The 56,260-nt window shown below is 69.8% G+C and carries 65 protein-coding genes (2 of these 65 running past the window's edge); 22 read left to right on the top strand and 43 right to left on the bottom strand.

Annotation, left to right across the window (positions count from 1 at the left end):
* The 7 genes from PS271_RS18965 to PS271_RS18935 all read right to left on the bottom strand — a co-directional run.
* Positions 1-772, bottom strand: partial view of a peptide ABC transporter substrate-binding protein gene (locus tag PS271_RS18965; RefSeq protein ID WP_398383211.1) — the start only. It extends 866 nt beyond the left edge of the window; 772 of the gene's 1,638 nt are visible here — the first part of the coding sequence; it begins with the start codon at positions 770-772; its stop codon lies beyond the left edge, outside the window.
* A 452-nt stretch (positions 773-1,224) separates the two neighbouring features.
* Positions 1,225-3,129, bottom strand: coding sequence for a translational GTPase TypA (gene typA / locus PS271_RS18960; RefSeq protein WP_398383209.1), 1,905 nt, complete (start codon positions 3,127-3,129; stop codon positions 1,225-1,227).
* A gap of 495 nt (positions 3,130-3,624) precedes the next feature.
* Complete coding sequence (locus PS271_RS18955) at positions 3,625-5,598, bottom strand: TPM domain-containing protein (RefSeq protein WP_398383207.1); 1,974 nt, start codon at positions 5,596-5,598, stop codon at positions 3,625-3,627.
* Between the two features lie 107 nt (positions 5,599-5,705).
* On the bottom strand, positions 5,706-6,470 hold the full coding sequence (locus PS271_RS18950) for a succinate dehydrogenase/fumarate reductase iron-sulfur subunit (RefSeq protein WP_120753537.1): 765 nt from the start codon (positions 6,468-6,470) through the stop codon (positions 5,706-5,708).
* The gene (locus PS271_RS18945; protein WP_398383206.1) at positions 6,467-8,455 is read right to left on the bottom strand and encodes a fumarate reductase/succinate dehydrogenase flavoprotein subunit; all 1,989 of its coding nucleotides are present in this window, start codon (positions 8,453-8,455) and stop codon (positions 6,467-6,469) included. Before PS271_RS18945 ends, PS271_RS18950 begins: the two co-directional genes overlap by 4 nt.
* Before the next feature lie 66 nt (positions 8,456-8,521).
* The gene (gene sdhC / locus PS271_RS18940; protein WP_398383205.1) at positions 8,522-9,364 is read right to left on the bottom strand and encodes a succinate dehydrogenase subunit SdhC; all 843 of its coding nucleotides are present in this window, start codon (positions 9,362-9,364) and stop codon (positions 8,522-8,524) included.
* A 66-nt stretch (positions 9,365-9,430) separates the two neighbouring features.
* A complete protein-coding gene (locus PS271_RS18935; RefSeq protein ID WP_356280676.1) occupies positions 9,431-9,715 on the bottom strand; it encodes an Rv0250c family protein in 285 nt (94 codons plus the stop codon).
* 346 nt (positions 9,716-10,061) lie between these two features.
* Here PS271_RS18935 and PS271_RS18930 point away from each other — a divergent pair, with 346 nt between their 5' ends.
* The gene (locus tag PS271_RS18930) at positions 10,062-12,137 is read left to right on the top strand and encodes an ABC transporter family substrate-binding protein (protein ID WP_398383202.1); all 2,076 of its coding nucleotides are present in this window, start codon (positions 10,062-10,064) and stop codon (positions 12,135-12,137) included.
* A 131-nt stretch (positions 12,138-12,268) separates the two neighbouring features.
* On the opposite strand, the gene PS271_RS18925 is transcribed toward PS271_RS18930, so the two are convergent.
* Positions 12,269-12,712, bottom strand: a complete 444-nt coding sequence (locus tag PS271_RS18925; protein WP_398383200.1) for a hypothetical protein — start codon at positions 12,710-12,712, stop codon at positions 12,269-12,271.
* A gap of 355 nt (positions 12,713-13,067) precedes the next feature.
* On the opposite strand from PS271_RS18925, the gene PS271_RS18920 reads away from it, so the two are divergent.
* Both PS271_RS18920 and PS271_RS18915 read left to right on the top strand, forming a co-directional pair.
* The gene (locus PS271_RS18920; RefSeq protein ID WP_398383198.1) at positions 13,068-13,862 is read left to right on the top strand and encodes a helix-turn-helix domain-containing protein; all 795 of its coding nucleotides are present in this window, start codon (positions 13,068-13,070) and stop codon (positions 13,860-13,862) included.
* The gene (locus tag PS271_RS18915) at positions 13,859-14,731 is read left to right on the top strand and encodes a helix-turn-helix domain-containing protein (protein WP_398383196.1); all 873 of its coding nucleotides are present in this window, start codon (positions 13,859-13,861) and stop codon (positions 14,729-14,731) included. The genes PS271_RS18920 and PS271_RS18915 overlap by 4 nt, the downstream gene beginning before the upstream one ends.
* A 29-nt stretch (positions 14,732-14,760) precedes the next feature.
* Here PS271_RS18915 and PS271_RS18910 read toward each other — a convergent pair whose 3' ends face one another.
* From PS271_RS18910 to PS271_RS18900, 3 genes are all read right to left on the bottom strand, one after another.
* Positions 14,761-14,952 carry a hypothetical protein gene (locus tag PS271_RS18910; RefSeq protein WP_398383194.1) on the bottom strand — a complete coding sequence of 64 codons (192 nt, stop codon included), beginning with the start codon at positions 14,950-14,952 and terminating at the stop codon, positions 14,761-14,763.
* Between the two features lie 929 nt (positions 14,953-15,881).
* The gene (locus tag PS271_RS18905; protein WP_398383192.1) at positions 15,882-16,073 is read right to left on the bottom strand and encodes a hypothetical protein; all 192 of its coding nucleotides are present in this window, start codon (positions 16,071-16,073) and stop codon (positions 15,882-15,884) included.
* Positions 16,074-16,114: 41 nt separating this feature from the next.
* Complete coding sequence (locus PS271_RS18900; protein ID WP_398383191.1) at positions 16,115-16,933, bottom strand: helix-turn-helix domain-containing protein; 819 nt, start codon at positions 16,931-16,933, stop codon at positions 16,115-16,117.
* 248 nt (positions 16,934-17,181) lie between these two features.
* On the opposite strand from PS271_RS18900, the gene PS271_RS18895 reads away from it, so the two are divergent.
* Positions 17,182-17,733 (top strand): ATP-binding protein, encoded by a 552-nt coding sequence (locus PS271_RS18895; protein ID WP_398383190.1) that lies wholly within the window; start codon positions 17,182-17,184, stop codon positions 17,731-17,733.
* A gap of 82 nt (positions 17,734-17,815) precedes the next feature.
* Here the strand turns inward: PS271_RS18895 and PS271_RS18890 are convergent, their stop codons facing one another.
* From PS271_RS18890 to PS271_RS18735, 32 genes are all read right to left on the bottom strand, one after another.
* On the bottom strand, positions 17,816-18,241 hold the full coding sequence (locus PS271_RS18890) for an ester cyclase (protein WP_398383188.1): 426 nt from the start codon (positions 18,239-18,241) through the stop codon (positions 17,816-17,818).
* A 131-nt stretch (positions 18,242-18,372) separates the two neighbouring features.
* Positions 18,373-20,931: a SpoIIE family protein phosphatase gene (locus tag PS271_RS18885; protein ID WP_398386925.1), complete on the bottom strand. Its 2,559-nt coding sequence runs from the start codon at positions 20,929-20,931 to the stop codon at positions 18,373-18,375.
* A gap of 170 nt (positions 20,932-21,101) precedes the next feature.
* Positions 21,102-21,542: an ATP-binding protein gene (locus tag PS271_RS18880; RefSeq protein WP_398383186.1), complete on the bottom strand. Its 441-nt coding sequence runs from the start codon at positions 21,540-21,542 to the stop codon at positions 21,102-21,104.
* Between the two features lie 142 nt (positions 21,543-21,684).
* On the bottom strand, positions 21,685-22,092 hold the full coding sequence (locus PS271_RS18875) for a (deoxy)nucleoside triphosphate pyrophosphohydrolase (protein WP_398383185.1): 408 nt from the start codon (positions 22,090-22,092) through the stop codon (positions 21,685-21,687).
* 112 nt (positions 22,093-22,204) lie between these two features.
* Entirely contained in the window at positions 22,205-22,390 is a 186-nt protein-coding gene (locus tag PS271_RS18870; RefSeq protein ID WP_391473846.1) for an SPOR domain-containing protein, read from the bottom strand.
* Positions 22,391-22,624: 234 nt separating this feature from the next.
* A complete protein-coding gene (locus PS271_RS18865) occupies positions 22,625-24,289 on the bottom strand; it encodes an APC family permease (RefSeq protein ID WP_398383184.1) in 1,665 nt (554 codons plus the stop codon).
* Positions 24,290-24,558: 269 nt separating this feature from the next.
* Positions 24,559-25,311, bottom strand: a complete 753-nt coding sequence (locus PS271_RS18860) for a GntR family transcriptional regulator (protein ID WP_398383182.1) — start codon at positions 25,309-25,311, stop codon at positions 24,559-24,561.
* A 401-nt stretch (positions 25,312-25,712) separates the two neighbouring features.
* Positions 25,713-26,993, bottom strand: coding sequence for a tyrosine-type recombinase/integrase (locus PS271_RS18855; protein ID WP_398383181.1), 1,281 nt, complete (start codon positions 26,991-26,993; stop codon positions 25,713-25,715).
* 41 nt (positions 26,994-27,034) lie between these two features.
* Positions 27,035-27,217, bottom strand: coding sequence for a helix-turn-helix domain-containing protein (locus PS271_RS18850; protein ID WP_398383179.1), 183 nt, complete (start codon positions 27,215-27,217; stop codon positions 27,035-27,037).
* Positions 27,214-27,477, bottom strand: coding sequence for a hypothetical protein (locus tag PS271_RS18845; RefSeq protein WP_398383177.1), 264 nt, complete (start codon positions 27,475-27,477; stop codon positions 27,214-27,216). The genes PS271_RS18850 and PS271_RS18845 overlap by 4 nt, the downstream gene beginning before the upstream one ends.
* The gene (locus tag PS271_RS18840) at positions 27,474-27,704 is read right to left on the bottom strand and encodes a hypothetical protein (protein WP_398383176.1); all 231 of its coding nucleotides are present in this window, start codon (positions 27,702-27,704) and stop codon (positions 27,474-27,476) included. The genes PS271_RS18845 and PS271_RS18840 overlap by 4 nt, the downstream gene beginning before the upstream one ends.
* A gap of 20 nt (positions 27,705-27,724) precedes the next feature.
* Positions 27,725-28,156, bottom strand: a complete 432-nt coding sequence (locus tag PS271_RS18835) for a hypothetical protein (protein WP_398383174.1) — start codon at positions 28,154-28,156, stop codon at positions 27,725-27,727.
* Positions 28,153-28,389, bottom strand: coding sequence for a hypothetical protein (locus PS271_RS18830; RefSeq protein ID WP_398383172.1), 237 nt, complete (start codon positions 28,387-28,389; stop codon positions 28,153-28,155). Before PS271_RS18830 ends, PS271_RS18835 begins: the two co-directional genes overlap by 4 nt.
* Positions 28,386-28,700 (bottom strand): hypothetical protein, encoded by a 315-nt coding sequence (locus PS271_RS18825; protein WP_398383171.1) that lies wholly within the window; start codon positions 28,698-28,700, stop codon positions 28,386-28,388. The genes PS271_RS18830 and PS271_RS18825 overlap by 4 nt, the downstream gene beginning before the upstream one ends.
* 61 nt (positions 28,701-28,761) lie before the next feature.
* Positions 28,762-29,604: a deoxynucleotide monophosphate kinase family protein gene (locus PS271_RS18820; RefSeq protein WP_398383170.1), complete on the bottom strand. Its 843-nt coding sequence runs from the start codon at positions 29,602-29,604 to the stop codon at positions 28,762-28,764.
* A gap of 25 nt (positions 29,605-29,629) precedes the next feature.
* Positions 29,630-29,866, bottom strand: a complete 237-nt coding sequence (locus PS271_RS18815) for a hypothetical protein (RefSeq protein WP_398383168.1) — start codon at positions 29,864-29,866, stop codon at positions 29,630-29,632.
* Between the two features lie 134 nt (positions 29,867-30,000).
* Positions 30,001-30,330 (bottom strand): hypothetical protein, encoded by a 330-nt coding sequence (locus tag PS271_RS18810; protein WP_398383167.1) that lies wholly within the window; start codon positions 30,328-30,330, stop codon positions 30,001-30,003.
* On the bottom strand, positions 30,327-30,899 hold the full coding sequence (locus PS271_RS18805; RefSeq protein WP_398383165.1) for a hypothetical protein: 573 nt from the start codon (positions 30,897-30,899) through the stop codon (positions 30,327-30,329). Before PS271_RS18805 ends, PS271_RS18810 begins: the two co-directional genes overlap by 4 nt.
* A gap of 17 nt (positions 30,900-30,916) precedes the next feature.
* Positions 30,917-31,330: a hypothetical protein gene (locus tag PS271_RS18800; protein WP_398383163.1), complete on the bottom strand. Its 414-nt coding sequence runs from the start codon at positions 31,328-31,330 to the stop codon at positions 30,917-30,919.
* 16 nt (positions 31,331-31,346) lie between these two features.
* Positions 31,347-32,600 carry a DNA cytosine methyltransferase gene (locus PS271_RS18795; protein WP_398383161.1) on the bottom strand — a complete coding sequence of 418 codons (1,254 nt, stop codon included), beginning with the start codon at positions 32,598-32,600 and terminating at the stop codon, positions 31,347-31,349.
* Positions 32,600-32,803, bottom strand: coding sequence for a hypothetical protein (locus tag PS271_RS18790; protein WP_398383159.1), 204 nt, complete (start codon positions 32,801-32,803; stop codon positions 32,600-32,602). The genes PS271_RS18795 and PS271_RS18790 overlap by 1 nt, the downstream gene beginning before the upstream one ends.
* Positions 32,800-33,135: a hypothetical protein gene (locus tag PS271_RS18785; protein ID WP_398383158.1), complete on the bottom strand. Its 336-nt coding sequence runs from the start codon at positions 33,133-33,135 to the stop codon at positions 32,800-32,802. Before PS271_RS18785 ends, PS271_RS18790 begins: the two co-directional genes overlap by 4 nt.
* A gap of 74 nt (positions 33,136-33,209) precedes the next feature.
* Complete coding sequence (locus tag PS271_RS18780) at positions 33,210-33,497, bottom strand: hypothetical protein (protein ID WP_398383156.1); 288 nt, start codon at positions 33,495-33,497, stop codon at positions 33,210-33,212.
* A 2-nt stretch (positions 33,498-33,499) separates the two neighbouring features.
* The gene (locus PS271_RS18775) at positions 33,500-33,718 is read right to left on the bottom strand and encodes a hypothetical protein (RefSeq protein ID WP_398383154.1); all 219 of its coding nucleotides are present in this window, start codon (positions 33,716-33,718) and stop codon (positions 33,500-33,502) included.
* A gap of 101 nt (positions 33,719-33,819) precedes the next feature.
* Complete coding sequence (locus PS271_RS18770) at positions 33,820-34,362, bottom strand: antirestriction protein ArdA (RefSeq protein ID WP_398383152.1); 543 nt, start codon at positions 34,360-34,362, stop codon at positions 33,820-33,822.
* 67 nt (positions 34,363-34,429) lie between these two features.
* The gene (locus PS271_RS18765) at positions 34,430-34,777 is read right to left on the bottom strand and encodes a hypothetical protein (protein ID WP_398383151.1); all 348 of its coding nucleotides are present in this window, start codon (positions 34,775-34,777) and stop codon (positions 34,430-34,432) included.
* Positions 34,778-34,813: 36 nt separating this feature from the next.
* Positions 34,814-35,134, bottom strand: coding sequence for a hypothetical protein (locus tag PS271_RS18760; protein ID WP_398383149.1), 321 nt, complete (start codon positions 35,132-35,134; stop codon positions 34,814-34,816).
* A gap of 18 nt (positions 35,135-35,152) precedes the next feature.
* Positions 35,153-35,413, bottom strand: a complete 261-nt coding sequence (locus PS271_RS18755; RefSeq protein WP_398383147.1) for a hypothetical protein — start codon at positions 35,411-35,413, stop codon at positions 35,153-35,155.
* Between the two features lie 200 nt (positions 35,414-35,613).
* Positions 35,614-35,928 (bottom strand): hypothetical protein, encoded by a 315-nt coding sequence (locus PS271_RS18750; RefSeq protein ID WP_398383145.1) that lies wholly within the window; start codon positions 35,926-35,928, stop codon positions 35,614-35,616.
* A gap of 78 nt (positions 35,929-36,006) precedes the next feature.
* Positions 36,007-36,819, bottom strand: a complete 813-nt coding sequence (locus PS271_RS18745; RefSeq protein ID WP_398383144.1) for a hypothetical protein — start codon at positions 36,817-36,819, stop codon at positions 36,007-36,009.
* Positions 36,820-36,905: 86 nt separating this feature from the next.
* On the bottom strand, positions 36,906-37,238 hold the full coding sequence (locus PS271_RS18740; protein ID WP_398383142.1) for a hypothetical protein: 333 nt from the start codon (positions 37,236-37,238) through the stop codon (positions 36,906-36,908).
* 1,335 nt (positions 37,239-38,573) lie between these two features.
* Positions 38,574-38,876 (bottom strand): hypothetical protein, encoded by a 303-nt coding sequence (locus PS271_RS18735; RefSeq protein ID WP_398383141.1) that lies wholly within the window; start codon positions 38,874-38,876, stop codon positions 38,574-38,576.
* Positions 38,877-39,623: 747 nt separating this feature from the next.
* On the opposite strand from PS271_RS18735, the gene PS271_RS18730 reads away from it, so the two are divergent.
* From PS271_RS18730 to PS271_RS18645, 18 genes are all read left to right on the top strand, one after another.
* On the top strand, positions 39,624-40,052 hold the full coding sequence (locus PS271_RS18730; protein ID WP_398383140.1) for a phage terminase small subunit: 429 nt from the start codon (positions 39,624-39,626) through the stop codon (positions 40,050-40,052).
* A 767-nt stretch (positions 40,053-40,819) separates the two neighbouring features.
* Positions 40,820-41,752: a terminase large subunit domain-containing protein gene (locus PS271_RS18725; RefSeq protein WP_398383138.1), complete on the top strand. Its 933-nt coding sequence runs from the start codon at positions 40,820-40,822 to the stop codon at positions 41,750-41,752.
* Between the two features lie 35 nt (positions 41,753-41,787).
* On the top strand, positions 41,788-43,212 hold the full coding sequence (locus PS271_RS18720; protein ID WP_398383137.1) for a phage portal protein: 1,425 nt from the start codon (positions 41,788-41,790) through the stop codon (positions 43,210-43,212).
* Entirely contained in the window at positions 43,209-44,336 is a 1,128-nt protein-coding gene (locus tag PS271_RS18715) for a VG15 protein (RefSeq protein WP_398383135.1), read from the top strand. The genes PS271_RS18720 and PS271_RS18715 overlap by 4 nt, the downstream gene beginning before the upstream one ends.
* 1 nt (position 44,337) lies before the next feature.
* Complete coding sequence (locus PS271_RS18710) at positions 44,338-44,832, top strand: hypothetical protein (RefSeq protein ID WP_398383134.1); 495 nt, start codon at positions 44,338-44,340, stop codon at positions 44,830-44,832.
* A gap of 79 nt (positions 44,833-44,911) precedes the next feature.
* The gene (locus PS271_RS18705) at positions 44,912-45,973 is read left to right on the top strand and encodes a phage major capsid protein (protein ID WP_398383133.1); all 1,062 of its coding nucleotides are present in this window, start codon (positions 44,912-44,914) and stop codon (positions 45,971-45,973) included.
* Between the two features lie 74 nt (positions 45,974-46,047).
* Positions 46,048-46,503, top strand: a complete 456-nt coding sequence (locus tag PS271_RS18700; protein ID WP_398383132.1) for a hypothetical protein — start codon at positions 46,048-46,050, stop codon at positions 46,501-46,503.
* Complete coding sequence (locus tag PS271_RS18695) at positions 46,497-46,835, top strand: head-tail adaptor protein (protein ID WP_398383131.1); 339 nt, start codon at positions 46,497-46,499, stop codon at positions 46,833-46,835. Before PS271_RS18700 ends, PS271_RS18695 begins: the two co-directional genes overlap by 7 nt.
* Complete coding sequence (locus PS271_RS18690; protein ID WP_398383130.1) at positions 46,835-47,218, top strand: DUF5403 family protein; 384 nt, start codon at positions 46,835-46,837, stop codon at positions 47,216-47,218. Before PS271_RS18695 ends, PS271_RS18690 begins: the two co-directional genes overlap by 1 nt.
* On the top strand, positions 47,218-47,715 hold the full coding sequence (locus PS271_RS18685) for a phage tail termination protein (RefSeq protein ID WP_398383128.1): 498 nt from the start codon (positions 47,218-47,220) through the stop codon (positions 47,713-47,715). Before PS271_RS18690 ends, PS271_RS18685 begins: the two co-directional genes overlap by 1 nt.
* Before the next feature lie 78 nt (positions 47,716-47,793).
* Positions 47,794-48,534, top strand: coding sequence for a phage tail tube protein (locus tag PS271_RS18680; RefSeq protein WP_398383127.1), 741 nt, complete (start codon positions 47,794-47,796; stop codon positions 48,532-48,534).
* 101 nt (positions 48,535-48,635) lie between these two features.
* On the top strand, positions 48,636-48,974 hold the full coding sequence (locus PS271_RS18675) for a phage tail assembly protein (protein WP_398383125.1): 339 nt from the start codon (positions 48,636-48,638) through the stop codon (positions 48,972-48,974).
* 65 nt (positions 48,975-49,039) lie between these two features.
* A complete protein-coding gene (locus tag PS271_RS18670; protein WP_398383124.1) occupies positions 49,040-49,342 on the top strand; it encodes a hypothetical protein in 303 nt (100 codons plus the stop codon).
* A gap of 3 nt (positions 49,343-49,345) precedes the next feature.
* A complete protein-coding gene (locus tag PS271_RS18665; protein WP_398383123.1) occupies positions 49,346-53,431 on the top strand; it encodes a phage tail protein in 4,086 nt (1,361 codons plus the stop codon).
* A 4-nt stretch (positions 53,432-53,435) separates the two neighbouring features.
* The gene (locus PS271_RS18660; RefSeq protein ID WP_398383122.1) at positions 53,436-54,281 is read left to right on the top strand and encodes a phage distal tail protein; all 846 of its coding nucleotides are present in this window, start codon (positions 53,436-53,438) and stop codon (positions 54,279-54,281) included.
* On the top strand, positions 54,282-55,493 hold the full coding sequence (locus tag PS271_RS18655; RefSeq protein WP_398383121.1) for a siphovirus ReqiPepy6 Gp37-like family protein: 1,212 nt from the start codon (positions 54,282-54,284) through the stop codon (positions 55,491-55,493).
* A gap of 2 nt (positions 55,494-55,495) precedes the next feature.
* Positions 55,496-55,801, top strand: coding sequence for a hypothetical protein (locus PS271_RS18650; protein WP_398383119.1), 306 nt, complete (start codon positions 55,496-55,498; stop codon positions 55,799-55,801).
* On the top strand, positions 55,801-56,260 hold the 5' end (the start) of the coding sequence (locus PS271_RS18645; RefSeq protein ID WP_398383118.1) for a hypothetical protein. It continues 638 nt past the right edge of the window; only the first 460 of its 1,098 coding nucleotides appear in the window; the start codon lies at positions 55,801-55,803; its stop codon lies beyond the right edge, outside the window. The genes PS271_RS18650 and PS271_RS18645 overlap by 1 nt, the downstream gene beginning before the upstream one ends.

Here is a 56,260-nt window from a genome sequence, read left to right as displayed (position 1 = left end):
CGAAGCCCTTGTACTCCAGGGTCACGCCGCTGGCCGGGTTGAGGATCGAGAGCTCGACCTTGTCCAGCTTGGCCTTGGTCAGACCGTAGTCGTCGTTGCGGACGAGGGTGATCTTCTTGTTGTGCTCCCACGAACCGGACATCTTGAAGGGGCCGTTGCCGATGGGGGTGTCGTTGAACGACTTGTTGTCGCCGGCGCCGGCGACCTTCGGCATCGGGCTGAAGGCCGGGTGGGCGGTCTTCTTGTCGAACTCGAAGTCAGGGGCGGAGAGCTTGACCTTGAGGGTGTAGTCACCCTCGGCGGACAGGCCCGAGAACTTGTCGCTCGAACCGCCGTTGAGCTCCTTGTAGCCGGCGATGCCGTTCATGTGGTACGCCACGTCGGAGGCGGACGCCTTGGTGGCGACACGGGTCCAGCCGCGGATGAACGCCTCGGCGTTCACGGGCTCGCCGTTGGTGAACTTGGTGTCCTTCTTGATCTGGAAGGTCCACTCGTCACCGGCGTCGTTCGGCTTGGCGGACTCCGCCAGCTTCGGCGCGAGGGTGCCGTCGTCCTTCACGTCATAGAGGCCCACGAAGAGCTGACGGGCCACCAGCGTGCCCTCGGACTCCTGGGCGTTGACGGGGTCGATCGACTTCGGCTCGGTGATGCCGAGCCGGAAGGTCGCGCCGCCCCCCTTGCCGCTGTCGTTGCTGCCGCCGCCACAGGCGGTCGCGGCCATCGCCACGACTATCGCGCCCACGACCCACTTGGCGCTCTTGGCACCGCGCATGGGTATGCCTCCTCAAGAGTCCACTTTTGACTATGCGAGAGGCGCCGGCCCCACGCTGACACCCCTGACAGCGGAGACGGAACCGGCACCTCGAGTGTGCTCGTGAGTCGGCGCTCCCCACAGCGCGTGACCCATTGACCCGAGCTCAATGAACCCAACTATTAAGTACGACCGCCTTGTAAACCACACTTAAAGGGTCTCGCTTTGGTCACATCGAGCGCCTTCAGGAGTTCGAAAACCGGACAAAGCCAGCACAGACAGACAGCCGCGAAACGGACTGTTAACACAACTTCCGGGGTTGACCGGCCGGTATTCGGACAACTTCGGCAGGCGGGCAGGAATTCGGACTGACTGATTCCGGTCGGCGGGGCGGGTTTGGATACGCCGGAGGCCCGGATGCACCGCAGAAGAACTGCGGGGCAACCGGGCCTCTCGGGACCTCGGCCTAACGCTTAGCGCTTGGCGCGGGAGGCGGTGCGGCCGCGCTCCTTCTGGTCCAGGACGACCTTGCGGATGCGCACGGCCTCCGGGGTGACCTCGACGCACTCGTCGTCGCGGCAGAACTCCAGCGACTGCTCCAGCGACAGCTTGCGCGGCGGAACGATCGCCTCGAAGGAGTCGGCGGAGGAGGAGCGCATGTTGGTGAGCTTCTTCTCCTTGGTGATGTTGACGTCCATGTCGTCGGCGCGGGAGTTCTCGCCGACGATCATGCCCTCGTACACCTCGGTGCCCGGGTCGGTGAAGAGCACGCCGCGCTCCTGGAGGTTCGTCATCGCGAAGGCGGTGACGGCACCGGCGCGGTCGGCGACCAGGGAGCCGTTGTTACGGGTCTTCAGCTCGCCGAACCACGGCTCGTGGCCCTCGTGGATGGAGTGGGCGATGCCGGTGCCGCGGGTGTTCGTCAGGAACTCCGTGCGGAAGCCGATGAGGCCGCGGGACGGGACGACGAACTCCATGCGGACCCAGCCGGAGCCGTGGTTGGACATGTTGTCCATGCGGCCCTTGCGGGTGCCCATGAGCTGCGTGACCGCGCCCATGTGCTCCTCGGGCACGTCGACCGTGAGGCGCTCGACCGGCTCGTGGACCTTGCCGTCGACCTCCTTGGTGACGACCTGCGGCTTGCCGATGGTCATCTCGAAGCCCTCGCGGCGCATCTGCTCGACCAGGATGGCCAGCGCCAGCTCACCGCGGCCCTGCACCTCCCAGGCGTCGGGGCGCTCGGTGTCCAGGACGCGCAGCGAGACGTTACCGACCAGCTCGCGGTCCAGGCGGTCCTTGACCTGGCGGGCGGTGACCTTGCGGTCCTTGACCGCGGACTTGGCGTCCGCGCCCTTGCCCGTGCCGCCGCGGCCGACCAGCGGCGAGGTGTTGGTGCCGATGGTCATGGAGATCGCGGGCTCGTCGACCGTGATCAGCGGGAGGGCGACCGGGTTCTCCGGGTCGGCCAGGGTCTCGCCGATCATGATGTCGGGGATGCCGGCGACGGCGCAGATGTCACCCGGGCCGGCCACCTCGGCGGGCTTGCGGGTGAGCGCCTCGGTCATCATCAGCTCGGTGATGCGGACGCTGGAGATCGAACCGTCGCGCTTGATCCACGCGACCGTCTGGCCCTTGCGCAGCTCGCCCTGCTCGACGCGGAGCAGCGCGATGCGGCCGAGGAAGTTGTCGGCGTCGAGGTTGGTGACGTGGGCCTGGAGCGGCGCGTCCTCCTCGTACGACGGGGCCGGGACGTGCTCCAGGATCGTGGAGAAGAACGGCTCCAGGTTGGTGCTGTCCGCGGGGACGGTGCCGTCCTCCGGCTTGGTCAGCGACGCGATGCCGTCACGGCCGCAGGCGTAGACGATCGGGAACTCGATCTGGTCCTCGTCCGCGTCCAGGTCGAGGAAGAGGTCGTAGGTCTCGTTGACGACCTCGTCGATGCGGGAGTCCGGGCGGTCCGTCTTGTTGATGCAGAGGATGACCGGCTTCCGCTGCTGGAGCGCCTTGCGGAGCACGAAGCGGGTCTGCGGCAGCGGGCCCTCGGAGGCGTCCACCAGCAGCACGACCGCGTCCACCATCGACAGGCCGCGCTCGACCTCGCCACCGAAGTCGGCGTGGCCGGGGGTGTCGATGATGTTGATGGTGATCGGCTCGCCGCCGTCCTTGGGGTGGTACTTCACCGCCGTGTTCTTGGCGAGGATCGTGATGCCCTTCTCACGCTCCAGGTCGTTCGAGTCCATGACGCGGTCGTCGACGGACTCGAGCTGGTGCGCGGCGAAGGCGCCGGCCTGCTTGAGCATGGCGTCGACGATGGTCGTCTTGCCGTGGTCGACGTGGGCGACGATGGCGACGTTACGAATGTCGTGGCGGGTGGGCATACTTGCGGCGCTTCTCCCGGAATCGTGGATGGCGGCGCGTACGGTCCGGCACGCGCGCCCGCCGGGCAGAATCACGCCGCGGCCACTTCCATGGTACGGGCCCGAGCCGACTTCGGCTCCCGCAGGCCCATGATGCGGCCCCTGACCTGCCCTTTCCCCGGTCCGGGGGGACCCTTCGGCGGCGCCGAACACCCTTCCGCGGACCCGGCACCGCCGGGCTGCGCCGCGGGGGCGGATCGCCGCCGCGGCGGAGAGAAGGAGCGGGCCCCGGGCACTGGCCGCCGGCCCGGCCCGGCCGAAAACCCTCCGCCGCAACGGCGAGAAACCCCCACCGGGCAACCCGGCGGTGCCGAACGACCCTCCGCGGGCTCGGCACCGCCGGAATCCGCCACAGTGGCGGATCACCGCCGCGGCGGAGAGGAGGTGCGGGCGCAGCCGGGAAAATCGAGCCCGCCGGGTCCGGCGGAATGATCCGGGACGGGGGCCCGTACGTACTCACCCCGCGGCCAGGCGGCCGCGGGTCGCGCCGCCGCCGAATCTCGCCGGCAGCAGGCCCGCCAGGATGATGCCGCCGAGGAGCGCGCCGCCGAGGGCGCGGGTGGGCGGCGGGGTGCCCGGGTCGTAGCGGGTGCCGTACGAGCCGACGTCGTACTCGGCGAGGGCGCGGGCCTGCCGGGCCAGGGAGTCCGCGTGGCCCGTCTCGGAGCGCACGGTGCGCAGGTCACGGGCGGTGCGGGCGAGATGCAGGTGCCGCTCGGCCTCGGCGAGCCGCGTGCGGGCCCGGCACCCGACGGCACCCCGGTGCGTGGTGACGAAGTCCCGCGCCGCGGCCACCTCCCCCCGCACCCGCCGCAGCGCCCGCTCCGTCCGCGCCCGGGCCCGGTCCTCGTGGCCGGCGCCCGGGCCGGCGTCCAGGGCGGCCGCCGTCTCCTCCACGTGCCGCAGGACGGCCCGCGGGTCGTACCGCCCGCTCTCGACCTCCCGGCGGGCGCAGGCGAGGGCCCGCGCCTGGGGGCTGCCGCGCGGGGCCCGCGCCTCCGCGTCCGCGAGGGCGGCCGGCAGCCGCGCGGTGGCGCCGGTGAGCTCGTGGGCGCGGCGCAGGGCGGCGAGGGTCAGGACCCGGGCCTGGGACAGGGCGGCCTCGCCCGCGCGCAGCGAGATCGCGGCGCCGTCGCCGTCCCCGGCCGCGAGCGCGCGGCGGGCCTCGCCGAGGGCGGCCGTGGCGAAGGAGAGCCGGTCGCGCGCCTCGGCGGGGTGCCGGGCCACGGCGGCGAGGGCGGTCGCGGTGCAGTGCCCCGCGAGAACGCCCAGCGCACCTTCCGCGGTGTCGACGCGCGGGGCGAGGTCCTCGGCCGCGGCCTCGGCCCGGGCGAGGAGCCCCGCCGCGTTGGCCCGCAGGCCGCGCAGCGCGTCGAAGGACTCGGACTCGGCGTCGAGGCGCCGGTTGGCGCTGGTGCAGTGGGAGCAGATCTCGTCCAGCGTGCGGCGGCGGATCTCCTCGTCCTCGTACGGCGCGTCGTCCAGCGCCTGGCGCAGCCGGAACGCGTCGGCGAGCTCCCCTTGGGCGTACGCGACGGCCTCGGCGAACGGCCGGGCGGCGTCGTCGCCCAACTGGGCCGCGGCGAAGTGGAGTTCTTCGGCGCTGGTCCGGACCGCGTCGTCGGTCTCGACGAGCGCCCGGCAGGCCTCCGCTTCGAGCTCGGGCAGCGGCGTCAGCGGCCGGGCCATGCGCGCGAGGCCGGCCGGGCCGGCCACGGCGGGCCCGCACTCCAGCGCCTGCGCGGCGCGCCGCCGGCGGGAGGCGCGCCGGGCGCACAGATAGAGCCCGAGGAGGCAGAGCGCGCCGCCCATGGCGACGGGCGCCCACACCCGGCGGTGCCCGGGGACGAGTCCCTCGCCGCCGGGGTCGGGGCTGCCCGGGGAGATCGCGGGCGGCCGCACGGGCTGCCCCTGGAGCACGGCGCTGTAGCCGTCGGCGGCGCCGATGGCCGCCCCGGCCCAGTCGTGCTGGGCGATGGCGGGCGCGATCGCGGTGGCGGCGACGGCCTTGAGCTGGTCGGCGCGGAAGCCGGACCGCTTGTCGGCGGAGACGGCGTACTGCCGGCCGTGGGTGGCGACGGCGAGCAGGACGTCGTGCTCGCCGAGGCCGTTGCGGTCGGCGGTGGCATCGGCCCAGGCGCGCCCGGAGCGGCCGGAGAAGTCCCGTACGTACGTGACGTACAGCTGCACGCGGTGGGTGGTGCGCAGGCGCTCGATCGCGGTGGTCACCTGCCCGCGGCGCTGCCCGAGCGCGCCGACGGTGTCGGTGATGCGCCCCCCGGCGTCCAGGTCGAGGGGGGTGTCCGCGCGCGAGGAGGGCGCGGGGAACAGCGTGAGCAGCGGCAGCAGCAGCGCGCACAGCGCGAAGGGGGCGCCGGCGATGGCCCAGCCCGGCGCCCCCGTCCCGTACCGCCTCGAAAGCCGCGTCACACTTGTGAGCGTATGGCGGCAATGCCCGTTCCGCTACTGGGAGCAAAGGGCTCGACACGGAGCGTGATCACGCTCCGTGGTGCGCCGGCTCACGCCCCGCGCCCCGCTCACGCCCGGCGGCGGATCCTGCTCCCGAGCCAGACCAGCGGATCGTATTTCCGGTCCACGGCCCGCTCCTTCAGCGGGATCAGCGCATTGTCGGTGATCTTGATGTGCTCGGGGCAGACCTCCGTGCAGCACTTGGTGATGTTGCAGTAGCCGAGCCCGTGCTCCTCCTGCGCGGCCCGCTTGCGGTCGATGCCCGCCTCGGCGGCCCCGTCCAGCGGGTGCATGTCCAGCTCGGCCACGCGCATGAGGAAGCGGGGCCCGGCGAAGACCGGCTTGTTCTCCTCGTGGTCCCGCACCACGTGGCACGTGTCCTGACACAGGAAGCACTCGATGCACTTGCGGAACTCCTGGGAGCGCCCCACGTCCTCCTGCTGCATCCGGTACTCCCCCGGCCCGACCCCGGCCGGCGGGACGAAGGAGGGGACCTCGCGCGCCTTGGCGTAGTTGAAGGACACGTCCGTCACCAGGTCCCGCACCACGGGGAACGCCCGCATCGGGGTGACCACGACGGGCTCGGCCGGGTCGAGCAGCGACATCCGCGTCATGCACATCAGCCGCGGCCGGCCGTTGATCTCCGCGCTGCACGAGCCGCACTTGCCCGCCTTGCAGTTCCAGCGCACGGCGAGATCGGCGGCCTCGGTGGCCTGGAGCCGGTGGATGATGTCGAGGACGACCTCGCCCTCGTTGACGGTCACGGTGTAGTCGACGAGGGAACCGCCGTCCGCATCGCCCCGCCACACCTTGAAGTGGGCCTCGTAGCTCAAGAGGTCAGCTCCTCGTCCGTCAGGTACTTCACCAGCTCCTCCTTGTCGAAGAGCGCGAGCAGGTCGTCACGGATCGGCGGCATCTCGCGCCGCTCCAGGCGCACCCGGCCCAGCAGCGGGTCCGCGCCCGGCTCCGTGCTGTCCCCGTTCAGCCGGCACACGAGGTTCACCCGCCGCCAGCGCCGGTCCATCGCCGGGTGGTCGTCGCGGGTGTGGCCGCCGCGGCTCTCGGTGCGCTCCAGCGCCGCCCGGGCCACGCACTCGCTGACCAGCAGCATGTTCCGCAGGTCGAGGGAGAGGTGCCAGCCGGGGTTGAACTGCCGGTGGCCCTCCACCCCGGCCCGCCGGGAGCGGGCCCGCAGCTCGGTCAGCCGGCGCAGCGCCTCCTCCATCTCCGGGCCCTTGCGGATGATGCCGACCAGGTCGTTCATGGCCTGCTGGAGCTCTTGGTGCAGGGCGTACGGGTTCTCGGCCGGTGCGTCGGCCGGGATCTCGCCGGGATCCCCGGCACGGCGCTCCCCCACGACCAGGGCGGCGTTGTCCTCCGCGTCCTCCACGCCGAACGGCCGCAGCGCCTCCGCCTCCGCCGCCTCCAGGTCCGCCTCGGAGACGACGGGCCGGCCCGCGCCGGGGAAGGAGGAGGCGTGCTCGGCCGCGTACAGCCCGGCCCGCCGGCCGAAGACGAGGAGGTCGGAGAGGGAGTTGCCGCCCAGCCGGTTCGAGCCGTGCATGCCGCCCGCGACCTCGCCCGCGGCGAACAGCCCGGGCACGCCCACCGCCGCGGCCGTGTCCGGGTCGACGTCGACGCCGCCCATCACGTAGTGGCAGGTGGGGCCGACCTCCATCGGCTCGGCCGTGATGTCGACGTCCGCCAGCTCCTTGAACTGGTGGTGCATCGAGGGCAGTTTGCGCTTGATGTCCTCGGCGGGCAGGCGGGTGGAGACGTCGAGGAAGACGCCGCCGTGCGGGGAGCCGCGGCCCGCCTTGACCTCGGAGTTGATGGCGCGCGCCACCTCGTCGCGCGGGAGCAGCTCGGGCGGGCGGCGGTTGTTGTCGGGGTCCTGGTACCAGCGGTCGCCCTCGGCCTCGGACTCGGCGTACTTCTCCTTGAAGACGTCCGGGACGTAGTCGAACATGAACCGCTTGCCGTCGCTGTTGCGCAGCACGCCGCCGTCGCCGCGCACGGACTCGGTGACGAGGATGCCCTTGACGGACGGCGGCCAGACCATGCCCGTCGGGTGGAACTGCACGAACTCCATGTTGATCAGCGACGCCCCGGCGAGCAGCGCGAGGGCGTGCCCGTCGCCGGTGTACTCCCAGGAGTTCGACGTGACCTTGAAGGACTTGCCGATCCCGCCGGTGGCGAGCACGACCGAGGGCGCCTCGATGGCGAAGAAGCGGCCGGACTCGCGCGCGTAGCCGAAGACGCCCGCGACGCGGTCGCCGTCCTTGAGGAGGCGGGTGACCGTGCACTCCTGGAAGACCTTGAGCCGGGACTCGTAGTCGCCGGTCTCGCGGTGGTCCTCCTGCTGGAGCGAGACGATCTTCTGCTGGAGCGTGCGGATCAGCTCCAGGCCGGTGCGGTCGCCGACGTGCGCCAGCCGCGGGTACTCGTGGCCGCCGAAGTTGCGCTGCGAGATCCGCCCGTCCCGGGTGCGGTCGAAGACGGCGCCCCAGGTCTCCAGCTCCCAGACGCGGTCGGGGGCCTCGCGGGCGTGCAGCTCGGCCATCCGCCAGTGGTTGAGGAACTTGCCGCCGCGCATGGTGTCGCGGAAGTGGACCTGCCAGTTGTCGCCCTCGTTGACGTTGCCCATGCTCGCGGCGATGCCGCCCTCCGCCATCACGGTGTGGGCCTTGCCGAAGAGCGACTTGCAGATCACCGCACAGCGCATGCCCCGCTCGCGGGCCTCGATGGCGGCACGCAGCCCGGCGCCGCCGGCGCCGACCACGACCACGTCCCAGGCTTCTCGGGCCGTACGCGACATCAGAAAGCACCTCTCCTTTTGAGCGTGAAGGCGTGGGGTGGAGCGGGCCGGACACCCGGCTGCCGGCTAGAAGAACCGCGGGTCGTCGAACACGCCGCTCGCCACCAGGTAGACGTAGAAGTCGGCCACCGCCACGCTGATCAGCGAGGCCCAGGCGAGCTGCATGTGGCGGGCGTTGAGCGCACTGACCCAGCCCCACAGGCGATAGCGCACGGGGTGCTTGGAGAAGGTGCGGATCCGGCCGCCGACGATGTGCCGGCACGAGTGGCAGGAGAGGGTGTACGCCCAGATCAGGGCGATGTTCGCGAGGAGCACGAGGGTGCCGAGGCCCATGTGGCCCCACTCGCCGCGGGCGTTGCGGAAGCCGAGCGCCGTGTCGTACGTGAGGATGCCGGCGACGATCACCGCGAAGTAGAAGAAGTAGCGGTGGACGTTCTGGAGGATCAGCGGGAAGCGCGTCTCACCGGTGTACTTCGCGTGCGGCTCGGCGACGGCGCAGGCCGGGGGCGAGGCCCAGAAGCCGCGGTAGTACGCCTTGCGGTAGTAGTAGCAGGTCAGCCGGAAGCCCAGCGGGAAGATCAGGATCAGCAGGGCGGGCGAGAGGCCCCACCACGCGCCGAAGACGTGCCAGTCGGCGCCGCCCTTCATCGGGACGCAGTTCTGCGCGATGCAGGGCGAGTAGAACGGGGAGACGTAGGGCGCCGCGTAGTAGTCGTCGTTGGCGAAGGCCCGCCAGGTGGAGTAGACGACGAAGGCGAACAGCCCGGCGGCGGTGACCGCGGGGGCGAGCCACCAGCGGTCGGCGCGCAGGTGGCGGGCGGGGATCGCGGCCCGGGAGGGGTGGTGGACCCCGCCCTGGGCGGGCACCCCGGCGGCGGTCGCGGATCGGGGGTCGGTACCAGTGGCCAAGAGGGACTCCGGGGAGGAGCGGAAGGGGCGGGTCGGTCTGCTGCTGCGCTGCGCTGCCCGGCTCCGTCAGGGCGCGTGCCGGTCCCGCGCGCCGAGGCCCTCGTCGTCCACGTCCTTCCACAGGGACGCGTCGTACGGGGTGTCGGGGACGGGCACGGTCTCGGGGCGGGGCTGCCCCGCGGGGTGGACGTCGCGCAGGAGGGTGACGCTCTCGCGCAGGTGGGCGGCGTCCGTCCGCACCCGGCGCAGTTCGAGGTCCTGGCTGCCCAGGTGCTTCTCCAGCCGTGCGAGCGCCCGGCCGAGATCGTCCAGGCAGCGCTGGACCGCGGTCACTTCGTCTTGCAGGGACATGTCTGGCTGACCCTCACTTCCGCAGTCGGCAGTTGCGGGTGGCGACGGTGATGCGACTGAGAGTGTCGCGCGTCACACCCCTCCGGGGGAAGATAGCGATCGCGCCTTCGCCGGAACGGGTGCGGCGCGCGCCGGGAGCCCGCAGAAACGTTCGTTCATGAGGGGCACGGCAATCGCCCCGCCCGCCGGAGGGCCGCGGAATCGTTCGTCCACGCGGGTGGCGTACACCCGGGCGGCGCGTGTCGGCGGGCAGCCGGACCGACTGTCGCATTCAGTGGTGAGCAGTAGATGCGATCAGCGGCGCATTACGCCGTACGAGTCCGGTGAGTCCGTCGGAGGTAGCACCATGGCCCCTCTCACTCCCCCGCGGCCCCCGCGGTCCCGGCCCCGGTCCCGTACGCGCCGCCGTGCCGCCCTGCTGGCCGCCGGGCTCCTGCTGCCGCTGCCCCTCCTCGGCGGCTGCGGCGACCAGCGCGACGGCACCGGCAGCGTCACCCCGCAGGACATCGGCGCCGCCCCGCGCGCCAGGGTCCGCGACGGCGGCACCCTCACCTGGGCCGTCGACGCCCTGCCCAGCACCCTCAACACCTTCCAGACGGACGCCGACCCCACCACGCAGCGGGTCGCCGGGGCCGTCCTGCCCGCCCTCTTCACCACCGACGGCCGCGGCCGCCCGCAGCGCAACCCCGACTACCTGCGCTCCGCCGAGCTCGTCCAGCGCGAGCCCCACCAGGTCGTCGTCTACAAGCTCAACCCCAAGGCCGTCTGGAGCGACGGCAAGGCCCTGACCGCCGCCGACTTCGAAGCCCAGTGGAAGGCCCTGCGCGGCAAGGACAGCGGCTACTGGGCCGCCCACAACACCGGCTACGACCGGATCGACCGCGTCGAGCGCGGCGCCGACGAACACGAGGTCAAGGTCACCTTCGCACGCAGCTGCGCCGACTGGCCCGCCCTCTTCACCCCGCTCTACCCCAGGGCCGTCACCGGCAGCGCGGACGACTTCAACGACGGCGCCCGCAAGGACCTCAAGCTCTCCGCGGGCCCCTTCCGCGTCGCCGCCCGCGACGACGACGAGGGCACGCTCACGCTCGCCCGCTCCCCCAAGTGGTGGGGCGAGCCCGCCAAGCTCGATCGCCTCGTCCTCCGGGCCCTCCCGCGCACCGAGCGGGCCGCGGCCCTGGCGGCCGGCAAGCTCGACCTCGCCGACGTGGGCGCGGCCGACGCCGGCCGCATCGCCGCCGCGGGCAAGCCCACGAAGCAGGACAAGGGCGACAAGCCGCCGGCCTCCGCGCCCGTCCGCCCGGCCGCGCTGCGGGGCATCGTCGTCCGCAAGTCCCTGGAGCCCGCGTACACCCAGCTCGCCCTCAACGGCGCGAGCGGCCCGCTCGCCGACGAACGCGTCCGGCGGGCCGTCGCGCGGGCCATCGACCGCCGCGCCATCGCCAAGTCCGTCCTCGGCCCGCTGGGCCTGCCCGTGGACCCGCTCGGCAGCCACCTCTTCCTCTCCGGCCAGGACGGCTACGAGGACCACAGCGACGCCCTCGGCGGCCCCGACCCCAAGGCCGCGCAGGCCCTCCTCGCCGACGCGGGCTGGAAGCGCGCGGAGGGCGACGGGCGGAAGACGGCGGCGGGGGCGGCGGACGGCCGGGCGGGTACGGGGCGGCCGCCGGGGCTGCGGCCGGGTCCGGAAGCGGGCCCGGGGCCGGTGCCGTCGGGGGGCTCGGCGGAGGGCGACGCACCAGGAGTCGCCGGCATCTCCGGCGTCACGGGTGTCTCAAGCATCTCCGCCGATGACGAGACCGAGTACGCCGCGGACGACAGCCTGGACGACGGCACGGGTCCCGACGGCAAGCCGGCCGCCGACGGGGGCCGCGCGGCGGCCGCCCCGGTCCGCATCAAGAACGGCAAGAAGCTCACCCTCCGCTTCGTGGTGCCGGTGAGCGCGGGCGCGGACTCCCTGCGGTCCGTGGCCGACCGCATCGCCCGCCGCCTGGACGCGGTCGGCATCGGCACCGAAGTGACCAAGGTCGGCGACGCCGGCTTCTTCAAGGACCACATCGCCGCCGGCAGCTACGACCTGGCCCTCTACTCCTGGCCCGCCACCCCGTACCCCTCCACCGACGCCCGCCCCGTCTACGCCAAGCCGCAGCCGGCGGCGGACGGCTCGCTGGTGGTGGAGCAGAACTACACGCGCGTCGGCACGGACCGCATCGACCAGCTCTTCGACCAGGCGTCCACGGAACTCGACACGGAAGCGTCCCGCGACCTGGCGGGCCGGGCGGACGCCCGCATCTGGTCCCTGGCCGGCTCGATCCCCCTGTACCAGCGCCCGCAGCTGGTGGCGGCGCGCAAGACGGTGGCCAACGCGGGAGCGTTCGGCCTGGGCACGCCGAGGTACCAGGACATCGGCTTCCGGAAGTGAGGGGCGGGGCGGCGCGGGCCCGCCCCCACGCGTGACGGCGGCCCGTCCTCTCCCCCGAAAGAGGACGGGCCGCCGGAGTGACCGGGGAGGCCGGGTCACACGGACCTCCCCGGGGTGCGGACTCCCCCGCGTCAGTTCACCCAGGCTTCGACCCGGGAGTTCTTGGAGCCCTTGAGAACGAGGTTGAACGCCTGACCCGGCTTGGCGGCCACGGTCGCGTAGTGCTTCTTGCCGTTGCAGTCGTGCGTCTTGGTGTACGACCCTCCGCCCGCGACCTTCACCTTCAGGCTCGCCCTGCCGCCGCCCCAGCAGGTGAAGACGCCGCGGGCCATGTTCGCCCCGCCGGGGACGGCGGAGAACCCGGAGTGCCACTGCTTGTTGTGCGTCTTGAGGTAGTCACCGGAGATGTCGGCGTTCCACAGGTTCCGCCAGTGCTCCTGGACCTGGGCCTGAGCCTGAGCCTGCGAGGTGTCCGTTCCTGCCGGGGCCGCGACGGCCGCCGGCGCCGCCATCGCGAGCCCGCCGCCCAGCATGACGGTCGCGGCGGTGACGGCGATGCTCCTGCGTACGTTCATGATGTGGGGTTCCCTCCCCTGGTGGTGGGGCGGCGACACGGGGTGGACCGCGTCGCCGCCGGCTTGCAGGACTGACTTTGATGCGCCACATCCGCAACGGCCAGAAAACCGCCGCAACTTGGGCCGACGTGGGACGTCCCATGCCCTGACCTGCGGAGACGGCGGTTCCCACGACGTCCCGGTGGGACGCCGGGGCCACACCGCGGGTGGCCGGAACGCACCGCCCCCGCCGCACGGGGCGGAAACCTTTATCCCCGCATCGCCATCATGTGCGGCATAGGGGGCTCGTTGCCTCGGGGGCTGCTGGTCGCGTATGGGGTGGAACATGCGGCGTTGGAAGGAATTACCCGTCTCCTTGGACGAACGAGTGCGTCAACTCGTCGTCCTGCTCCGGAGACTCAAGGACCGCAGCGGATTGAGCCTCGCCGCGCTGGCGGCCAAGACCTCCTACAGCCGCTCCTCCTGGGAGCGGTACCTCAACGGCAAGCAGCTGCCCCCGGCCGACGCCGTCGAGCAGCTGGCCCGGGTGTGCGGAGCGGACCCGGTCCGCCTGCTGGTGCTGCACGAGGTCGCGGCGGACGCGTGGTCCGACGAGGCGCCCGCCGGGGAGGAGGGCGCCTCCGACGACGAGGAGAAGGGCGGGGGCGGGGGCGAGGAGAAGGGCGGGGGCGGGGGCGAGTACGAGAACGAAGCGGAACGTACGCGGCGCCGCGTACGGCGGCGGACCCTGTCGCTCGTCGGAGCGGTGATCGCGCTGTCCGTCGCCCTGGTCGCCACGCTGCTGCTCACGCACCCCTGGCGGGACGACGACAAGACGAAGTCGCCGCCCCGCGGCGGGGGCGGCGGCCGTTCCCAGGAACCGTTCGTCTTCGTCCAGGGCCGGTCCCGCCCGTGCGAGGTGAAGCGCGAGGCCGGCGGGCTGACCGCCGGGTACAGCGCGACCCGCGACACCCTGATGGACCTCAAGTCCTCGGGCTGGGAGGTCGTGGAGGCCCAGTGCCTGCTCCAGTACCACCACTTCGACCCCGGCGTCACCGACGGGTCCTACGGCCCGCGGAGCAAGGAGGCGGCCAAGGGTTTCCAGAAGGAGCGCGGGCTGGTCGTCGACGGCATCGTGGGACCGGACACCTGGGGGGAGCTGCGCCGGTGAACACCGCACGTCCCCTCCCGGTGGAATGCGGCCGGCTGGCCGCGGGGCTGCGCGAGCTGAAGGACCGCACGGGGCTGAGCCTGGCCGCGCTCGGCGAGCGCACCCCGTACAGCAAGTCGTCCTGGGAGCGCTATCTCAACGGCAAGAAGCTGCCACCGAGGCAGGCGGTCGAGGCGCTGTGCGCCCTGGCGCACGAGCCGCCCGGGCGGCTGCTGGCGCTGTGGGAACTGGCGGAGCAGGCGTGGAGCGGGCGGTCGGCGTCGCGGGGGACCGCCGAGGAGGCCCCGGTTCCGGCTGGTTCCGCTTCCGGCGGGGGCGGCGGCGTACGGAAGCGGCTCGGCCGGCGTTCCAGAACGGCGTACGTCATCTCGGGCGTCGTCACCCTCGCCGCCGCCGTCGCCACGGCCCTGCTCCTGACGTCCGGCGAGCAGGCGTCCGGAGAGCAGGAGCCGGACCACCTGACGGCCACGTCCCCGTACGCCCAGCGGTGGGAGCCGGCCTGCGCGGGGGAACAGTGCGACGGCGAAAAGGCGAGGGACATGGGCTGCGACGTACCGGCACCGGCGATGATCGCCCAGCGCCTGGGGACCGACGGCCAGCGGGTCGAGCTCCGTTACGGCGAGAGGTGCCGCACCGTATGGGTACGGGCGTGGCATCTACGCCTCGGCGACCGGGTCGAACTGTCCGTACCGGGCGCTGACACCAAACGGCTGGAAGCCGCGACCCGGCAGGACACGATGGACTACCTGGTGACCGGAATGTCGGCGGCGGAGGACCCCCGCCGGGCGCGGGTCTGCCTACTGCCCGCCGACGACGGCCGCCCGGAGTGCTTCACGCCGCCGGGGGCGGCGAGCACGCCCGGACGGTGAGGCCCGTTGGCCAGCCCCTACAGAGGGCGTCAGAGCAAGTGGTCGGCCTTGCCCGCCTTGATGTCACGGATCAGGGCGCGCAGGGCGTCGCGGGTGTCGGTGAGGTAGTGGTCCTCGGCGCCGGTGACGGCGATGTAGGCGTTGCCGGCGGGGTCGGTGCCTATGCGGAAGCAGTTGCTGCTGTCGCCGCAGAAGGGGTCTTCCCAGCGGATGTACGACATGGTCGCCTGCTTTCAAAGCTCGGATGCGATTCCGCGGAGGTACATACCCTGTCCGTGCCAGTGCCACTGCGCTTCCAGGTGGCCGCGCCTCCTGGTCTCAGGTCAGAACAGGCTGGCAGCGGGGGGAGGGTGGGGGGCTTGCGCTTGTCGGGCGTGACTTGCGGCGGGTGGGTGGTTGGCCGCCGTACTCGCGCCGTCACGGATGCACGCGCGTAAGGAGACCTTGCGCATGCGCTGTGGCTGAGGGGGAGCGGGCTGCTGCCGCGATGTGGTTTCTCCCGTCGTGGGCGTTCCACTAGGCGCGCCATAGTTCGTGGTTGCGCGGCCGGGTGAAAGGCGGAGTGTGGCTGGTGAGGCGCGGACAGCCGGGTGGGGCCGGTGAGGCGGGCGGCCTACGCTCTCGGGTCACTTGTACGCCGCGCACGGCCGCGGAGCGGGGGGCTTCCGGCCCGCAACGGCCACCCAGCAGCCGGTGATGAGGCAGCGGAGGAACGGCTGCCGGATGAGGCCACTGAGGCGTGCCGCCGACGTTCCCTGGCCACTTGTACGCCGCGCAGCCCCACCCCGCCGGTGGAATTCCGCGCCGAGAGGGCGCCAACCCCCACCATCCGCACCCGGCCGCTCAGCCACGACGGCGAACAAGTGAGTGGAACGCCCACGACGGCAGGAACCACATCGCGGCAGCAGCCCGCTCCCCATCAGCCCAGACCTATGCGCAAGGTCTCCTCACGCGCCCGCATCCGTGACGGCGCGAGTACGGCGGCCGACCGCCCACGGGGCGTCGGACACCCGACGTGCCCGCGCCCCCCACCCCTCCCCCCGCTGCCAGCCTGTTCTAACCCGCACCCAACCCACGGATCTCAGCCACAACCGGCTCCCCCTTTGAGGGTGCGCATCGGTGCGCGCGAGGCGTCCACCGGCCCACGACGTCAGAGCAAGTGGTCGGCCTTGCCTGCTTTGATGTCACGGATCAGGGCTCGCAGGGCGTCCCGGGTGTCGGTGACGTAATGGTCCTCGGCCCCGCTGACAGCGATGTAGGCGTTGCCGGCGGCGTCGGTGCCTATTCGGAAGCATGCGCTTCCCTCACCGCAATAGGGCTCTTCCCACGTAACGTTGGGCACTAGTTTGCTCCTCACAGCTGCCGTGCAATGTCCCGGATGAACTAACGAGAGGGATCCGGCTCCAAGGCGAGTCGTTCCATCCAGTCAAGGTGGGCTCGATACTTAGACAACTGCGCCTCGCCATAGAGGAATTCCGGTCCATGGGTACTGTCGATCTGCACCGTATCGAGCCGCGGCACCGGCCCTTCCGCGTACACAAGTGTTTGGCCCGCCCCTGGGAAGACCCCGCCGGTCACAGGCAGCACACGCAGCGTCACATGGGCGAGTTCGGACATAGTCAACAGGTGCTCAAGCTGGGCACGTGCCACGGAGCGCCCACCGAACTGCATGCGCAGCGCCACCTCATGCACGATGCCGTCATACTGCGGCGGGCCTTCCTGCACAAGGAGTCGCTGCCGCTCCATGCGATGCACAAGCCGCACTTCCAGCTCTCGCTCGGGCAGCGGGGGAACGACTGCCCCGAAGATGACCCGTGCATGGTCAACGGTTTGCAGGAGTCCGGGAATATGAACCGTGTGGGCGGTTCGCAGACGGCGAGCATGCGCCTCCATCTCCGCGATGTCCAGGAAGCCGCCTGGGAGCACTCCCCTGTAGCGCTCCCACCACCCTCGGGTGGGCTGCGCCATTTCAGCAAGGGCCTTGACGTAAGCCTCATCCGGGCATGAGCAATAGGAAGCCCAGCTCTGCAAGCGGTCCGGGTTGATCGCCCGCAACCCCCTCTCGATGTTCGAGATCTTGCTGCGGTCCACGCCGAGCAGCGAGGCGGCAGCTTCGGCACTCACGCCTGCCTCGACCCGCATCCTGTGCAGCTCGGCTCCGAGTCGCTTCTGCCGCTCGGTGGGCGATGTCCTCTGGGCCATGATCCCCCCTTCTACTCACAGACGGCCAAGTCTGCCGTCCTGCGGCACAGCCAATCCACCGAAGGGGCTAACTTCACCGTCGAGGGGGCCAATTGGCCCCGCACTGCGCTAGCTTCGGTGTCACACCGGACCGCACGGCGCAGCCGGAAGCGCATCGTACGGGCGTCTTTCAGCCCTGCCCTGAGACAGGCCACCGGCCCGCGCCGCACCGCAGGATCCCCACACCACACCCCACCCGGAGCCGCCGCATGCCCTCCACCGATGCCGACACCGACCCCGACACCCACGCCGACGCCCTCTGTCCCCTCATCACCCCACCCCCCGCCTCCCCCTCCACCCTCGCCACCACCCACCGCCCCGCCTACAAGCCCCGCTCCTCCGATCCCTCCACCCTCTACTACGCCTTCACCGTCCCGGGTGACCCCCGGTCCGCCACCGTCGTCCGGGCCACCATCCGCAGCGTCCTGCGCACTCACGGGCTCACCCGCATCGAAGAAGCCGCCCTCTCCGTGGCCGGAGAGCTCGTCGCCTGCGCGACTCGCTTCGCGCCGGGGCAGGATCTCTACCATTCGCTCCGCTGGTGTGACGGCGCGCTGCGGATCGTCAACTGGGACGCGCACCACGCCCACTCCGATCCCCGCCACGCCGCCCGCTGCACCGCCTGCCGCAAGCGCGCGCTCCTGCTGCTCGCGGCCGTCGTGCACGAGTGCCGGGGGACCTGGGGCATCAGCAGGCCCGGGGCCACCACAGACGGGACGCAGGTGTGGGCCCGCCTCCCGCTCGACGGCGCTTGCCCTTGAGCGAACTCGAACAAAAACGATGCGGTCCGCGCCCGGGGAAACCCCCGGGGGCGGACCGCGTCGGAGCCCGTGCGGGTCCTGGCTAGTCGGCCTGCGGCCAGTCCCAGCCCAGCTGGTAGAACAGGCCGAGGCGGTCGCTGACCGCCCGGATCTCGGTGATCAGGCCCTCGGCCAGCGTGAAGATCCAGATCGCCTCGTTCTCGAAGCTCCGGCCGGTCGGCTCGGGCATGCGGGGGTGTGCGCCGCCGTGGACGCCCCGCTGGGTGACCCGGGCGACCACCCGGTCGCCCTCGCCGATCAGTTCGTCCACGCGCACGGTGAGCGGGTCGAACGCCGCGACCTGCATGCGCAGGCCCTCGAACGCGGCGCCCGGCTCGTCGGCCTCACCATGGATGATCTTGTTGTGGTCCACGACGTCGTGCGCCATGAACCGCGGAAGGTCCTCCAGGCAGCGGTCGCTGACCGCCTCGAAGAAGCCCAGGATCGCCTTCTTGTTCTCGTCCACCACGGTGGCCGTTCCCCCGTCTCATCCAGCCGTCCGGCTGCCCAGCCGCCCAGCTGATTACGTGTCAGTCAGCGCGGATCCTATCTCCGGTTCCGGCGACCGCTCGCATCAGTGCAACTGATCAGTGCAACTGATCAGTACAAACTCAGCAGCGCCTCCACCGCGTCCGGCGCCGGGAACTCCCCGTCCGGCAGGGCCAGCTCGAACCAGACCGTCTTGCCGTGGGGGGTCCGGCGGCTGCCCCACGCCGCGCTGAGCATGCCGACGAGTTGCAGGCCGCGCCCGCCCTCGTCGGTGTCGCGGGCGCGCCGGCGCCGGGGCTGGACGAGGCCGCCGTCCCAGACCTCGCAGACCAGCGTGCGGTCCAGCAGCAGCCGCAGCCGGATTTCTCCCTCGCCGTACCGCAAAGCGTTGGTGACGAGCTCGCTCACGAGGAGCTCGGTCGTGTCGACGAGGTTGTCCAGGCCCCACTGCGGGAGCTGCTCGCGGGCGAGCTCGCGGGCGCGGGCGACGGAGCGGGGTTCGGCGGGGAGCGTCCAGTCGCCGACGTGGTCGTCGGGCAGGCCGCGCAGCCGGGCCATGAGGAGGGCGATGTCGTCCTCGCCGTGGTGGGTGTCGAGCGCGCCGAGGACGTGCTCGCAGACCTCCTCCAAGGGGCGGGAGGGGCCCGTGAGGGCCTCGCGGAAGGCCTCCAGGCCCTCGTCCAGGGCGTGGTCGCGGGATTCGACGAGGCCGTCCGTGTAGAGGGCCAGGAGGGCGCCGTCCGGCAGCTCGACGACGGTCTCCTCGAAGAGCTCCCCGCCGACGCCGAGCGGCATGCCGGGCTGGACGTCGAGCAGCTCGGCGGTGCCGCCGCCGGCCTCGACGAGGACGGGCGGCAGGTGGCCGGCGTTGGCGATGGTGCAGCGCCGGGTGACGGGGTCGTAGACGGCGTAGACGCAGGTGGCCAGGTAGACCTCGGAGAGGTCGGCGGCCCGCACCCCGCCCCGTACGCCGCGCGTGGAGGACTGCCCGCCGCCGGGGCGGCCGAGGCCGTGGGCGATCTCGTCGAGGGCGGAGAGGACCTCCGCCGGCTCCATGTCGAGCATGGCCAGGGTCCGTACGGCGGTGCGCAGCTCGCCCATGGCGACGGCCGCGCGCAGGCCGCGGCCCATGACGTCGCCGACGACCAGGGCCGTGCGGTGCCCGGGGAGCTCGATGACGTCGAACCAGTCGCCGCCGACCTCGGTGGCGGCGTTGGCGGGCAGATAGCGGCAGGCGATCTCCAGGCCGGCGGCCTCGGGGTCGCCGGGGGGCAGCAGGCTGCGCTGGAGGATGACGGCGCGTTCGTGCTCGCGCCGGTAGAGGCGGGCGTTGTCGATGCAGACGGCGGCACGGGCGGCGAGCTCGACGGCGAGGGCCGTGTCCCGTTCGCCGAACGGCTCGCTGCCCTTCGTACGGGAGAACTGCGCGAGCCCGACCACCGTGTCGCGGGCGACCATCGGGACGGCGAGCGTGGATTGCACGACGGCGCCGAGCTCCGGCCCGTCCTCGCCGTCCCGCCGCGGGATGACCTGCACCTGCGCGGTGCGCAGCGCGGCGGCGCACGGCGAGTGGAAGGCGTAGCGGTGCACCTCGCCGACCTGGACGGGCTTCTCGCCGCCGGCCACGGGCGCCCCGGAGACCGCGCTGGCGTAGGCGACGCGGCGGAGCTCGGCGCTGCCGTCGGCGAGGCCGGGCGGGGCTTCGTCGCCGGCGAGGAGGCCCTGGTAGAGGTCGACGGAGGCGAGGTCGCAGAACTGGGGGACGGCGACGTCCAGCAGCTCGCGGGCGGTGGTCTCCAGGTCCAGGGAGTTGCCGATGCGGGCGCCGGCCTCGTTGAGCAGGGCCAGGTTGCGGCGGACGCCGGCGGCCTCGCGCTCGGCGCGGCGGCGGCCGGTGACGTCGGTGGCGAGGGCGGCGACGCCGATGGGGCGGCCGCTGCCGCTGTGCAGGCGGTAGAGCGAGACCGACCAGCGGCGGCGCTCGCTGTGCCCGGGCACGGGGCCGACGAGCTGAAGGTCCGACACGGGCTTGCCGCTGTCGAGGACTTGGCGCAGGGCGGCGGTGAGCCGCTCGGCCTCGCCGCGGGGCAGGAAGTCGTGCGGGGTGCGGCCGCGGTGCCAGTCGGCGGGGCGGCCGAAGGCCTGGGCGAAGCTCTCGTTGACGCGCAGGAGCGTGAGGTCGGTGCCGAAGAAGAAGAATCCCAGCGGAGATTGGCCGAAAACGGCTTCGGAGGCCGCGATGTCGGTCTCTATTCCGCGCAGGGCCCGGACGTCGACGGCGACGCAGAGCGCGGCGCGCTCCCCGCGCTCGTTCTGCGTCGGCATCACGTAGATCTCGGCGAGGCCGGACTGGTCGCCGGGCTCTCCCGGGGCCTTGCCGCCGTCGTACGGGCGGCCGTCGCCGCTGCGCTGATACGGGATCAGGCCCGTCCACTCGCGGCCGTCGAGGCCGCCTTCGCCGAGGAAGGGCGCGGCGGGCTGCGGGCGGCCGGGCGCTCCGGCCGGGGTCAGCACCTCCAGCGGGTCCTTGCCGACGGCGTGCCGGGCCGTTATCCCGAAGAGCTCGGCCGCGCGCTCGCTCCACTGCTCGATCCGCCCGTCGGGCCCGAGGGAGAAGGAGGCGACGCGGATGTAGTCGTAGAGGGATCCGGGCGGGTTGTTCTGCCACATCTCCGCGGCGCGCGATCCCTGCGCCGAACCGCCCGCCGCACCCGCTGCCTTTTCGCTCACGTGCCCGTCCCCTCCGGCTCTTGTGCTCGCACCGGCATCAGAAGGCCGAGTATCCAGCACAGGGGCCCTTCGGAACACGGACTTCACGATCACAGCACGGTCTCAACCCGTTATGGGTCATCCCCGGGCCGGCGGTCGGGCAAGCCCAGTTCGAACCACACGGTCTTCCCGGTGTTGCCCCGTCGCGTTCCCCAGCGGCGGGAGGCGCATGCAACGAGCTGCAGTCCGCGTCCGCCCTCGTCGTCGGGGTCGGCCGTGCGCTCGCGGGGCGGGTCGGGGAGCGGGTCGGAGACCTCCACCAGAAGGGTGGGGCCCGCGTGGGAGTACATCCTTACCCCGATCGGTCCGCTCGCATACCGCAGGGAGTTGGTGACGAGCTCGCTGACCAGCAGCACCGTCACGTCGGTGACGCCGTCCATGCCCCAGTCGTGCAGGGTGTCGCGAACGAGGGTGCGGGCGGTGCGGACGGCCCCGGGCTCGGCAGGGAAGCTCCACTCGGCGAAGCCGGGCGTCGACGCCAAGATCCCCGCGCTGTCGTTCACGCCGACCACTTCCCAGACCGCTGCGGACCCGCCGGGTTTACCCGGTTCAGGGTGAATAATCAGCACATACCCGGTATGCGGTGCCGACTATCTTCTCCGGCGGTCCGAGCTGGTCACCAGTGCGGCAGATGGCGTAGCGGAGTGCGCCCGGTCACGCTTCCGCGCGCCGGAGCAGGTCCGCGGCGAGGGCGACGGCGGGGCGGTCCTGATCGAGCCAGTCCACGGCGCCGATCTCGTCGGGGGCGAGCCAGCGCAGCTCGTCGTGGTCCTCCAGCGGGCGGGCCTCGCCGGCCCGGATCCGGGCCGTCCACACGTGCAGCACGAACGGGGGGCGCAGGGGCCACTCGCCCGCGACGCGCTCCAGCGGCTCGGCCTCCACGCCGAGCTCCTCGCGCAGCTCGCGCACGAGCGCCTCCTCGGCGCTCTCGCCGGGCTCCAGCTTGCCGCCGGGCAGCTCCCAGCGGCCGGCGAGCTCGGGCGGGGAGGTGCGCCGTGCGGCGAGCAGCCGGCCTTCGTGGAGCAGGGCGGCTCCCACGACTACGCGTACGTCGTCCGTCATACCCAGCAGCGTAGGGCCCGCCCGGCGGGCCATGACGTACGGGTCCGGGCCCGTGCGGATTCCGCCGGACCCTCGCCGTCGTGGCTGCTCGCCGTTGCGGCGGGGTGGACCTTCAGGACGCCGCGCGGCCGCCCATGCGTTCGACTATGTACAGCCGGCGGCGGTCGCCGTCGGCGTCGAGGCGGCCGACGACCTTCTCCGCCTCCGTCCTGGTCGCGTAGCGCCCCACGCGGTAGCGGTTGCCGTTCTCGTCCTGGCGGATCACCAGCCACGGCAGGACCGGTCCGCTGTCTGTCATCGCCCCTGCCTTTCCGCCGCCATGAGCGCCGGCGCACACCCCTTGGCTTTTCCCGGAGAAACCGCAGTACGCATATGCCCGAGCGTACGCCCGACCTTTACGCAGCGGATACGGTTTTTTACGAAGAGGCACGCATTCGGCCACCGCGTCCCCGGGGCACGGATGCGAGAAGGGGCGGCCGGGGACCCTTGCGGGCCCTCGGCCGCCCCTGCGCGGCACGTGAGGTCGTAGCGGCTACGACTTCGTCATGGAGCGCTCGGAGGACGCCTCCGGGTCGCCGGAGCCGGCTGCGGCCTCGGCGGCGGCCAGCTCCTTCTCGGTCGCGACGAGGGTCGGGTTGCGCCAGGCGCTGCGCACGCCCCAGGCGTAGAAGACGAGCGCGATCATGACGACGACCACGATGTCCCAGCCCTGGGCGAGGTAGCCCTTGCCGCCGAACTCGGTGCCGCCGGCCCACGAGACGAAGGCCATGACCAGCAGGTATGTGACCATCCAGGCACCGGCCATCAGGTGCGGCTTGAGCTCGGCCCACGGCTTGCGCAGCTCGTACCAGGCCCAGATCGGCAGGCCGATCGCCATGATGAAGATGACCTTGCCCGTCAGCGGCCAGCGGGCCCAGTACATGACCAGGGAGCCGAAGATCATCGCGATGGGGGCGATGACCGGCATGGCCTTCAGCTTGACCGGGCGCTTCATGTCCGGCGAGAGGCGGCGCAGCGACATCACGGCGACGGGGCCGGTGATGTACGAGATGACGGTGGCGACACCGACGATCTCGGCGATCGAGCCCCAGCCGCGGAAGACGGCCAGGAAGATGAAGGAGATCACCAGGTTGAGCAGCAGGGCCGGCTTCGGCACGCCGGTCTTGGGGTCGACCTTGCCGAAGACCTTCGGCAGGTGGCCGTTCTCCTGGACGCCGTTGATCATGCGGGACGTGGTGGCCGCGTAGATCATGCCGGTGCCGGACGGGGAGATGAAGGCGTCCGCGTACAGCAGCAGCGCGAGCCAGTTCAGGCCCCAGGTGATGGACAGGTCCGCGAGCGGGGACTTGTAGGCCAGGGCGTTCCAGCCGCCGGAGAGGTCCGCGGTCGGGACGGCCATCAGGAAGGCGACCTGGAGCGCGATGTAGATGACCAGGGCGATCAGGATGGAGCCGACGACGGCCTTCGGCAGCGACTTGCCCGGGTTACGGGCCTCGCCGGCCATGTTGAGCGGCGACTGGAAGCCGTTGAAGGCCCAGACGATGCCCGCGACGGCGACGGCGCTGAAGACGGCGCTCCAGCCGTTGGGGGCGAAGCCGCCGTGCTGGGAGCCGACGTTGCTGGTGTCGAAGTGCGCGAAGATCAGCGCGCCCGCGGTCAGCGCCGGCACCACGACCTTGAACACGGTGATCGCGTTGTTCGTCTTGGCGAACAGGGTGATCGCGAACCAGTTCAGGAAGAAGTAGAAGACGACCAGGACGCTGGCGGCGGCGAGGCCGGTGCCGGTGAGCTCCTTGCCGTCGAAGAGCTTGCCCGCCCAGTCGAACTTCCACGAGCTCATGTACTGGATCGAGGCCGTCGCCTCACCCGGGATGACGGAGACGATGGCGATCCAGTTGGCCCAGGCGGCCATGTAGCCGGCCAGCGAGCCGTGCGAGTACTGGCCGTAGCGCACCATGCCGCCGGCCTTCGGGAACATCGAGCCGAGCTCGGTGTAGGTGAGGGCGATGGTCAGCGCGACGATGGCGCCGATGACCCAGGCGAAGATGGCGGCCGGCCCGGCCAGTACGGCGGCGCGCTCGGCACCGAAAAGCCAGCCGGAGCCGATGATCGACCCGAGTCCGACGGCCGTCAGGGCCGTCGTGCCCAAGGTCCGGCGGTAATTCGAGTTCGAGTGGGAACCCTGTTCGGTACTCAAGCCCCGGATCTCCTTTTCTCTGTACTCCCCACGGCAGGACACAAACCGCGCCATCGTACGAGCGATTTGGACGGCTGGATTCCGCGAAAAGCCGCTGACCTGGGTGTATGTGAGTTTTGCAACAGAAAAATTGACCCGGGGTAACCGGGTCAAAGCTGGACATACCATGCACTACTTACCCGCGAGTAAAGAACGACGGACGGCACCGCGGGGGCGGCACCGTCCGTACGTCACAGCCGCGTCATGGCGGCTTCACAGTCTCGTCACGGCTACTTCACCGGCAGGTGGTACGCGACGCGGTAGCGATCGGCCAGGACGACGATTTCGGCCGTCTCCACGGGACAGCCGCCCGCGAAGAACGTGCGCGTGACGACGACGACGCAGTGGCCGGGGACGCCGCCCAGCGCCAGCACCTCTTCCGCGAGCCCCGGCCGGGCGCTGACCTCCTCCGCGACGTTGTCCACGATGAGGTCGATGGCGGCCATGCGCTCGACGACGCCGCGGCCGGCCAGCGGCCCCTCCTCGGGGAGCATCACCGGCGTGCGCCCCGTGACGGACAGGGGCTCCCAGGACGTGGAGAGCATGACGGGCTCGCCCTGGGCCCGGAAGACGTAGTCGGTGCGCATCGTGCGGTCGCCGGTGGCGATGCGCAGGCGGCGGGCGACGACGGCGTCCGCCTGGACCTGCTCGCTGCGCGACTCCCAGGTGCCCTTGACGCGGCTGTCCGCCTGCTCCTGGCGGAAGGGCGTCGACTCGCCCGCCGGTCTGTATCCCGTCCGGACGAGGGTGCGCGGCACGGGCTGCTCGCGCACATACGTGCCGGACCCGGACCGGCCTTCCACCAGCCCCTCGGCCATCAGGACCTTGCGGGCCTCCAGGGCCACGGTGTCCGAGACGCCGTACTGCTCCCGGATGCGCGCCTGGGAGGGCAGCCGGGTATGCGGCGGCAACTCGCCGGCGACGATCTTCTGACGCAGATCGCCGGCCACTCGAAGGTACGCGGGCTGGTCACCGAAGGCCACGGCCACTCCCAACAGGTTGACAGTCCGCAACAGCTTGGCAACCCACGGTTGCGATCCGCAACTCAAGGCCATGGATTCACTAGATGTAGTGAATTGCAGCTCAGGGACGCTTAGTTGGCGGCAGCACCCACACATGCAGGGAGCACTACCCCCGGGCACATCCGCAAATATGCACCGGGCGATGCATACCCAGACCCCGCCCGGCAAACACGCTCCGTGACGAAAGACGGGAACGAAGAAGGGCCGACCCCGAGGGGTCAGCCCTTCTTCAAAAGAGATCAAATGAGGACAGGTCAGACGTTGAACCTGAACTTCCACCACAACGCTCTGACCTGCGGAAACGCCGGTTCTGGCAGGCCAAGTCAGCACAGTATCAGCACGGTTTTCGCAGGTCAGCACACTCACGCGACAGTCCCGTAGTCCTCGGCGTCGCCCGAGGCCGGGCTCTCCACGTCCAACGGTACCGGCCGCATGGCGTTCTGCATGACCTCGCGGCAGCGGTGCCAGGCCCCTGGAACGAGGTGCCCGTAGGTGTCCACAGTGATCTTGATCGACCTGTGGCCCAGCCAGCGCGAGACCTCGTGGATCGGAATTCCATTCGCCAGCGCGGTCGAGGCGAAGAAGTGCCTCAGCGACCGGGGTGTGTATTTCGGGTTTCCGTTGGCGTCTACGAGACCGGCGGCCTTGCACGCCTTCTTGAAGTGATAGCCAAAGGTGGATGCGGTGGGCATGGTGCCCTTGCCGCGGTCGCGGGGCGCGAAGAAGACTTCGAGCTGTCGGTCCTTGCCGGCCTTGTCCTTGAAGGTGACGGGTATCGGTTCCCACTGCTCGGCGTGGGTGTCGATCTCTTCTTCCAGGAAGGGTGCGATCGGAACGTCTCGGTACTCGCCCTCGGCCCGGTGCTTCAGCGCCACGAACGTCGTCCGACAGTCGCCTCGGTTGGCCTTGGCGCTGACCTGCCAGCGGATGCGGATGTACTCGGTTCGCCGGGACTCCTGGGCGAAGGCGAGCGCCTCGCTTGGCCGCATCCCGGCGCCCGACATGAGGTAAATGGAGAGCCGGTACTGCGGCGAGATGTGCTTCCCGAGGAGGTCGACCTCTTCGAGCGTAGGGATCTCGTCCTCGTCCACGGCCATCGAGCTCGTCCGGGGGATCTTGACCCCCTTGGCCGGATTCTCAGATATTCGCTTTTCAACAATCGCGGCATCGAGCAGTGCCGTCACGATGTTCATGCGGTCGTTGATCGTCGAGGCGGCCATGCCTTCACCCTTGCGGTGCAGGGCAGCGACGAATCGTTCGAAGTCGGGCTTCGCGAGGCCAGCAAGGGTCTTGCGGCCGAGGTGGGGAACGAGGTGGTTCCGGATGAAGCCCTCGTAGTTCCTGAAGGTGCCCTCAGCGAGGATCTGCCGTTCGAGCCAGTCCTTCACCCAGGCCCGAAGGGTGATTGCTCCCCGCTGCGGGTCGAGGTAGATGCCCATGCCCTTGTCGTGCTCTACCTTCGAGGCCCAGGCGTCCGCGCCGTCCGGGCCGGTCTTCTTCGCGAAGGTCTTCTCTCGCTGTCTCGCGGTCCGGCCGCCGGGCTCGCGGTACCGGACGGTCCAGTTGTGGCCGCAGCGGTTCTTCTCGCAGGGGTAGTTACGGTCCTGCGGATCGGTCTTGCACTTCTGGAAGACGGTTGCCATATGGCCCCCTTTCGTTCTGGGGCACGGCAACGCTGTGCCTGTTACCCGTAGTGATCTTCGAGATAGGCGACGATGTCGCGCTCGCGGAAGCGCAGGAGACGGCCGACCTTCTGGGCCTTGATCCCCCACGTCCGGTACTTGTTCTTGACGGTGATCTCGCTGACCTTGAGCCAGTCGGCCACCTCTTCCGGCGTCAGAAGCCGGTTGCTCCCGCCCTGGGTCAAGCCCGCCCCTCCACGCGGGTGAGGTTGTGCACCGCGGCCCAGGCCGTTGCCGCCGATGCGACGGCCTGCCGCTTGTCCTGCTGGAGCTGGCGGACGGCGGCCGGCACGCGCGTGAAGTCGTCGATGCCGAGGAGCTGGGAGACCTCTTCGAGGACCTTGGTGGGGTCGGCCTTCGGCTTGGAGTAGACGCGACATTCCTGGCCGCTGACCCCGTAGACCCACCCCCAGCCGTTGTCGAGGGCTTTCTGGCTGGGCTTCATGCGGCGGCTCCGTGGTAGTCGCGTCGGCTCTGCTTGGTGAGGTGGTAGAGGTCGTGGTCGCACTGGTAGATGCGGTTCTCGCGGGCGATTCCGCGGCGAATGCCTTGGCGCTCTGCGTGGCGATCTCGCTTCGCCTGCGCCCGGCCGAGGGCCTTCTCGGCGGAGCGTCGATCGGCGAAGCCTCGCTTCGAGCTGCACTGGCAGGTCTGCCACTCGACGGGCTTCATGCTGGCGGGGGCTTTCTGATCTACGAGGACTTGAACTTGGTGCAGGGGCAGGTGGGGATGTGGCAGGCGCCCCGGGAGGCGCTGGCGATGGAGTGGGTGAAGGGGGCGTGTCCGCACTCGGAGTCGAAGCAGTAGCCCTTCCAGCCCTTCTTGCCGTCCGTGTTGGCGAGCATCACGCCGGGGCTGTAGAGCTTGACCGCCCGGCCGGACCCGCCGAAGGCCATCTTCGAGGCGAAGGATTTGATCTCGGCCTCGCTGCCGAAGGGCCCGAAGTTGAGCCCGCGGCTTCCGTCCTTCCAGGTGTGGACGAGCGCGAACGTGTCGCGCATCTGGATCAGCTCGGCGGCCTCTTTGTAGACGGCCTTGGCGAGGTGGCCGGCGCTCTCGAAGGTGGGGTCCTCCAGGAGCGCCACGATGGCGGCGATCTCCTCCTTGCGGGGAGTGATCCTCATGCAGCCGCCGGTTCGAGGAGGCTGAGCAGGCGTCGCCGGACTGCCCCGAGGAGGTCGGCGTCCTCGACGAGCTGGTTGTAGGCGATCTCGTCGTACTCGGGGAGGTCTTCGGTGGGCACGTCGACGTCCTCGCCCCACCTCTCGACGAGGGTCTCGCGCTGCTGGTCGTAGAGGTTCCCGATGCCCTCGACGATGGCCCGCAGCTCGGCCATCAGCTCTTTGTTCTCTGTCACTGGTCTTCCTTCAGTTCGGGGAACGCGGTCTCGACGACGGTCTTGGCCCAGTGCTCCAAAGAGGTCTGCGCCTCGTAGTCGAGGTGGTCGGCCCAGCCGTCGAGCTGAGCCCAGCCGCACTCGGCGAGGTAGTCCCTCACCGCTGTGGTGACCGCCTTCCGGCTGATCCGCTCGGGCAGGGGGCCGAGGTCCACGTCGCCGTAGTCGCTATGGATGGCGGCGAGGATCTGAGCCATCTCCCCCAGGCCGACTCGGTGGGTGGCGCGCAGGTCGAAGCGGTATCGACCGTCCTTGCTCAGGGTCGCTTTCACGGCCCCTCCGTTCTTGATTAACGTTAACACGTCGGTCACAGGTTCACACCTGCGGCATGGGTCACACGGGGCGGAGCAGGCACTCCGCGGACTTGTGCAGATCCTCGATCGTGCCCGTGTTGAGCACCACCACGTCGAAGTCCCAGTCCTTCAGCGCGTTCTCGCTGACGTGGTCCGCCCCGCTGATCAGGATCTGCTTCGGGCGGCGCACCTGGACCACGAGCCCGCCCCGGTCCTTGATGGCCTGGGCTTCGTTGGGGAAGCGCACGTCGGTGATGACGACCGGCGCGTCCCAGTCCGCCTCGTCCTGGAAGAGCGCGTTCACCCACACGTCGGGGCCGAGGACGCTGCGGCCGGCCTCGGTGCCGAGCCGCTGAAGGTAGCCCCGGACTTCCGGGAACTCGCGCTTGACGTAGTCCCAGCCGTGGCGGTCCACCTCCCACGCGACCGTGGTCGTGCCCGCCTCGCTTTCCGGGTCCACCAGCACCGGGTTGATCGCGTACAGCATGTTCTTCAGGGCGTCGGCGAACGCCTTGCGGCTCCACCCGAGCTCGACCAGCGCACGTCCCACCTCGTCCTTGCCCGCCCCAGCCGCGCCTGCCAGGCCGATGATCCGCGGCCCACCTGCGGGGCATTCCGCCCGCCCCTTCAGGGCGGCGCTGGCCCGCGCCTCGAACTCGCTGTACTCGACGTTCAGGGCCTCGGCCCATCGAGGCCAGAACCGGTATGCCGGCACGCCGTGTCCGGCGAGGATGCGCTCGACGGACGAGCGGGTCGTTCCCACGGCTGCGGCGACCTTGGCGGCGCCGCTGGCCCGGGGGACGTTCACCGGCAGGCCGGCATGGACGGCCTTGCGGTTGATCCAGTCGGCGAAGCCCTGGTGCTTGGCGGTCATGGTGGTCATCTGGTTTCTCCTTGTCGGTGGGTGGTCAGCCTTCGCGGCTGTCGATGAGGCGGTACAGGCCGGGCGCCCGGACGCGGCCCTCGCACACGTCGCAGTCGCAGTCGTGCAGGCAGATCCGGCAGGGGCTCTCGTCGCAGTAGGGGTCGGGCCCGTGCCACGTGTGCGAGGGGTCCGGGTCGGGGCAGCTCCACGCCGCGCAGGAACGGTCCTTGGACCACGTGGGGTACCGGATGTGTTCGCGCTGCCCGAGAAGCCCGTGCACGAGCGGCTCGCCGGGGCAGCGGAAGCGGGACCGGGCTGCGGTTTCCTGGCCCGTGAAGGCCGCCCGGCACCGGGTGCACTGGAGGCGGCCTTCAGGACGCTTACGAAGAAGATGAGCAGTCACAGGTTAACATCTCAGGCGTAGCAGTGTTCGACGGGGATGCCCTCGGCCCTGGCGTGCTGGATGCAGGACTCCGCGCACTCGACGAAGAACCCGAGAGCCAGCTCCGCGGCCTCCCCCACCGTCTCGGCGCGCTCGAAGCGCGGGTTGCGCATGGGCATGGCCTCGTCGTCGTTCATCAGGTACAGGCGCGAGATCCGCCAGTAGATCCGACCGCCGCCGTGCGGGTTCATGGTGTTCTGCTCGTGAAGCAGCACATCCCCCGCCGGGCCGTGCTCGATGCAGACGTAGAGGGTCTCCCCGTTGGACAGGGTGACGGTCTCGGTCTCGGTGTACGTGCTCACGCCGCCGTCACCTGCTGCATTCCGACGTAGAGGGCCAGGGCGTGGCGGGCCGCCGTGACGGCCCACTCGCGGCCGTAGTGCCCCCAGCAGGAGTCGACCTCTTCCCACGTGGACATCGACTCGTCCGCATCGGCCCGCAGCCAGTCGACGGCCTCTTCGACGACGTAGCCGTACACGTCGCCCTCGGCCCACGCCTCGTACTCGGCGCGCTCGGCGTCGAGGTACGCCTCGGGCAGCATGCCGAGGTCTTCGGCGTCCTCACGCAGCAGGTACCACAGGGAGACGGGGCCGCGTGCCGGCCGGGACTCGATGACGATCGCGTTGTGGAAGATGCGGGCCCAGCGAGTGAAGATCTCGATGCCCTGCCAGCGGTTCCAGCTCACGCGTTCCCAGGCTTCGGCGAGCGGACCGCCGTCTTCGTCAATGTGGGCGTACTGGCCGAGGTGGGTGTCGATGGTGATCACGTGCGCCAAGTGGTCGAAGTCCTGGCGCGGGTTGCGGGCGTCCTCGTCGGGGACCAGCCGGACGCGGAAGCGGCCGTCGGCCGTGGTGGCGATGATGTCGGTCATGTTGCTCTCCGTGCAGTTCAGAGGGTCGGGGCGGGGAAGTGGACGACGCAGGACGAACGGCGGCACGGCCGGCCGAGCTCGGCGATGAAGGTCCGGTGGGCGTCGAACGCCTCCTCCACCCAGTCGTCGCCTTCGAGGAACTCGGGCCGCTTCTCCGCCCACAGAGCGCGGACCTCTTCGATATCCCGGAGCTCGTGGAACTCGCTGGCTCCGTGCTGGCGGATGAGGTCGATCCAGGAGGCGCGGACGCGTTCGTATCCGCGACGGGAGTGGTCGTAGCCGGTGGCGGGGTCGATGTCCTCGATCGCCACGCCGGCCGCTATGCAGATGGCTGTGCGGGCGTCGGCCATGGACGTGAGCCGGTCCGCCTCGCAGGTGGGGCAGTCGAGGGGGCTTCGGGCGTAGTGCATCAGCAGAAGGTTGGCGCGCATGTTCTCTCTTCGGTGTTCAAGCGGCGAGCGCGTGCTCGGGCTGGGCGGGGGTGAGGTTGTAGATGTCGGCGAGGTACTGCCGCAGGCGGTCCTCCCACGGTTGGGACAGGAGGCTGCCGATCACGACGGCGCCCATCGGTGGGGCGACCACGTCGCCGATCTGCTGGGTACAGCTCGACCGCGAACCGGTCCACGGGTAGCCGGGGCGAAAGCCCACCAACAGCGCGGCCTCGTCGAGCGAGAAGCGCCGGTCCTTGTCGTGCTCCCAGTACCAGCCGCGGATTTTCGACGTGATGGCGGTGGCCGGCTTGTCCGCGCTCCAGCAGTTCCCCCCGGCCGTTTTGCGGACGCCCCGCGTATTGACGCGGATACCTTCGGGCCAGCCGAGCGCCTGCGCGGTGGTGGTCGTGGGGATCTCGCTCACGGGGCGGGTGCGCTTCGCGTCGAGGTATCGGTGCCGGGCGGCGAGCATGAACGTGCGCTTGCGGCGGCTGGCGAGCCCGTAGTCCACGGCGTCGAGGATCTGGAAGTCGACGCTCAGCCAGTCGGCGCACCGGAACTCGTCACGGATGCCGTCGATGATGACCTCGGGCAGGGCGCTGGACTGCTCCATGGCGACCCAGGCGAAGCCCTCCCAGGCCGCGGAGAGGGCCAGGCCCCAGATCACGACTTCGGCGAGCAGTCCGATCCGGTCGTCAGTCAGGTCCTTCGCCATGGCGCGGACTTCGTCCAGGCCGTAGATGGGGCCAGACCAGCCGTACGGGCAGTCGGGGCAGTCGCTCGGGCAGTCCTCGGCGCACTGGTCTTCCTCCCAGACGCCGATGGTGGCCTCCCACGCGCAGGTGAGCATGTCGAGGAAGATCTGCTGATTGCGGGGGTCGAGCCCGGCGCGCTTGCCGGCCGGGGTCCAGCACTGGCACGGGGCCGTGACCAGGAGTCCGCGCGTCCAGCGCAGGGCGGGGTGGCGCGGGTCGAGGGTCCGCACGTCGGCGACGATCCGCTGGAACCCGGCCTTCACCGCAGTCGCGGCGGCGTCCTTGTTGAGCTCGATGCCGATGATGTCGAGGTTGTGGCCGAGCACGTCGCGGATGCCGACTTCCAGCCCACCGGGGCCGCTGAAGGGGTACACCACGCGGTCGGGATCGCCGGGCTCGGGCGGGAAGAGCCAGCGGACGGGCCAGGGATACGCGACGGCTTCGAGGTCTTCCTGCGACCACGACTCCGTCAGCCAGGGGAAGTCGTCCGTGGGGTCGAGGGTGACGTTCGACATCAGTCGTCCACGTCCACGGTCTCGACGCTGGTGAGCCAGCCGGTGACGATCTCCCAGTGGTAGCCAGGGCGGATCAGTCCGTCGCGCATGTAGATGTTTCGGCCGCAGTCGGCGCACTCGTAGGGCGCTCGGTCGATGTGGCGTATCGGTCCGGTGCACGCGACGCACCGCACGACGTTGGCGGGCGGGGCCGTGACGGTCACGAACGAACCCCCTGCTCCAGCAGGTACGGCAGGCCGGCCGCGAGGGCACCGCGGAGCTCCTCCGCAGCGCGCCGGTACTGTCCCAGCGCCTCTTGCGCCCGTGCCCAGTCCCCGGTGTCGAAGCTGGCGATCTCGTCCATCCACTTCAGGCAGGCCGCCGGGGTGAGGTAGTGCTGAAGGGTGCCGGTCTCGTCGACGACCACCACCTCGTTGGGGTCGAGGTACATGGCGTCGAGGTCGAGGCGGTGGCCGCATTCGGCGCAGTGGAAGAGGCCGTCCGGCATGGCCCCGTACGGGCCGAGGTCGCACTCGCGGCAGGTCATCGCGCTCATGGGTATCCTTTCGAGCGGCGCCCGCCCCTCCCTCCTCCAACGGGAGGGGCGGGCGCCTTCGTCGTTCGTGGGGGTCAGAGGCCGAGCTGTTCGAGGAGCTCGTCCACGAGCCGTTCCTCGTACCTGCTGAGGGGCTGGCCCCCGGGCTCGGTGGCGGGCTTGGCCTGGAACCAGGCGTCGGGCCACACGACGGTGGGCAGGGCGAGGATCAGGGCTTCGGCAGCGTCGGCGAGGTGATGGCCGGGGCTCTCGGCGTCGCAGGACCAGGCGCGGCCGTCCTCGGGTTCCTTGCGCCAGGTCTGCACGGCCTCGTCGAGCTTCGTGACGGCGGCCTTGATCTTGTCGCGGTCGTCGGTCAGCACGGTCAGGCCGCCGTTCCGTACACGTCGATCACGTCGCGCTCGATGTCGTGGGCGTCGTCGGTGTTGACCTCGCTGGCCCACAGGTCTTCCTGGTCGGCGAGCCAGTCCTGAAGGGCCTCGTCGTCGTCCACGATGTCGACGGGCACCTCCAGCTCGGCGCACACGTCCACGCGGATGGTCTCCTCGACCTCGAAGCGGACCTCGACAAGGCGGGTTTCCATGACAGTTGCTCCCAGATGGATTCGGATGCGGCAGGGGCCGCAGGTGAGGTCTTCGTCGAGCAGCTCCGGCACATCGCCGCACTCGACACAGGGCTCCGCGTTCAGCACGCGTGGAAGACGTAGATGCCGCCGGGCGCGTCCTGGGCGAGGAATCCGCCCGTGAAGAGCTCGTGCGAGGCGCGGTCCCAGTCGATGTCGTAGAAGGGCCACGCGGTGAGGCGGGCCACCTCCTCGGGGTCGGAGGTTTCCTCGAACCACTCGCGGGCGAAGTCGGCCTCGCTGTCGTGGAATCCGCGGTAGTCGTCCCGGAACTTCTCGACCCAGTTCGCCCGGTCGGACTGCTGACCGAACACCTCGACCCAGGAGGCGAAGGCTCCGGTCTCGTCATCGGACAGGTCGGCCAGGGCCTCGGCGATCTCGGCCGCCTCGTGCGGCGAGCACTCGCCTTCCAGCGCGCCATGGAAGTTCTCATGGTCGAAGACCCACAGTTCCTCGTGGCTAGTCGCGCGGCCGTGCAGGTCTTCGGGGGTGACGAGACCGGCTATGTCGGCGTCGTACCAATCGCCAGTCAGGCGACCGCCGTTGTAGCAGGACAGGCAGCCGATCCAGACGCGCGGCCGGATGGCGGTGGACAGGGTGGGCATGGTGCTCCTTGCTGAAGATCAGGGGGCCGCCGGACCGATCGCCCGGCCCGGCGGCAGGCGGGCTCGGTCAGGCGTGGGCGGCGAGGTGGTTGGCGAGGTCGCGGCGCACGCCCTCCCAGGCCGCGATGGCGAACTCGGCGGTGGACACGTCCAGCAGCGCCATACGGCGTCGGCCTGCGGTCCTGGCGGTGGCCCGGCGCTGCTTGGCCTCGGCGAGCGCGGCTTCGAGGTCGGCGGTGATGGCGGCCTCGGGCTTGCCCTTGATGCGGGCCTCGGCGAAGCCGTTCAGGATGATCGGCAGACCATCACGCATGATCCGGGTGGCGTCGGCCCGTCGCATGTCGCCCTGGCGGACGTAGCGGTTGACGACCTCACGGGCGGCCTTCTCCGCCTCCGGGGTGCGGGGGTACTTCATGTGACACTCCAGCCTTGTTACAGGTTAACTATCTGGTTAAAGGGGGGACTTGGTCGGCCGACCGGCGAGCACCGTGGCGAAGTTGGCCATGACGACCATCGCCATGTGCTCAAGCTCCAGGCCCCCGTCCGGGACGGGCGCACCGAGGATGCGCAAGGTGGTCAGGGAGCGGGCGACCAGGCGTTCCATGTCGTCGGTGTCGACGAGATCGGAGCACAGGTCGCACGCCTTCCAACGGCCGTTGTTCGGGAGCGGGGTCACCACGCCGTTGTCGGACATCAGGGCGACGGTGGCGCGGTCCCGGGGGACGTACAGCCAGCGGGCGCCGGGCAGGCAGCAGAAGTCACACTCGGACATGTGGGGCTCTCCTCCGGTTCAGGACGCGAGAACGAGCTCGACGGGCTCGGACCGCTCGCCCTGGTAGTGCAGGTCGTCTTCGTCTTCGTCGCCGATGGCGTGGCACTCCAGCCACAGGTCGGCGACGTGCGGGTGGTCGATGGCCCGGAAGAATGCGGCGAGCTCCTCGGCCTCCGAGCAGGTGAGCTTGTCCGCGATGTGGGAGGCCAGCATCCCGTCATCGAACAGGGCCGCGAGGTCACATCCAGCGCTGCGGAGTCGGGTGATCTCGTCAGTCACTTCCTCGACGATGTCGGTGGCCAGGGCAAAGAGGGCTCGCGTCGACTCCCTCTCGGCACGCAGGGCACCCCAGGGATTCAGGGCATGGGCCACCCTCGACCGGGCGGCCGGCATGAGGGCGGTCTGAGGCTTCCGCCTCGTGAAGACGGTGGTCAGTCGCTTGAAGGCACGCATGGTTCGCTCCGTGATGGTGTTGGGGTCTACAGGCACAGCAGGGGCGGGGTGATCAAGGAGAGCTCGGCCTCGACTTCCTGAATCGAGATGCCGTGGGGCTCCCAGAAGCCGCACTCGGGGTCGCCCTCGCACGGGCAGTCGCGGCGGGAGGTCTCGACGAGGGCCTCGGCGCCGAAGCGGGCGAAGCTCAGGGCGTCGCCCTCGTCGTCGAAACGGGTCTCCTCGCGGTGGTCGTGGGTGACGACGTACTGGCCGCTGTCGAGCTGGATCTCCCACAGGCCGAGAAGGTCTGCGGTCTCGTTCCAGACGCGCACCTCGTAGGGACGGGTGGCGGTACGCATGGGTCCTCGCATTCGCATGGGGAGCCACCCCTCCCCGCGATGGGGATGGGCAGGGAGGGGTGGCGGTCAAGGGGAGGGTCAGGCCGGCATGAGCGCGAGCGTGAGCTGACCGGGGATCTCGTTGCGCATGAACTCGCGCCCGAGGTTCAGGAAGTGCTCACCGCGGCCGTAGTCGTACACGTCACGTACGTCGTCCCAGTCCGCGTAGCCGTCCGGCTCGTGGTCCGAGAGGTTCCAGAGCTGCTCGGAGGCGTGCTCGACGATGCTCTGGTGGTCCTCTTCCGTGTCGTAGGGGTAGTGCAGTTTCACGTCTTCGAGGGCCTCGTCGAGGTTCTTCTCGAACACCTCGCGGCGCTGCTCGTAGTAGTCGTCCTCGTCGATGAACGGGTGATCGTTCTTGACGAACTCCGCCAAGGCGACGGCCTCACGGAAGGCCGGCGTGTACGCACGGGTGCCGTGGCAGTCACCCTCGCATGCCTCGCCGAAGCAGAGGTCCACATGGGGGTCGCAGTCGGCCGTGCACTCGTCGGTGTGCGTGCCGGGGCAGTCCTCCGGGCAGCCGCCCTCGTAGACCTGCACGAAGAGCTGGGCGTAGTCCCAGGCGCTCGTGCCTCCCCCACACTCGTAGACCTGCTCGTCGGACACCTCGGTGTCCGTGCGGCCTTCGTCGGCGGCCTGGCGGATCAGGTCACGGGCGACCTCGAAGTTGGACTTGTCGCCGATCCATCCAGCGGCGTCGTCGTGCCAGGTGAACATCTCGACGTGTGTCGGGGAGTCCTCCCCCGCGATGCTCCCGGTGTGCCAGGACGGCCAGGAGTGGTAGCCGTCGTCCAGCAGGGCCGCGTACTTGCCCAGCGTCTCGTCGGACGGGGCGTCGAGCCTGTGGTACATGATCCTCGCGATCAGTCAGGACAGCCGCCCCCTCCCAGCCTCCAACGCGGGAGGGGGCGGCTTGTCACAGGTTAACAGCTCGGGTGTCAGTTGGCGGCGGCGAGCGCCTTGTAGTGCGCCAGCTCATCCCGCAGGACACGCTCCCGCTCGTCACGCAGACGACGCGTCTCAGCCAGCGACTCGCGCAGGATCAGGATGACGGCCTCGGCCTCGTCCAGGTCGGCGGCGAGCTGGATGCCGACCTCGTGGTACAGGTCGAGCATGATCTCGGTGTCGGCCAGGGCTCGGCGGGTGGTGTCGAGCTCGCGGCCGAGCTGGAAGGCCCGCTCGCCGAGGTTGTGCGCCGACTCCATGGCGACCTCCAACAACGAGCGGCCGGAGAACTGGAGCGGAGCGTTCTTGATCAGGGAGACGGCCATGGGACCTCACCTTTCAGCTACAGGTTAACAGGTTGGGTAATGCGATGGGCCTGCGGCCCGACTCAACCCCCGCCCGAAAGGGCGGGAGGAGTCCGTACCCCCCACCGGCTTGACCCGTCGTGGGGGGCTATGCGGCCACCCGCTCAAGGCGGGCGACCCCGGCCCCTGCGGGCCGGTAGTTCAATTTCGGGTGACTCTCAATTTGGGTTCTGCCAGGGCGCTAAGGCGCTGACGCAGCCAGCCGTTCGTATTCACCCGTCCCGATCTTCCCGGATCGCTACTCCGGTCCGTTCGGTCCGTTCGGCCGGATCTCTCCGGACCGTTCGTAAACGGCTGGCCTCGACTCCTTCAACTCCGTGTCGCCACCGGTATCACCATGCCATGCCGGATGCCCGGCACGGTACGTTCCCCATGCTCACCGACCACGCACAAGGCGCATTCGGGTCGCTCGGTTCACCGACTCCAACAGGGCGGGGGTATTCCGGCAAGGCCGGTTCCCGCTTTCATCGGAAGCTGTACCCACGGTTCGCTCGAATTCCTGGTCTCGCTTTCCACTTTCAGGCAGCCCCTCCTGTACGGGCATCCGTACAGGAAAGACCTAGGCTTCCGGCGAGGTGGCTCTAAGTCACCCGCTACCACTCGCATCCGGAGAGGCCCGGATTCCGACATCCCACCCTCGCAAGGGCAGGGGGCCGAGTGGCGTACTGCAAAGTGTGTGCGCTGGGCCTTGCGGCCCTGCTGTTCGATCCTGTCACAGGTTAACACCTGCGGTCTGACCGAAGCCCCGTGAGGGGCGGGTTCACTGCTTGGCTTCCGGCGGCGGCTCTCGTGAGCCCCGTTCTCGGCGGCCTTGCGGTGAGTCCAACTCTAGGCGGTTGGATCTTGCGCTGTCAACCTGTGACTTGCGCTTGCCTGTCGCCTTGCTGCCTGCCTTGCGGCTTGCGTCATTGGCGACATGGAGAACATTAGTCACAGGTTCACTGCATGTCCAATCGTGCAGGTCAGGGCCTGTTTCCCTGCCCTCTCGATGCCCGATTCCCGCCCTGCCTGTCCAGCCACAGGGAAGAGCGCGCGCGTTCCTCAGCACCGCGTGTCGCGCGCGTACACGTGCGCAGCGGCGGCCGGGTGGGGTGGGGGGTGACCCCCGGTACGATCGCGCGCGGACCGCCCTGTCATAGCAGCTCGGATTGCGCCACGGTTCCAAGGTCGATCAAGACCTCCCGCGCTCCACGGCGCGCAGGCGTCAGCGCAGGTCAGCGGCGGCGCAGAGCCTGTTCGCGGCGGCCCTGGGGCTGCACAGGAATGCGTGCCGGCAGGGCCACCGCGGAGTCGTGGTCACCCCTGGACGCGCAGCGCCTCCCGCACCTTGTCCAGGCCGACAGCGCCGACGAGGCGCGCGGTGCCGACCCGGTACCTGCCGCCTACTGCGATGACGTCCACGGGGTACGTGCCGGCCTCGGCCCTGCGCAGCCCTTCCGAAGGGTTCAGGTCGAGCAGCTCCGACGCCTGGTCGAGGCTGACGCTCGGGGGCAGCTCGTAGTCGGGGGCCTGGCCGTTCGCGTCGCCTCGCACGGTCAGGACGAGGTCGTCCATCGGGTCCATCGCGGCGCGGACGGTGGGGCGCTCATCGCTCGTCATGAGCTCAGGCTAGCGGCGCCGCCGGGGCACCGCCCTGCCAAGTACGTATGTACGTAAGGCGTCTTCGCCAAGGGGCGGCCTTTCGGCCGCCGCTGTGGCTTGTCGTCTTCGGGTGTCCGCCCTCCGGGCGGCTCTGCTGTTCGCCGTTGCGTTTGAGCGCCCTGTCGGGCGCCTCTGCTTCTTCGCCGCCGCTGCCTCACGTACGTGTGAGCACGATCACGTGCTTGCGCGTTTCCGAAAGCAAGATCGTTTAGCGACTTATAAGTGTAAGTACGTAAGTCGCGAGGCTTGAGCCCCTGTCGGGGCTCGCCTGATGAAGACGAAGTACGTACTTACGTAAGTGCAGGCTTGGCCCCAAATGGGGCCACCTGGTGAAGACGAAGTACGTACTTACGTACTTCGCAGGATGAGGCTCTGCTATTCCTAATTGGAAGGGCTCCAGCAGGCGTGACCGCCTTCCGCCTGACTGGCCCAGGATTCGTCTTCGTGTTCTTCGGCGTGACGGTTATCGCTGCACAGAGCGGGACCAGTACGGAGAACGTTGCAGCGAGCCCGCTACAGATATCGATCACATTCTTCCTGGTGACGACCATCGAGAAGTCAACCTCAGAGCACTCTGCGGGTGGCATCACCAGGTCAAGTCTTCCCGCGAGGGTGCGGCGGCGCAGGCTGCTGCTCGTCGTCGGCATTCAAAGAGATTTCGCAGGACGGAGGCTCACCCCGGCCTGATTGCTTAGGAGGTGAGCCATGCCCGGACCCGTACCCAATCGCGAGTCGGATCTCGCTCGCCCCCGTGAGCGCAAGGGCGGCGACGTGCAGTCGGTGACGCGCGGCGTTGCCCGGCCCACGAAGGTGCCGAACGGCGACCGCTCATGGCACCCGATCGCTAAGCGGCTGTGGGACTCACTGAAGGAGTCCGGGCAGGCCGATTACTACCAGGCGAGTGACTGGGCCTTGGCCTACTCGCTGTGCGAAGACCTCTCCTACTACAAGCAGGCCGGCAAGCGGTCCGGCCAGATGCTCCAGACCATCTACTCGGCCTTCGAGCGGCTGCTCGTCGCGGAGGGCGACCGGCGCCGGGTCCGCATCGAGCTGCACGAGCCCGAGCCCGAGGAGCAGTCCGCGGCTGTCCTGGCTATCGCCGACTACCGGAAGGAGCTGGGGCTCGCCGAGTGAGGTGAGCCGCCCTCCGGGCGGCCCGACTTCGAGAGGGGGTGAGTCCCATTCCAGCCCTTACAGCAGAAGAGATTGACGCCCTTGAGCCGTCCTTCCTCGGCCCCACGTGGCAGAAAGCCGCGGACGGGGCCTGGCTGCTGCCTGAGCGAACGCTCGGATGGCAAGTGGCCGGCTGGTGCGCTGAATACCTGCGCGCCGAGGACGGCGGGCCCTGGCGTTTCACTCGCGAGCAGTTGCGGTGGACGCTTTGGTGGTACGCGGTCGACGAGCACGGCCGCTTCGTTTACCGAAAAGGTGTCCTTCAGCGCCTGAAGGGCTGGGGTTGAATGGCAAAGATCCCCTCCTTGCCGTCATCAGCCTCGTCGAATTCGTGGGCCCCTCGCGCTTCTCGCATTGGGATGAGAGCGGGCAGCCGGTAGGAGTTCCGCACGCGCAGGCGTGGGTTCAGGTGGCCGCGGTCAGCCGTGACCAGACCAGAAACACGATGACCTTGATGCCGAGCCTCATGAGCGACAGGTTCATTGAGACGTACGGAATCAAGGCGGGCGCCGAGCTGATACGTGCTAACGGTGGCAGGCAGCGGCTTGAGGCGGTGACAAGTAGTTATCGCGCCCTGGAAGGGGCGCGGTCCTTAGCGGTCTACGTTTGTTGTTCTGAACGAATCCCATCACTGGGTTCTCGGCAATAACGGCGACAAAATGTACGCCACCATTGATGGTAATGCCACCAAACGCGACAGCCGTTACCTCGCGATCACTAATGCTTATTTGCCCGGCGAGGATTCCGTCGCGGAGAAGATGCGCGAGGCGTACGAGAAGATCCTCGAAGGCCGCGCTGCGGACGTCGGCTTCATGTACGACAGCATCGAGGCCCATCCGTCGACTCCGCTGACGCCCGAGGCGATCCGGATCGTCCTGCCGAAAATCCGCGGGGACGCCACCTGGCTGCGGGTCGAGACGATCCTCCAGTCCATCCTGGACACCACCATCGCGCCGTCGCGCTCGCGCCGGATGTGGCTGAATCAGATCGTCGCAAGCGAGGACGCCCTCTTCGGCCCGGCCGAGTGGGATGTCCTGCGGGACGAGTCGAAGGTTCTCCAGCCCGGTGACGAGGTCGTACTCGGCTTCGACGGCGGCCTCCGCGACGACAGCACTTGTCTGCTGGCACTCCGCGTCAGCGACATGCACGCCGTCATCCTGGGCCTGTGGGAGAAGCCCGACGGCCCGGCCGGCAAGGACTGGGAGGTCCCCCGCGAGCAGGTCGACTCGGCCGTGCACGAAGCCTTCGCCGCCTTCAACGTGCTGGGCTTCTACGCCGACGTGGCGCTGTGGGAGAGTCGCATCTCCGAGTGGTCCGCCACGTACGGCGAGGGCCTGGCCGTACGGGCACCGGGCAAGGACGCGATCGGCTGGGACATGAGGACCAGCCTGAAGGCGTCGACCATGGCGAACGAACGCCTGATGAGGTCGATCCTCGACCGGAAGGTCAGCCACGACGGCGATCGGAAGCTGCGCCGGCATGTGCTGAATACCAGGCGCAGGACGAACAACTTCGGCGTCTCGTTCGGTAAGGAGAGCCGCGAGTCCCCGAAGAAGGTGGACGCGTACGCCGCGCTGATGCTGGCGCATGAGGCTCTCTTCGATCTCCGGGCTCGCGGCCGGAAGGTGCGCAAGCGCACTGGTCGCGGCTATTTCCTTTAACCACGCTGTTAACCTGTAACTAAGGGCGGTGATCCATGGCCGACCCTTCCCCGCTGTCGCTCGCGCGACAGCTCCTGGCCATCCTCGACCGGGACGGCGACCGGCTGCGGCACATCGACGCCTACCTCCACGGACAGCACGCCGACCCCTACATGCCGCCCCAGGCCGACGACGAATACCGGCTCCTCGCGCGCCGGTCGGTGTCGAACTGGATGCCCTTGCTCGTCGGGACGCCCGCTCAGGCCCTGTACGTGGATGGGCACCGGCCCGGCACGGGCACCGAGACACCGGCCGCGCCGGACTCCGCCACCCCGGAGTGGGAGCACTGGCAGCGCTCCCGCCTCGACGCCCGCCAGGCGGCCGTCTACCGGGGCGCGTTGGCGTACGGCCATGCCTTCACCGTCACGGAAAAGAACCGTGCGGGTGCCATCGTCACGAAGGGCCTGTCGGCCCTGAAGACGAGCGCCCTCTTCGAAGACCCGGCGAACGACGACACCCCCTTCGCGGCCTTGACTGTGACGGCCTGGCCGCAGGACGACCAGCCGGGCTCCGCCCGGCTGTGGGCCGCCCGGCGCGAGTACGCGGTGAGCTTCCGCTCGCTGAGCGACGAGAAGTCGGTGCGCGTGCAGGGCGGCCGGCCGCACGGGGCCATGGAGTGCCCCGTGACGCGCTTCGCGGCGTACGTCGACCTGGAGGGCCGGACGCTCGGCGTCATCGAGCCGATGATCGCCCTGCAAGACCGGATCAATCAAACCGTCTTTGATCTCTTGCTTGCGCAAAGCTACGGCAGCACGAAGGTCAGGACCGTCACCGGCATGGCCCCGCCTATCCAGCGCGACCCCGAGACGGGTGAGCCGGTGCTCGACGAGCTGGGCAACCCGATTCCGCTGCGGATCAACCACAACAGCAGGCGTTTTCTCTTCGCCGAAGACCCCGACGTTCGCTTCGGATCGCTCGACGAAACCCCTCTCGGGGGGTTCATCGAGTCGATCGACATGAGCATCCGGCACCTCAGCGCGCTTGCGCAGGTGCCACCGCATCATTTGCTTGGACAGATCGCAAACCTGTCAGCGGAGGCCCTCCAGGCGGCGGAGGTGGCCCTGAGCCGCAAGATCGCCGAGTTCCGGACGAGCTTCGGCGAGAGCTGGGAGAGGGTCTTCCGGCTGGCCGCCGAGCTGACCGGCAACGCCTCCTCCTCCGAGGACTACCGGGGCGAGGTCATCTGGCGCGACATGGAGTCGCGCAGCCTGGGCCAGGCCGCGGATGCGCTCGGCAAGCTGCGCCAGCAGCTCGGCATTCCCGAGCGCGGCCTGTGGCGGCGTGTTCCCGGTGTTACCCAGACCGAGCTTGAGGACTGGGAGCAGATGCGCGAGGACGACGACTCCGTGGCCCAGCTCGCGGGCGCGCTCACCCGGGCGACGCCCGAGGAGGCGACGCCGGTCGAGAAGGCGGCGGCGTGACGCGCCCCGCCAAGCAGGCCGAGACGGACGAGGTGGCGGCGGCTTTCCATGTCGCACTGTCGCAGATCGGCGTGCAGACGACGGCTGAGGCGCTGGCCCTGTGGGCGGATGTGCCGGCCGATCTTCGGGCCGCCACCGCTGGTGGCTGGCTGCGGCGGGCGATCTCGCTCGTCATGGGCCGCAGGCGGCAAGCCCGCGATCTGGCCCGCGCCTACTACCGGCTCGCCCGCGCGCTCCAGACGGGCACGACCGTCGCCGACCCCTACCATCCGGAGCCGGAGCACGTCACGCTCGGCGATCTCCGCCGCGAGTTCGCCGCGCTGGCCGGCACCTACAGCCCTCCCACCTCTTCGCGTGCGGACGAGGCCGCGACCGGCGAGTCCGGGGAAGCCTCGGATGCGCGCGGGGAAGATCCACAGCCTGTGGAGGAGGACGCCCCGGCAACCCCGGAGAAGGACGAGCACCAGGAGCTCGACGACGGCGACGACGACTGGGAGAAGATCCTCGTCGAGGAGCTGACGGGGCTTCGGGAAGAAGAGGAGCGCATCGAGCGCGCGGCCGAAGAGGAGCTGCGCACAGTGCTCGACGCCCTGGGCACGCAGAACCTCAACCGGCGCTTGTCCGAGGTCGACGACCGACAGTCGGCGAAGGACGCCGACGCCGCCCGCGCGGAGGCGCACCGGCAGGCGGGCGCCCGGCAGGCAGCCGCGGCCTCGCGGATCGCGATGAACGGCGGCCGTTCAACGAACTGGCGGCACATGCGCCGCGACCGGCGAGCCCTTGGGTACGTGCGGCTGTCGCGCACCGGTACCCCGTGCGGCTGGTGCGCCATGCTGATCAGCCGGGGTCCGGTCTACAAGTCCCGCAAGTCCGCCATCTTCGACGACGGCGACCGCTACCACGACAACTGTCACTGCTACGCGGCCCCGATCTGGAATCGGGACCAGTACCAGTCGAGCGAGCTGACCGCGCTGTCGCGCGAGTACGAGGCCCTGTGGCCGGAGGTCACCAAGGGCCACACCGGCAAGGACGCGATCACCGTGTGGCGCCGGTTCATCCGCCAGAAGCAACGAGCCGCAGCCCAGGAGGCGCGGCGTTCCACGAGCACGACCCCGGAGGCGTGAAGTGTCTGACGAGAAGCCCCACGACGAGGCCGCGCCCCGCGACGAGCAGCCCCCGGCCGAGCAGCCGGCATCCGCCCCCTCGGGCGAGCCGTCCGGCGAAGACGCGCTGCCGGAGTGGGCGCGCAAGGAGCTGGCCAAGGTTCGCGGCGAAGCCGCGAACTACCGCACCCGGCTGCGGGATGCCGAGACCAAGCTCGGCGAGGCGAAGAGCCCCGACGAGTTCGAGGCCGCGCTCACCGAGCTGAAGGCGCACAACGCCGAGCTGGAGCGGAACCTCGTGCGGGCCTCTGTCGCCCGCAAGTACGAGCTGCCCGACGACCTCGCGGACGCGCTTCGCGGCGAGGACGAAGCCGCCCTCACGGCGCACGCGAAGGTGTTGGCGAAGTACATCCCCGCCCCCACCCCTCAGTCACTGGGCGGTGGCCTGACGCCGGATGACGGCGAAGACGGAGAGATGGACCCGCGCAAGCTCGCGCGGCTCTCCCGCCGCTTTTAGCCGCTTGCAGAAACGTCCCTTCTCACCCCCGAGTCGATAGCCGACCGGGGGTTTTTCATGCCCCCGGAGGTAGCACCACTTGCCCACCGTTCAGCATCAGGTCGTAAAGCCTCAGAAGCTGGTCAATACGGCCGTGGGAATGCTTGAGCAGGAGCTCATCATTCCCAATCTCTTCACCAAGCAGGGCGTCGATCAGTTCAAGGGCGCCGAGAACGACACCATCAGCATGAAGGTGGAAGGCATTCTGCCTTTCCATGACTACGCATGGCGTAACGACCGCTCCTCGCCGATTCAGTTCGACGAGTACAGCGAGCGGACCATCGCCGTTTCCTTCGGCGGCAACGTGTATTCCGCCGTCAAGCTGACCGACGAGCAGTACGACTTCGACATCGACGGCTGGGCCAAGCTGCTCCGGCCGCAGTCCAAGGCCATCGCCCGAGGTCTCCAGCGGCGCGCGGTCAAGCTCCTGACCAGCCAGAACTACAACGTGACCATCGGCAACGCGGCCAAGAACCTGCGCTCCGCGCTCATCGAAGCGCGCCGGGTTCTCAACGCTTTCCACGCTCCGCGCGAGGGCCGCTACCTGCTGGTCGGCACGGAATTCGAGTCGGCTCTCCTGACCGATCCCGCCCTGAATCTGGCTCAGAACGTGGGCGATTCGGAGGCGGAGACGGCGCTTCGCACCGCGAGCATCGGCGAGCGCTTCGGATTCCGGATCATCGTCGACCAGACGATCCCGGCGGACGCCGCTTACGCATTCGCGAAGTCCGGCTTCATCTTCCTCTCCGGCGCCCCCTCGGTCCCGCAGTCCGTTCCCTACGGTGCGACCACCAGTTTCGAGTCCATCGCCCTGCGCTGGGTGCGCGACTACGACTCGCTCTACATGCAGGACCGAAGCGTGGTCAACACCTACGCCGGGTTCCGCAGCGTGCCTGACATTCTCGTCGGCTGGGATGAGGCGAAGGAGAAGGAAGTCATCTCCACGCAGGAGCACTTCGTGCGCGGTATCCGGCTGACGCTCGACGGCAAGTCGGACTACCCCGAGGTGGGTTCCGAGCTGGCGACCATCACCGGCGTCTCCGCCGCGAAGGTCTTCACCCCGACCGGCCCGGCGGCCGAGACCGACCCGGCCAACGCCTGATGTGCCCTGGCGGCCGTGTGAACCTGTGACAGCAGGGTGCACGGCCGCCGGGCCCTTCCCGGAAGGAGGGCACTTTGGCGTACGCCACCCTCGACGACCTCAAGGGCCGCCTGGACTGGGACCTGGACGCCGACGAGCTGCGCATCGCAGCCGGGGCGCTCGAAGACGCCTCCACGCTCGCCGCGGCCTACGGTCGCGACTGGCCAGAAGACCGCGCGCCGCAGCTCGTGCGCACGCTGGTCCTCAAGGCGGCGGCCCGGTACATGAGCAACCCCAGCGGATACACGCAGAGCCGGGCCGGGGACGAGACGCTCGCGTGGGCCGACCTTGGCCACGACGCGGGCACCGTCCACTTCACCACCGAGGAGAAGCGGCTCCTGGAAGGGCTGGCCGGCACCCGGCCCGGCCTGACCAGCGTGATCGTCAGCTCCTGGGACTCGCACATCCGGCCCGGCGTCGGCGGCCTGGTCCCCGTCGACTACGGCGGCGACCGCTTCCCGCTGTTCTCCGACGACCGGGGGCCGTGGTGAGCGTGCAGCGCAGGCGCGGCCAGACGGCCCGAGTCTGGAAGACCGTCGAGGTCACCGACTCGCGCGGCAACGCCGTGACCATGGCGGACCCCAACGGCCCGGTCGAGGTCCGGGCCGCGTTCATCCCCCAGCGCTCGGCCCGCGCCGAGGTCCCCGGCCAGCAGCAGATCAACGTGACGAGGATGATCGTGGACGCCCACCTCGACGGCGTCTCCCTGTGGTCTCGCGTGGAGTACGCGGGCCGCCAGTGGGACATCGTCAGTCCGCCCGCCTACCACCACGGCGACAGGCGCACCCGGCACTGGTCCATCGACATCCGGGAGCGGCCCTGATGGCGACGGTCTATCAGAGCGTCAACGGTCGGAAGATCGAAAAGTTCATCGCCGTGAACGAGGGCGTTCAGGCGGAACTGACCGCCCGCGCCTTTGAGATCGCCGTGCGTGCCGAGGAGATTCTCGTGCAGCACCGCGCGGACGGTCACGCCGAAATCGACATCGAGGCGGGCGACAACAACCGGTACGTCATCCTCTCCGACGATCGCGGTCAGAAGGCTGCCCTGTCCATCGAGTACGGCCGTCAGGAATCCATCGTCGTCCGCGAGGACAAGCACGGCCGGAAGTACCTGGACACGATCCCGGAGATGGACGGTCTTTACATCCTCGCCACCGCCTCGAATTTGCCGAAAAAGCGGAAGGGCAAGGTGAAGCTCGAATAGTGGCCAGCATACCCGATCACATCAAAGCCCTCGCCGAACTCTCCCCCGTTGAAGACCTCTTGCTTGCCATTCTGCGCAAGGGCCTGCCGGGCGTCCGCGTGAAGTCCCTCATCGACCGACACGAGCGATTCCCGCTGGTCCTGGTACGCCGCGACCCGACCTTCGGGCAGTGGGCGGCCGATACCCGTTTCACGGACGCGGCGCGCGTCACCGTGAACTGCTTCGCCGCCGACCCGGACGGCGACTCCGACGCCGCGATCCTCTCCGAGGCCGTGCGCGTGGTCCTGCGGGACTCCTGGCTCAACCATGAAGTCGTCCCAGGTCGGGGCCACATCACGCGCGTCGACATGAACTCCTCGCCGCGCCGGGCGAGCGACTGGCAGAGCGCGACGGGCCCCGTGCAGTACGCGGACCTGCCGACCGGCGTGTGGCGCTACGAGTCGGTGTACGACATCCAGATCCGCAAGCCGCGGACGCGCCCTTTCCCCCTCCCGTAGTCCATCCCGCACGCACCCCAATACGCCTATGACGGTTTGGGGTTTCTGGCGTGCGCGAATTAGGAGAACCGTTCCTCTTTGGCGCTCAACGACAACGCAACCCTCGTCGTTGGCAATGGCAATTACCTGACCGCCCCGGTCGGCACCGCCATGCCCGACGACCTTCTCGTGCCCGTCTCCCCCTGGCAGAACGTTGGCCACACCTCGCTTGAGGATGTCTTCGGCATTACCTCCGAGGGCGGCGAGGCGACCACGATCGGCACGCTTCAGAACAAGAGCCTTCGCACCAAGTATTCGGCGCGGACGGAGTCCATCACCTTCACCCTGAACCAGTTCGATACGGCTGCACTGCGGCTGTACTTCGGCGCGAACGCGCCGCTTCTTCCCGACGGTTCGGTTGGTGTGCCGGCCGACCCGCAGCCGACTCAGGCCGCATTCCTCGCGATTTTCATCGATGGTGAATCGCACTTCGCCGTCTACGCCCCGAAGGCGGAGATCTACCGAGCCGACGATATGGCGATCGGCGACACCGAATCGCTCGCGGGCCTCCCTCTGGGCGTCAAGCCCATGGTGTTCGGCAACAACACGTGGACCTACGCCGTGACTCCGCTCGGCGGCACTGTCGCCACGGGCGCTTCGGCCGGCACGCCGGGCTCCTTCACCCCGACGGGCGCCGTCGCCCCCGCCGACCTCGCCGCGCTCGGCTCGGTGATCGCCACGCCCACCGCGAAGTGGACGACCGGCCAGTACGTGGGCCTCGGCGACTCCTCGAAGGCGTTCTGGGACGGCTCCAAGTGGGTCGCCGGCACGGCCGCCTGACCTCCCCTTTTCGTCCCGGCGCGAGTGCGCGGACCCGCTCGCGCCGGGCCTTCTCCCCTGGTCCGCCTTCTTCCACCCACACAACGGAGGTCCGCACCCCCATGGCTTCTTTCTCCCTCGACGACATCCGCGCCGCAGCCGAGGCCCGGTACGGCTCGACCGACATCGAGCTGGGCGACGAAACGATCCGCCTGCTCAACCCTCTGCGCCTGCCGAAGGCGACGCGCACCAAGCTCTCGCAGCTCCAGGACAGCATGGGCGGCGACGACGCCGACCAGGAGGAGCTGCTCTCCGAGGCGATCCGGCTGGTGGCCGAACACCCGAAGGCGGCCGACAAGCTGCTGACGGCCGTCGCTGGTGATCTCGCCGTGCTGGCCGAGATCTTCGACCGGTACGGCCGGGGCACTCAGGCGGGGGAAGCCTCGGCCTCTGCCGCCTGATCGACCAGTACGGCGAGGGCCTGTACGCGGACCTGCTCTTTTACTACGGCGTTGATCTCGCCGACGTGATCGCAGGCCGCGGGCCCTCGCCCGCGCTCGTCCTCGCGCTCGTGCAGAGGCTGCCCGACACCTCCTTGACCGTCGCCCTCGCGTCGGGCGGCCGGGAGCACTTCGGCTGGGGCCGGGACCGGCACCTGGCGGCCGATCTCTTCGATGCGATCAACAGCAACACGCGGGCCACGGGCCAGTGGGGCAAGGGCAAGGCCCCGAAGATCCCGCCGTTCCCCCGCCCGCAGGCCAAGGCGAAGACGGCCGGCAAGCGGCCCGCCACGGTGGCCGAGCTCTACCAGCACTTCTCTCGGAGGTAGCCCTTGTCAGCGGGCCAGATCATCGGCCGTGTCTCCATCAAGGTCTCCCCCGATACCAAGGACTTCCGGCGGGATGCGGAGCGGCAGCTCGACCGCATCGAGCAGCAGCTCGACAAGCTCCAGGTGTCGACGACGATCGACATGAGCGGTGCCTCGCGCGAGTTCGTCGAGGAGCTCCGGAAGATCAACAAGCGGAACAAGCAGAGCGACGCTCGCAAGATCCGCTTCTACACGACCATCTCGACGGACGGCATGGCCACCGCCGTCCGCAACGCCGCCCGTGAGCTCCAGCAGCGCGCCAACGCCCAGAAGGTCGACTTCAAGGTCGACGACCTGAAGGCCACGGGCAAGGTCGAGCTGGAGCTCGACCAGGACTCCGCCGAGCGCGTCAAGCACAAGCTCAAGGACTGGGCCGACGACCTCAGCCCGCTGAAGATCAAGGTCGAGCTGGACATCGCCAACGGCGCCGGGGCGGCGATGTCCGCCCGGCTCCAGGTGCTGACCCGTCCGCGTACGGTGCCGATCGTCCCCGAGCTGGACAACGCAGCCGTGGCCAAGGTCGGCACCGCGCTCGCCGCCCTGTCGGGCGCCCGCGTGCTCAGCAACGTCTTCGAGGATCTCGGCAACATGATCCGAAACCTCGACAAGTCCGTTCCGGTCATCGGCTCCCTGGCGCTGGCGGTTGCCGGCCTTGCCGGGTGGGGCCTGTCGGCGGCCTCGAATCTGGCCGCCCTGTCCTCGTCGCTGGCACAGATCGGCCTCGCGGCTGCGGCGATGCCCGCGCTGTTCACGGGCATCGGCATCGGCCTCGGCATCACGGTCATGGCCTTCAAAGACATGAAGAAGGTCCTGCCGGACGTCTCCGCCGAGTTCAGCAAGATGCACAAGCAGGTCAGCGCCGACTTCTGGCAGCAGGCCGCGCAGCCCATCCGCGACCTGGCGATGACCTTCCTGCCGCACCTGGCCGACTCCGCATCCCAGGTCGGCAAGTTCTGGGGCTCGCTGGCGACCGAGCTGAACAAGCCGTTCAAGACGGCGCTCGACCCCATGTTCGCCAACCTGAGCCGGTCGATCGCCATCGCCACGGGCGGCACCAAGGACTTCGCCGGGATCATCACCTCGCTCGGCCTGACCGGCTCGCAGTACCTGCCGCAGCTCGCGCAGTGGTTCGTGAACCTGTCCGCGCGGTTCAACGCCTTCCTCGGGCAGGCTTCCGCGGACGGCCGCCTCAAGGGGTGGATCGACAAGGGCATCCAGAACTTCAAGGATCTGGGCTCGGTCATCTACAACCTGGGCGGCATCTTCGCCGGTATCTCCCGTGCGGCCGAGCAGGCGGGCGGCTCCTCGCTGGGGATGATGGCCGACACCCTCGAACAGATCCACAAGACCGTGGACAGCGAGGGCTTCCAGACCGGCCTGATCAACGTCTTCACCGGCGCCCACACGGCGATGAACGCCATCGCCACCCAGTCCGGCCCGGCGGTGAAACGTTTCTTCACCGAGCTCGGCCAGCTCTTCGCAGAGCTTTTGCCGCAGGTCGGCGAGATCATCGGCACCGCCCTGGACGCGGTCGCCTCGGCACTGGCGCAGCCCGCCGTGATCGACGGCGTCAAGTCGATGTTCAACGGCATCCAGACGGCCGTTCAGACCCTTGCCCCGGCGATGGCCCCCCTCGGCCAGGCGCTCGGCGCGCTCATGACGGTGGTCGGCGCCTTCGCCGCGATGCTCGGCCCGCTCATCGCAGCCGCCCTCGTCCCACTGGCGAACGCGTTCACCGCGCTCGCGCCGTCGATCACGCCGATCATCCAGCTCCTCGGCGGCGCGCTGACTCAGGCGATCCAGGCCATCGCGCCCGTCCTGACGCAGCTCGTCCCCGTGATCGGCCAGGCGCTGAGCGGCGCCTTTCAGTCGCTGAGCGGCATCCTGCCGACCATCGCGCAGGCGTTCGGCCAGATCATCACGGCGCTCGCGCCGGTCATCGCGCAGCTCGTGAGCGCGCTGGCCCCGATCCTGCCGATCATCGCGCAGCTCTTCGCGCAGATCTTCACCGCGCTCGCGCCGCTGGTCTCGACTCTGGCGTCCGCGCTGGCGCCGATCCTGCCGGTACTGTCGGCGGCCCTTCAGCAGGTGCTCACGGCGCTCCAGCCGATCATCGCCACCGCGCTCCAGATCATCACGGCGGTCATCCAGCCGCTCCTGCCGATGCTGAGCGAGGTCATCCAGGCGGTTCTTCCGCCACTGGCTGACGCGATTCAGCGCCTGCTCGAAGCGCTCCAGCCGGTGTTCGACGCCCTGCTCAAGGTCGTCAACATCTTGATGCCCGTCCTGGTGCCGGTCATCCAGTTCATCGTCGAGCTGCTGGCCAACACCCTGGTCGACGCGGTCAACGGTGTCGCGCTCGTCTTCGAGGGCCTCGTCGAGATCGTCACGGGCGTCTGGGACACCATCGTCGGCGTCCTGAAGATCGCCTGGGGCCTGATCGAGGGACTGTTCACCGGCAACTTCAGCACGCTGAAGGAGGGCTGGTCGCAGTTCTGGTCCGGCATCTGGAGCTTCGTCAAGGGCATCTGGGACACGATCCTCGGCGCCTTCGAGACGTTCCTGAGCATCGGCATCCTCGGCGCGGCCGGCAAGGGCTTGAAGGCCATCGGTGCCGCGTTCAAGTCCGGCTGGCAGGCCGTCAAGGGATTCGGCGAGGCGGCGTGGAACGCCATCAGGTCGGGCTTCAGCTCCTTCGGTTCCTTCCTCGCCGGGCTGGGCCGCTCGATGATGTCCGGTCTCAGCAGCCTGTTCTCGGCGGGATGGTCGGCGATCAAGGACGTGGCCTCTCGGGCGATGTCCGCTCTCGGCCGCGCCATCTCGACCGGCATCACCGAGACGATCGGCTTCGTCAAGGAGCTGCCCGGCAAGGCCCGGGACGCCCTGAGCAACCTCGGCTCCACGCTGGTGGACGCCGGTAAGTCACTGATCCGCGGCCTCATCAACGGCATCAAGTCGATGTTCGGCGCGGTCAAGGACAAGCTCGGCGAGCTGACCAGCAAGCTCACGGATTGGAAGGGACCGGCGCCCAAGGACGCCGTCCTGCTGTACGACGCCGGGAAGCTGATCATCAAGGGCCTGATCAAGGGCCTTGAGTCGGAGTACGACAACGTCAAGCGGTCACTGACCGACCTCACGGCGAAGATCCCGAAGAACGCGTCCCAGGGCCTGAAGGACCGGATCAACCGGGACCGCACCCAGCTCCTGAAGCTCGCAGCGTCCTGGGACGCGGGGTCGAAGCGGCTGGAGGCGGCCCGCGACAAGCTCGACAAGCTGCGCGAGCAGGCCAAGGACTACGCGGGCCGGGTGGCGGAGCGGATCATCGCCACGGGCGACGTGACGAAGGCGAAGGACTCCTCCTTCACCGGGATCGTCACCGACCTCAAGCAGGCCGTCGATCAGGCACGCCGCTTCGCCAAGGCGCTCGCGGTGCTGAAGGCCAAGGGGCTCTCCCAGACGGCGATCGACCAGATCGCAAGCGCGGGTCCGGACGCGGGGCTGGCTGCGGCCGAGTCGATCGCGGCGGCCGGCAAGGACGGCATCGACCAGATCAACAAGCTCCAGGACGAGCTGGCCACGTACGCGGGCCAGGCCGGGAAGACCGCCTCGGACGCCATGTACGCCAACGGCATCGCCGTGGCCGAGGGCATCGTCAAGGGCCTGGAGGCCAACCAGAAGGCGATCGAGAAGCAGATGCTCAAGATCGCCGACGGCATGGTGGCCGCGATCAAGAAAGCCCTCGGCATCCACTCGCCCAGCAGGGTCTTCGCCCAGCTCGGCGGCTTCGTCGGCCAGGGCTTCGCCAAGGGCATCGAGGGCGAGGCCGGCCGGGTCGCGAAGGCGGTCGACGCGATCACCGCCCGGCCCAGCGCCACCGACTACGCCAGCGCCGCCCGGTCGGCGTCGGCCGCCGTCACGAGCGGTCTCGGCCCTGCCGGAAGCGGCGGGGTGACGAAGGTTCTCAACTACTACGCAGCGGCGGGCAGTTCGCTCAGCTCCCAGGAGGAGCTGTTCGCAGCGACCCACCGCGCACGAATGGTGGGGTGGTGAGTGAGTGACTGCACTCCTGTTGGAGACCGAGCGTGATGCGCTCAACCTCAACGGGGTGGCAGCCGACGGATTCGGATACCAGGCCACGGCCGGGGCAACCGGCTTCGGCCTGCCGTCCGTGAACGCAAGCTGGCTGGAGGGAGCCGGGGACGGCTCCCGCTTCCGTGGACAACGAGTTCTGTCCCGCGAGATCGACATGCCCCTCGACATCGTCGGCCGGAACCGGGCACACCTGCGCTCGCTGATCTCGCGCCTGGCGCGGGCCCTCGCGCAGGAGTGCTCGCTCGTCCTGGTCGACGACGACGGGGTGCGCTGGTCGACCCCCGTCTACCGCACGGGTGGCGGCGAGATCGAACTCGCCTCGACGAACGACGTGCAGACCACGATCTCGTTCCGCGCCCCCGACCCGTACTTCACGGCGAGCACCGTCTCGACGCAGCGGGTCGGGGGCGACCCCGGCACGACGCCGTTCCTGTCGTCCCTGGTGTCGATGCCCCTCGCGGCGTCGCAGGCCATCGGCGAGATCCAGCTCGACAACACCGGCGACGTGCCGGCCTACCCCGTGTGGGAGGTGTACGGGCCCGGCCGCGATCTCACCGTGACCTCGCCGACTGGCGAGACGCTGCGCTGGACCGGCTCCCTGTCGTCCACGGAGAAGCTGATCGTGGACACCCGCAACGGCACCGTGAAGGACGGCAAGGGGGCGAATCGTTACAGCTTGCTCGACACGGCGCCTCGGTTCTGGACCGTGCCTCCGGGTGTGTCGACTGCGACCGTCCGCCTCCTGGACACCACCGCGGCTTCCCGGATCGTCTGCTCCTGGCGACCGCGCCGATGGATGGTGATCTGATTGAAGCTCACGGATCTCACCGTCGAAGTGCGGGACCGCGCGCTGAGGCGAGTCGGGCTGATCCGGCCCGAGGATCTCTCGCTGGAGCTGGAGGACAAGTTCAACAACGTCGGCTCCTGGAAGGCGACGTTGCCCAGCGAGCACCCGCTCGCCGACACGCTGCGCCTGCCCGGCGCCGGGCTGATCATCACTGGCCCGGGGGATGTGCTGATGTCCGGGCCGGTCACCAGCTCCGAGTACGCGGCCAGCCCGGAGGACCGCTTCGGCAGCATCGTGTTCGAGGGCGTCTCGGATTCGGTGATCCTCCTCGACATGCTGGCCTGGCCCGAGCCGTCGAACCCCGACGTGACCACGCAGAAGACCGGGCACGACGAGCGCACTGGCCCCGCCGAGTCCCTGATGCACGCGTACGTCAACGCCAACTGCGGGCCCGGCGCTCCTGCGGCGCGGCGCCGCGCGGGGCTGGTCATGGGCCCGAATGGCGCCCGAGGGCCGGTCATCTCCAAGTCCGCCCGCTTCCCCACCCTGGGCGAGCTGCTGACCGGCATCGCGGCCGTGGCCGACCTGGGCTTCCGGATCGTGCAGCGCGGCAACCAGCTCGCCTTCGAAACGACCCAGGTCGCCGACCGCTCGCGCGAGGTCCGGCTCGACGTACTGGCCGGCACGCTCGCCGGACAGCGCGTCTCGCTCTCCACCCCAGGCGCGACCCGCGTCATCGTCGCGGGCCAAGGCGAGCAGGAAGCCCGCACGTTTCTCCCCGTCGACAACGCCGCCTCCGTGGAGGCCGAAGGCGACTGGGGACGGCGCATCGAGAAGTTCGTCGACCAGCGCAACACCAACGACGCCGCCGAGCTCAAGCAGGCGGGCGACGAGCTGCTGGCCGACGAGGGCTTCACCAAGACAGCCGTCCAGGCCGTGCCCGTCGAGGACTCATCCATGGAGCTCGGCGTCGACTGGGGCCTCGGTGACCGGGTGTGCGTCGTCGCGGGCGGCCAGGAGCTAACGGCCCCCGTCACCGGCCTGATCCTCAAGGCGGGCGAACAGGGCTTCCAGGTTGGAGCAGTGCTCGGCGACCCGGCGGGTTTCGACCCGAGGGCGGCGTCCGCCCAGCGTTCGCAGAGCACCGAGCGCCGCGTTTCCGCGCTGGAGCGCACTGCTGAGGGCGGGGCCGATCCCGCCGGTCAAGTCATGAGTCTGATGGGAGTTTTCTAGCAGTGGCGCACACGCCCAAAGCCTTCTTCCGGGCGGCCCTGCCGACCGGCCTGACCACCGTCTACACCGTGCCGGCCTCCGGCGTCGCGGTCGTCACCAACATCGTCGCCACCAACCCGTCCTCCAGTACGGCCGCGAGCGTCACCGTCCGCCTCGGCGGTGTGTCGCTCCTGTCCGGTGTCGGCATCGCCCCCAGCGGCGTCCTCACTCTCGACATCCGGCAGGTACTGACCTCCGGGGACACCATCGAAGTCCAGGGCACCGGCACACAGGCACACACGCACATCAGCGGCGTGGAGGTGGTCTGATGAGCCTCGCCGTCTGGCCCGCCCCCCAGGACAAGGGCGTCGTCGGCCCCACCGGAGCGCCCGGCGCCCAGGGCCCGAAGGGCGACACCGGCCCGCCGGGGGCGAAGGGCGACACCGGAGCAACCGGGCCGACCGGCCCCACGGGACCGCAGGGCCCCAGGGGCGACACCGGCCCGGCCGGGCCCACGGGACCGCAAGGACTCAAGGGCGACACCGGAGCTACCGGGGCCACCGGGCCCCAGGGGGCAACTGGGCCGCAGGGCCCGACAGGTGCGGCGGGTGTCGTCCAGTCCGTGTGCGGCATCAGCGCCGCCTCCATCACGCTCACCGCGGCCAACGTCGGCGCCGTGGATGCGGCCGAGAAGGGCGCCGCGAACGGCGTGGCCCCGCTCAACTCGTTCGGCAACGTGCCCACCGCGAACCTTCCCGACCTCGGCACGACGTACGTCAAGGTCTCCA

This window comes from Streptomyces sp. SCA2-17, from assembly GCF_044336695.1.
The sequence above is the reverse complement of the archived record's forward strand: the minus strand, read 5'-3'. Positions and strand labels throughout refer to the sequence as shown.

Bases quoted from the DNA above. Each gene is read 5' to 3' on its own strand.
- typA (WP_398383209.1), bottom strand. From the start codon at position 3,129: ATGCCCACCCGCCACGACATTCGTAACGTCGCCATCGTCGCCCACGTC.
- PS271_RS18945 (WP_398383206.1), bottom strand. From the start codon at position 8,455: ATGTCGCGTACGGCCCGAGAAGCCTGGGACGTGGTCGTGGTCGGCGCC.
- PS271_RS18935 (WP_356280676.1), bottom strand. From the start codon at position 9,715: ATGTCCCTGCAAGACGAAGTGACCGCGGTCCAGCGCTGCCTGGACGAT.
- PS271_RS18930 (WP_398383202.1), top strand. From the start codon at position 10,062: ATGGCCCCTCTCACTCCCCCGCGGCCCCCGCGGTCCCGGCCCCGGTCC.
- PS271_RS18925 (WP_398383200.1), bottom strand. From the start codon at position 12,712: ATGAACGTACGCAGGAGCATCGCCGTCACCGCCGCGACCGTCATGCTG.
- PS271_RS18910 (WP_398383194.1), bottom strand. From the start codon at position 14,952: ATGTCGTACATCCGCTGGGAAGACCCCTTCTGCGGCGACAGCAGCAAC.
- PS271_RS18900 (WP_398383191.1), bottom strand. From the start codon at position 16,933: ATGGCCCAGAGGACATCGCCCACCGAGCGGCAGAAGCGACTCGGAGCC.
- PS271_RS18895 (WP_398383190.1), top strand. From the start codon at position 17,182: ATGCCCTCCACCGATGCCGACACCGACCCCGACACCCACGCCGACGCC.
- PS271_RS18885 (WP_398386925.1), bottom strand. From the start codon at position 20,931: ATGTGGCAGAACAACCCGCCCGGATCCCTCTACGACTACATCCGCGTC.
- PS271_RS18875 (WP_398383185.1), bottom strand. From the start codon at position 22,092: ATGACGGACGACGTACGCGTAGTCGTGGGAGCCGCCCTGCTCCACGAA.
- PS271_RS18870 (WP_391473846.1), bottom strand. From the start codon at position 22,390: ATGACAGACAGCGGACCGGTCCTGCCGTGGCTGGTGATCCGCCAGGAC.
- PS271_RS18855 (WP_398383181.1), bottom strand. From the start codon at position 26,993: ATGGCAACCGTCTTCCAGAAGTGCAAGACCGATCCGCAGGACCGTAAC.
- PS271_RS18845 (WP_398383177.1), bottom strand. From the start codon at position 27,477: ATGAAGCCCAGCCAGAAAGCCCTCGACAACGGCTGGGGGTGGGTCTAC.
- PS271_RS18840 (WP_398383176.1), bottom strand. From the start codon at position 27,704: ATGAAGCCCGTCGAGTGGCAGACCTGCCAGTGCAGCTCGAAGCGAGGC.
- PS271_RS18835 (WP_398383174.1), bottom strand. From the start codon at position 28,156: ATGAGGATCACTCCCCGCAAGGAGGAGATCGCCGCCATCGTGGCGCTC.
- PS271_RS18820 (WP_398383170.1), bottom strand. From the start codon at position 29,604: ATGACCACCATGACCGCCAAGCACCAGGGCTTCGCCGACTGGATCAAC.
- PS271_RS18805 (WP_398383165.1), bottom strand. From the start codon at position 30,899: ATGACCGACATCATCGCCACCACGGCCGACGGCCGCTTCCGCGTCCGG.
- PS271_RS18800 (WP_398383163.1), bottom strand. From the start codon at position 31,330: ATGCGCGCCAACCTTCTGCTGATGCACTACGCCCGAAGCCCCCTCGAC.
- PS271_RS18795 (WP_398383161.1), bottom strand. From the start codon at position 32,600: ATGTCGAACGTCACCCTCGACCCCACGGACGACTTCCCCTGGCTGACG.
- PS271_RS18785 (WP_398383158.1), bottom strand. From the start codon at position 33,135: ATGAGCGCGATGACCTGCCGCGAGTGCGACCTCGGCCCGTACGGGGCC.
- PS271_RS18775 (WP_398383154.1), bottom strand. From the start codon at position 33,718: ATGGAAACCCGCCTTGTCGAGGTCCGCTTCGAGGTCGAGGAGACCATC.
- PS271_RS18770 (WP_398383152.1), bottom strand. From the start codon at position 34,362: ATGCCCACCCTGTCCACCGCCATCCGGCCGCGCGTCTGGATCGGCTGC.
- PS271_RS18765 (WP_398383151.1), bottom strand. From the start codon at position 34,777: ATGAAGTACCCCCGCACCCCGGAGGCGGAGAAGGCCGCCCGTGAGGTC.
- PS271_RS18760 (WP_398383149.1), bottom strand. From the start codon at position 35,134: ATGTCCGAGTGTGACTTCTGCTGCCTGCCCGGCGCCCGCTGGCTGTAC.
- PS271_RS18750 (WP_398383145.1), bottom strand. From the start codon at position 35,928: ATGCGTACCGCCACCCGTCCCTACGAGGTGCGCGTCTGGAACGAGACC.
- PS271_RS18745 (WP_398383144.1), bottom strand. From the start codon at position 36,819: ATGTACCACAGGCTCGACGCCCCGTCCGACGAGACGCTGGGCAAGTAC.
- PS271_RS18740 (WP_398383142.1), bottom strand. From the start codon at position 37,238: ATGGCCGTCTCCCTGATCAAGAACGCTCCGCTCCAGTTCTCCGGCCGC.
- PS271_RS18735 (WP_398383141.1), bottom strand. From the start codon at position 38,876: ATGACGAGCGATGAGCGCCCCACCGTCCGCGCCGCGATGGACCCGATG.
- PS271_RS18730 (WP_398383140.1), top strand. From the start codon at position 39,624: ATGCCCGGACCCGTACCCAATCGCGAGTCGGATCTCGCTCGCCCCCGT.
- PS271_RS18720 (WP_398383137.1), top strand. From the start codon at position 41,788: ATGGCCGACCCTTCCCCGCTGTCGCTCGCGCGACAGCTCCTGGCCATC.
- PS271_RS18690 (WP_398383130.1), top strand. From the start codon at position 46,835: ATGGCGACGGTCTATCAGAGCGTCAACGGTCGGAAGATCGAAAAGTTC.
- PS271_RS18675 (WP_398383125.1), top strand. From the start codon at position 48,636: ATGGCTTCTTTCTCCCTCGACGACATCCGCGCCGCAGCCGAGGCCCGG.